We start from the raw sequence: 55,287 nt of genomic DNA, 5'->3' as shown, positions 1-55,287 counted from the left end.
GCAAGCCCTGAATATATGCGGCTGTTTGGCAGCCGGGCCGTCGGGCCGCTTGCCGTTTATGAGCATCATCACGATCACACGCATCTGCCGGACGGGCGCGTGCTTCATGCCGACGGTTCCGTGACGGATCACTGCCACGCTGATGACGGCCATCATCATGACCATGAACACGGACATGATCACGAACATCATCATCACGAAGGGAGCGCGCCGCGTGCTTGACGATTTCTTCACCCGCGCCATCATCGCCGGTGTCGGGCTTGCGCTCACGACCGGACCGCTCGGCTGCTTCATCGTCTGGCGGCGCATGGCCTATTTCGGCGATACCATGGCGCATTCCGCCCTGCTCGGCGTGGCGCTGGCGCTCATTTTCGACATCAATATGATGATCGGCGTGTTCGCCGTTGCCGTGGCGATTTCAGCCATTCTGCTGCTCTTGCAGCGCCGACACACATTGTCGGCGGATTCGCTGCTCGGCATCCTGTCCCATGCCACGCTGTCGCTTGGCCTCGTCCTCGTTGCCTTCATGACATGGGTGCGCGTCGACCTGCTGTCGTTCCTGTTCGGCGATATTCTGGCTGTCTCGCGAATGGATATCGCCTTCATCTATGGCGGCGGGGTGTTTGTGCTGGCGGTTCTGGCCTGGCTGTGGCGCCCTTTCCTTGCCGCTACCGTCAGCGAGGATATTGCTCGCGCCGAAGGCATGAACCCTGCCCTGTCGCGCATTGTTTTCATGCTACTTCTGGCCATCGTCATCGCCATTGCGATGAAGATCGTCGGAATTCTATTGATCACCTCGCTGCTGATCATTCCGGCAGCGACGGCACGCCGCTTTTCTTCCACACCCGAACAGATGGCCATCCTGGCCTCACTGATCGGTGCTGCGGGGGTGATCGGCGGACTTTATGGTTCCATTCATTTCGACACGCCATCCGGCCCTTCCATTGTGGTCGCGGCGCTTGCCATTTTCATTTTGAGCCTGCTACCCCTACATAAGAGGGAACAGGCATCACCAAAACGGATCGCTGGACAATGAGCACGCATCACCATCATCACGCCCCGCAGGACCTCACCCGCAATCAGACACTGGTTTTCGACGTTTTGTCCAAGGCGGAAGGCCCACTCAGCGCCTATACGATCCTCGACCAGCTGCGTGACGACGGTTTCCGCGCCCCGCTGCAGGTCTATCGCGCATTGGAAAAGCTGCTCGATTACGGGATGATTCATCGCCTTGAAAGCCTCAACGCCTTCGTTGCCTGCGCGCATCCGCAATGCCATCAGCAGGGTCTGGTGGCTTTCGCGATTTGCGAGAAATGCGGTCAGGTGACGGAATTCTCCGACGCGGCGATCGAGAACCTTGTCAGCGCCTGGAGCCTTCAGAACGGTTTCAAGTCGCGCAAGACGACACTGGAGCTGCGCGGCCTCTGCGAAGCCTGTGGCGAGCACTGACAAACAGGAACCTGTTCAAGGTAACCATGTCCGCAAAATCCCGGTTTAAAAAGTAACGCATCGGCAATCGAAACCTGCTAGATTAGTCTCAGGGGAATAGCAGGTAAGATTTTGATATGGCACGGGTTAAGCCATCCCACGAACGTCGTAGGGAAGAGAGACAGCGTACAAGGCTGCGCTCCGGAAAGATCGTGGGGCTCGACGGGCGTTTCATCATCGAATGCCAGTTCAGCGATATCGCGCCCCATGGCGCCAAGCTGAGAACTGTCGAAGTCCCGACCCTGCCCGAACGCTTCTGGCTGTTTGACGATTATTACGGACGCGCGCTTCTGGCCCGCGTAGCTTGGCGGGATGGTCGTGAAATGGGCGTGGAGCTTGTATCCGACCCGGCGGTCGCACCGCTTGATGACGAGCGCCTCGCCCAGCTTGCAGGAAAATACTATTCGCTGTGACTGGCAGGCTCTGCGTTGGCCTGCTTTTCTGACTGCTTGGCCGGTGCCGTCGGTGTCGGCGTGCCGCGCATGTTCATGGCACGGATTTCTTCCGCTGAAATATAGTTGAACTGCTCGACCAGAAGGTCCTTGATGACCGGCTCGGGGAACCGCGCATTGAGATCGGTGATGATCGAGGCACGAACGTCCTCAAAATTCACCTTCTCGACCTCTTTCGTATCCGAATAGCTGCCATAGAATTTACGGAATATCTCATCGTTGATGAAGAATTCGAGCGGCACGGTCAGCTTCTTGCGAATGTTCGAATCGACCGTATAGACAAGCTGCGTCACCACATAACCGGCGACGCCGCCATTCGAGATGATCGGCACGCTCATCACATCTGTCTTGACGTAATCCACGCCGCCAAATCCACTGGTCGCCGCCTGCGCCTCACCCGAAGATGAGACGTTCTGGCGAACCGCCAGGAAAAGCGAGCCGAAAGCGACGGCACAAATCCACAGACCGATGGCAATGATGCGGATCATCGTGCGTGACCGAGCCTCACACTCTGCATGCTGTAGGTGCCGTCGGCTTCCTGCGTTTCCAGCGCACCGCGAATGAGATCAGCCAACTCACCGACGGCCCGCAGATGCAGCTGCAGCGCTTCGCAGTTCTTCTCAAGCTTCTGCTTCAGGCTGTCGAGCAGCGGCTGAAGCCGCTTCATCGTCGCCGGTTCGGCAGCACTGGCCGCTTTCTTGATCGCTTTGTTGAAATCGTAAAGCCCACGGCTCTTGCGGGAGTTGATTTCCGCCAGATCCGGATTGCCGCCCTCCAGAAGAAGACGCGTTTCAGTATCGATGACATCTTCCAGACGTTGGATTGCCCGCACGACCGGCTTCAATGTGGGGTTCTCGGCCGGTTCCTCTGCCAGCGCCTGACCCGGTTCGCTCGTGACAGTGACGATTTGCGAATCCTCTGGCGGCAGGCTGTTTTCAGAGCTTGTCTCGGTCATTTAGGGGTCCTCAATTATGAAGCATGGCGGACGCTATGGTTGCGGGCCAATCAGCCGCGCGCGCTGTCCGTATCGCTGTTGTTGTCGAGTTGCTTTTGAATGAGCTTGCGTTCGAAGCCATGCACGATGTCCTTCGATACGCCGTTCTGGCCCACACTTTCTCCCAGATTATTGATCACGTCTCCTAACGCTATCGTCGTCGGCGCGTCTGCCCGCCCGTTGCGCGCCGCCTGTTCCTCAAGCAACTTGGCAATGCCGACACCGCCGCCATCCGCCATCTTGTTTGCCATGGCTTCCGCCATCATGGACTTCCAGTATTCACCGGCAATCCCCTTCCCGAAGGTCGCCGTCGTGTCACTGGTGAACATCGACTGCACGAAGGATTGCAGCATGAAGGCCTCGAACTTGCGATAAGCCGGACTGGCCGCATTCTGCGCATCCGGTCGCACGCTGACCCCAGCCGCAAGGCTGTCGGAAAAGCTGGCGAAATTATCCCGCGTCAATTCACCACCGGCGGCGGGTGCCGCCATTGTTGCTGCCCCAGTGGATGCCACCATGGTCCCGGATGCGGACGGCGCTCTCAGCCGTTCCGCCGCCATGCGATAGGCTTGCGGATCGGCCGCACGCGCCACGTCCATCACGAGATCTGACGGCGGGTTGATCGCCATGCACCTCTTCCTTCTTTTAGAGCGCATTTCGATCTGATTGCATCAGATCGGCGCTCTAAGGGCTAATTCTGCCGCGCATCCTATCTAAAAACCGCTTCGCACTTTTTGGGATGCGCTTTGTTACTTGCACCATAATGGGTCAAACTTGACTGAAACTTGTGCGTGCGTTCAGCCTCGATTTTGCGCTCAATCAGGCTTTTGCGAGCGATTTGTCGTTTTCCGGCTAATAAATTCCTCGATCAGACTGGCAAGTTCCCGCCGTTCGCGATCATTTTCAGCATCCGTCAGCCGCTCTTCCAGCAACCCGACACGTCTTTGTTCCTGCAAAAGTGCTTTGCGCTGTGATTCGAGACGCTGTTCCAGTTGCTGCGATTCGGCGGCATTGGTTCCAAGACGCTTGATGAGCAGCGACGGATCGATACTGAGCGCATCACCATCATAGCGACGATCCTGCATGGCGATGAGCGCTTCGCGCTCCTCTTCCAGCGCGCCCTTGCGCGCATTGGCTGCGGCAAGAGCCTGCTCCAGCCGTGCACTTCCGAGCCTGTGCAGTTCAATGAGCTTCTTGAGATTGCGCGGATTCGTCATGGCCACCCTTAAAACAACTCGCGCAACTGCGTCGCAGTTTCGTTGGTGAAGAAACGCAAGAGTTCCGGCAGGATGAAATAGACCACCAGCAGCCCTCCCCCCAGCACGAATGGCATCGATACGAAGTAAACCGGTATGGTCGGCGTCAGCTTGTTCACCAGACCGATAGCGAAATTGACGAGAATCGCAAAAACGATGAACGGCGCTGCGATACGCAGCGTTGCCAGAAAAGCCGCTGAAAGCGCATCGGTGAAGTCGATCATCGCCGCATCGGGGCGAAACTGGCCGTCAACCGGAATGGCCACATAGGAATTGAGCAGCGCCCGAAATACTTCCAGATGCATGTCCGTAATGAAGAACAGGAACAGCGCGCTGAAGGTGACGATAGTTGCAAGTGTCGCCTGCGGTTCGCTTTCGGTGATGGCATCGGCAGGAGAACCGGAATAGCCGACTGAAACCGCCATCGTGCTGGCCATGAATTGCAACGCCCAGAAATAGATATGCGCCAGAATGCCGATCACCGCACCGACGAACATTTCGCTCGCCATCAGGCGGAACAGGGTCCACGGCTGCCCGGCATCGACAACGGTTGCGATGCGCTGCAGTACCAGCGGCAGGACCGCAAATGAACAGGCCAGTGCGATGTAGAGCCTGACCTGCAACGGAATGCGCGCACTCGATAGTCCCGGCATCAGCATCAGGCACGCGCCGATGCGACAAAACGCCAGAACGGCGGCCAGGATGATCTCGTTAAGCGGCAGTTGTGCGACAGGCACTCAAGGCCCTTTCATCGTATGAAGCAATAGCTACTCCCCTCGCCCTTCGAGGCGCCAAGCCTCGACACTCGGCATGGCTCATCAGGATGAGGGGTGTGGACGCCAAAACTTTTTCCTCATCCTGAGGAGGTGCCCTGAGCAGAGCGAAGGGAACCGTCTCGAAGGATCAAGGGATCGATCGGTCGTTGACTATGAAATTGCGCCAAGCGATTTCACCTCCACACCACGGGCAATTTCCACATGGGAGAGCACCGGCAGGGTGGCGAACAGACGCTCGATAATCATGCGAATGTATGGCCGCGCTTCCGGTGACGAAACCAGCACGAAACGTTCGCCATTGTCGAAATGCTTGCGAATGACGGTGGAGGCCTCCGTGCCGAACTGTTCCAGCAGGCGCGGATCAATGTCGAATTCGACGATTTCACCCTTGGCGTCACGCTTGAGGCTCTGGTGGAAAACCAGGTCCCAACGATTGCCGAGACGCAGAACGTTCAGCACGCCATTGTCGGAAAGATCGCCGCAAATCTGCTGCGCCATGCGCATGCGGACATGTTCCACGATCATTTCCGGGCGGCGAATGAGCGGCGCGATTTCCGCAATGGCTTCAAGGATCAGATGCAGGTTGCGGATGGAAATGCGTTCGGCGAGCAGCAGCTTCAGCACCGCCTGCAGGCCCGAATAGGAAATATGCGTCGGGCAGATATCTTCCAGAAGCTTGCGATATTCAGAGCCGAGACGGTCCAGCAGAATGCGCATATCCTTGTAGGAAAGAAGCTGGGCCAGATTGTTGCGGACGATTTCGCTCAAATGTGTCAGCAGGACTGAGAGATTATCCACGGTCATATAGCCATCGCGGCGGAGATCGGACGCAAAGGTTTCCGGCACGGAATAGGCGCGCATGCCGAAGGCCGGTTCGCGTACTTCCTCACCCGGAATGGATGGAATCGGACGGTCGCCAAGCACGACAAGCGTTTCACCGACGCGCAACTCGTGGCTGGCGACAGCCGTGCCATGTATCTTGATGCGATAGCTTTTCGGCGGAAGCGCGATATCGTCTGTGACCTTGATTTCAGGGATAACGAAACCGTATTCCTGAGCGAACTTGCGGCGCATCTTGTTGACGCGGTGCGCCAGCTCCTGCTGCGATGCAATCAGGCGGGCGGAAAGCTGCTTGCCGAGGCAAAGCTCGATCTGGTTGGTTTCGAGCGACGCCTTGACGGAATTGCGCTCCTGCTCTTCCGCTTCACGCTGCTTCTTGCCGGCCTCGTTGGCTTCCGCCTCGCGCTGGCGCGCTTGTCGACGGGGTACGGCAATACCGATGAAGGCCATTGCGCCGCCGAGCATGAAGAACGGGAAGGCTGGCAGGCCTGGCATGATGCCGAGGACGAAGAGCAGCATCGCCGCAACCAGCAGTGCCTTCGGATAAGCGCCAAGCTGGCCGAAGATCGCCTGATCGGCGGAACCGCGCGTGCCGCCCTTCGACACCAGAAGACCGGCGGCGAGCGAGACAATCAGGGCCGGAATCTGTGTGACCAGACCATCGCCGACCGACAGCTTGGTGAAGACATCAGCTGCGTGTGCAATATCCATGTCGTGGCGCGTGGCGCCGATGATAATGCCGCCGAAAATATTGACGGCGGTGATGATGAGACCTGCAATCGCATCACCGCGCACGAATTTCGAAGCACCGTCCATGGAACCGAAGAAGGAGCTTTCCTCTTCCAGCTCGCGACGGCGGCGCTGCGCTTCCTTTTCATCGATCAGGCCGGAGGAGAGATCGGCATCAATGGCCATCTGCTTGCCGGGGATGGCGTCGAGGGTGAAGCGCGCGCCCACTTCCGCGATACGCGTCGCGCCCTTGGTGATGACGAGGAAGTTGACGATGATGAGAATACAGAAGACGACCAGACCGATGACGAAGTCGCCGCCCATCACGAATTGCGAAAAGCCATGAATCACATGACCGGCGGCGAGATAGCCTTCATTGCCGTGAGTGAGAATCACGCGCGTCGTCGCAATATTCAGCGACAATCGCATCATGGTGGCGATCAGCAGTACCGTCGGAAAGGCGGAAAAGTCGAGTGGGCGCTGAATCCAGAGCGCAACCATCAGAATCAGCACCGAGAAGGCGATCGAAAATGCCAGACCGATGTCCAGCACGACAGCCGGAACAGGCAGGAAGAGCACTGTCAGGATGATGATGATTCCAACCGCCAGCCCCATATCGCTGCCGGTCAGAAGTCCGCTTTTCATCAAGGGTTTAGCTGCTGCCTGCTGCACATCCGTCTCCTGTTACGAAGCGGACCTTAGCTTGCGAAGCTTGCGCGAAGGCTGTGGTCTAAAAACCTTTTTCTATGCGGGAATAGGCCAGCAGCGTGAAGGAATTGATCTGCGCACCGACGAACGGCGCGGTCAGGGCCAGCACGACGAAAATGACGATGATCTTCGGCACGAAAGTTAGCGTCATTTCCTGAATCTGCGTCAGTGCCTGGAAAAGCGCGATGCCGATACCTGCAAGCATGGCGGCAAGCACCGCCGGGCCGCTTGCCATAAGCACGGTCCAGATCGCAGAATTGACTATATCAAGCGCGTCGGCTTCGTTCACCGCGTCGGTTCCTAGCTGATCTTGACGCCTGCGCCGATCATAAGCGTCTTGCCGTCTTCCAGCTCGGCCAGCATGCCGTTGGACTGAATAGTGACGGATTTCACGACGCCCGATATGCTGCCATCGGCATTGGTCAGCGTGCGGCCGATCCAGCCTTCGGCCTGCGTCAGCGACGTATTGGCGATCAGCGTTTCAAGCTTGCTGTTCATTTGAACAGCCTGCTCGACATTGGAGAAAGTCGCAAGCTGAGAAACATATTGCGTCGCGTCCATGGGCTGCGTCGGATCCTGATTCTGCATCTGGGTTACCAGAAGCTTCAGGAAGGAATTATAATCGACGCTCGCCTTGTTGGCCGCGGAATTGCTGTTGTTCGTCGTGTTGTTATTCGTCGTATTCGTGCCAATCGGCGGTGTCGTGGTCATGGGTTTGCCTCCGCAGATTTCCGGGTTGCAGCCACAGGCAAAGCCGGGCTTTCATGGCCCATCAGTTCGGCCTCGCGTGGGTATTGCGCGCGAATTGTCTTGAGCGCCTCGAAAACGCGCCCGTTATGCACCAGCTCATCGACCAGCTTCAGCGCGTTCAGGATTTCCGCATCCTTGAACGTCGAAAACATGCCCTTCAGCATCTGCGTGAAAGTGGTGTGGGCCTGTTCCCGCATGGCCGGTTCGATCAGCATCATCTGCGCTGCGAAATAAAGCTGACGCAGTGGTGTCGTCGTGTCTTCCGGCTGGAGAACATGATTTTCCAGAAGAAAGGTCGCATCGTTCAGCAGTTCGAGCGAAACCTTGCGGTCGGCTCTCAATACAGCGCCGTTGATGAAGATCCGCTCACCCGCGCGTAGCGAAAGGCGAATGGCCGGTTTTCTGTTTGGGGTCATTTCAAAGCCCGTCCCGGATCGACTGCGTGATCTCGATCAGCGTGGCGTAATCGTTGCTTTCGCCCTGGCGGATGCGTTCGATCTCCTTCAGCACGAAAATACCGACGGAAATGATCGCGGCCTTCAGTTCCTTCGGCAGCACATTTTCCTCCGACCCCAGATCGTCGATGATCGTAGTCCAGAGCTTCGTCGTGAAATAGGTAGCGTCAATTGCCTCACGCGAGCCGTTGCCATTTGCCTTCGCCGCCTCAAGCATTGCGATGGAACGGTCGAACAATGCCCGTTCTCGTTCCTTGGCGCTCGCCATATCGTCATTCATGACATCTTCGTAGCGCATCTGATACATGGTTTCTCCGTCTATCAGTTCGGACGGGCTCGCATCATGCTGCGTCCGTCCTCAATTCATCTCAACTATCTGAGATAGTTGAGCAGGCTCATATTCTGCAGCTGAACCGTCAGCGAATAGGACGTTTCGATCTGTGTCTTCAGAGCGTTGACGCGTGTCGCCGCTTCATAAGGATCGACTTCTTCGAGATTGAGAACGGACTGGTTCAGGATCTTTTGCTGCGCCGAAATGCGCGTCGTCGCGGCTTCGGTGCGCGACTGGGCGAGACCAAGCGTCGTCTGTTGCGACGTCGTTTCGGTGATTGCAGTCGTCGTGGTCTGCATCGCCTTTTCAGTCAGGGCATTGAAAGCGGAGTTGTTGAGGCCGATGGTTGCAAATTCAGCCACCATAACCGCCGACATGATGGTCTTGCGGAAACCGTCGGCATTGGCCGAGATGGATGTATCCGCCGTTTCTGTCGGCGAAATACGGCTCTTGATCACCGTGTCCGATGCATCCGACCAGTTTGCGGCCCAGTTGGCATCGTTGAACTCTTCGGCGAAATCACCGTCCAGAAAGGCCTTCATTTCATCGCCGGTGATGTTCGCCACCTGCGGATCATCGATAGCAAAGCCGAAATGCGTCTGAAACGCCTGTCGCACTGCTGTCTGCGCAGCGCTGCCTTCGGTATAGTCGGCAACCGGCTTCACATCGGTGTTCACACCGGCGAAGATATATTCGCCGTTATAGCTGGTGTTGAGCAGACCGGTGACAGAGTTGAGAATGGATTTTGCCGACTTTGCAATCGTGGCAGCGCTTTCAACGGTATTGTTGGCGCCAGTCAGATCACCCAGAAAATTCTGCGTGTTCTCGATGATCGTCCCGGCAGCGGTCTGCGTCGCATTCATGCGCTGCTGCACCAGCTTGTTCATGTCTGTCAGCACGGTCAGACGGTCATATTCCTTCCGCAACGATACGGTCTGGCCAGACTTGGAGCCAAGCGACAGGCCGACATCGAACACGGTTCCCGTGGTCGCTTCCTGCTGCGCCTTCAACATCTCGGCCTTGTTCTTCGCCACAAGGGCTCGCAGGGCTGACGTTGCGCCATAGGTGGAAATCGATTGCGCTTTCATTGGCCTCACACCGCGTTGAGAAGATCGTCGAGCATTGCGCTGATCGTGGTCAGCACCCGGCTCGATGCCTGATAGGAATGTTCAAGATCGAGAAGCAGCGCCATTTCGGTATCCATATCGACACCGTTGGCGTTGGAGAGGGCTGTGTCTGCCTGACCGGCAACCGTCGCATTATAGGAGAATTCGCTGTTGGCCTTCTGGCGCTTGCCTTCAAGCCAGCTGATCGACGATGAGCTATAGTCCGTCAGGCCGGAGTTTGTCGCCAGACCCGCCACCGAATTAAAGGTCATCGGCTCCGAAAATGCTTCGTTGAGCGCACGCAGGCGATCGCTGAAACCTGCCCCACCTTCAGTATTGTATTTGTAGTCAGGCCCGTTGGCCCCACCGTCGCGCAGAAGAAGTGAGCTGCCGCCTTCAGATGTAACGAAAACCGAAGACACCTTGATGGTGCCTGCAATACCTGCCGAAAGGCCTGCACCCGGAACATCCGGCGATCCGCCCCAGCTGAACAGGCCCGTCTTGTCCGCGCCAACACCGGTCTGGTCGCTTTCAGCGAACATCGTCACCAGATTGCGTGCAATCTCATCAAGCTGCATCTGGTATTGCGGGGCGATCTGGTCACGCAACTGCAGCAATCCGCTCAGGCGGCCCGTTCCATAAGGCTGGTCGAACGTCTCGTGGTTGAGCGGAACGCCATCCACCAGCACCGCCTTGCCGGCAATACCCGGCGCCAGCACAGTCGATTGCTCGAAGCTCACCTCGCGCGCCGTGGTCTCGAACAGTGTCACGCCGTTTTCGGCAAAAATGACCATGTCATTATCGCCGCGCATCATGGTGGTGATGCCGATCTCGCCGGAAAGCTGCTTCAGGATCGAGTCGCGCTGATCCATGTAGTCGGAGACATCGCGATTGGCGCGCGTACCGCCGACGATCTCCTGATTGATCTTTTCGAACTTGGCGAGAAGATCATTGATGTTGGCGACGGAATCCGCGATTTCACGGTCCGCATCATTGCGCAGCGACTGAACCTGCTTGGTTCCGGCATTGAGCGCATTGGCAAGCGATTGCGCCGTGGAAACAACACTGTCGCCAAGCGCGCTGTTGGACGGAGAAGCGGCAAAGGTCTGGAGTGCATCGCGCAAATCGCCGATCAGTGCCGATGGCGAACCGGAATAATTATCTGCCGAATAAAGCGACGAAAGGCGGTCAAGCCCGCCTGCGAGAATGGAAGAGGAAGAAGCCGTACTGTTGGACTGGATGAACTTGTTGAACAAGGCCTCATCCGCCGACCGGCTGATGCCCACGTAAAGGGAACCGTAAGGCCCCGATACGAGAGAAGCCGTGCGCCGGGAATAATCCGGATCGTTGGCGCCCGCGATATTGCGAGAGACAACGGAGGTCTGCTTGGACGTTGCCGCAAGCGAACTTTTGGCCGTCAGAAGAGCAGAACTAAGCGACATCTTACCCCATCCTACAAGTGCAATCCCGAAAAGCGCGAAGCGGTCTCGCGTCCGGAAATGCGGCTAAAACAAACACCTGGAAAGCCCCTGATAATTCCGCTGATACCGGAACTGCCCCTGCGTGCGTAGACCGTGCCTGTTTCCTGACCGGTCCGTATTCTCAAAGCGCTAGTGGTCTGATTCCGACATTTGCGTCTCTCTGATACAGGCACCGAGCAAATGTCGGAATCGCAAAGACCACTAGTAACTTCATGTATCTAGTGGATTTTTCGAATTTGACGTTTGAAACAGCATCTCATTCAGTCGGGATTCAAACGTCAAATTCAATCCACTAGTTCCGGGAAAGGCTTTTCACCCTCGCCCGCAACAGTCCAGTTTATCTCTTCAGATTGACCAGCACGTCCATCAGTTCAGAACCGGTCTGGAAGACTTTCGAATTGGCCGTATAACTGCGCTGCGCCTCGATCATGTCGGTCAGTTCCTGCGCGATATCGGCGTTGGATTCCTCCAACGTGCCCGACATGACCTTGCCCATGCCGTCGCTCTGTGGGAAACCGAGGCGGACATCGCCCGAGTCCGCGCTCGGCAGGAACACATTGCCGCTCACAACCGTCATACGATCAGGGCTTGCCACATTGGCCAGCGGAATGCGCGCCAGAACCTTCTGCGTGCCGTTTTCGTAGATGGCGACGACCGAACCGTCATTGGCCACATCCACGCCCTTGACCGCAGATGGTGCCTGACCATTAATTTGCGCCTGCGAAATGGTGTAGTCACCGGCGCGCTGCGTGGATGCACCCAGATTGAGATTGAGGTTCTGACCGCCATAGGGTCCAAGATCGACCGCAATACCACCGGCAGACGTCATGTCGCCCGTTGTCGGATCGAATGTCAGCGTCGTCGGACCACCGACCACTGCATCGTCAGCAGCATTCTTGACCGTAACGCTCCATTCATCCGCACCGGTCTTGGTGAAATAGACGTCGAGCGTGATCTTCTCTCCCTTGTCATTATAGGAAATCAGCGACGTCTTGTGATTGAACTCGCCGGCTGCCGGGACCTGATCGGTAGACGGCAAATTAACGGTGAAGTTGCCCGACGTGCTGGCCTCGGCAGGAAGTGCGGCGCTGTTGACGTTGATGATGTTCAAACCGGGAACCGTCAGGGCGCCAGCCGGGTCGTTCGGGCCCGCGCCCAACAGATAATAGCCGGCTGAGTTGACCAGATTACCGTTCTTGTCGGGAACGAAGGAGCCAGCCCGGGTCAGGAAGGTCGAGCCGTCCGCTCCCTGCACCACAAAATAGCCGTTGCCGTCGATGGCAAGGTCTGTCGTGGACGATGTGGAGCGGATGCCGCCCTGGTCGGAAATGCCGTAACGAACATCAGTCAGAACGCTGCCGGAATTATACTGTCCGCCAGTGCTGGGCAGAACGAGCGACGAAAACTGGGTTTCCGCACGCTTGTAACCGACGGTGCTCGCATTCGCGATGTTGTCAGCGACCGCCGACAGGCGGTTCGCCTGCGCGTTCATTCCCGAAACACCGGTCCGCATCATACCGTAGAGGCTCATTGGCAGCTCCTGATTAGTTGTAGCAACCAGCTCAAAGTCCGAAACTATCGGGCTGGAATTCGTAAAACCGAGCGACTGAATCGGCACACCGACCCAATCATCCGCGGTAAAGCTAATGGACCACGCTTGCGTGAAACTGTAGCCTCGGGATTTTCTACGCTTTTACTGAGGGGACAGGCGCGATTTCGGAAGTCCGCAAATGTGCTCGAAATCGCGATACTGGGGATTATGGAATGCAGCAATATCACTCGATATTGATGCAGTAGCCGAGGAAGCGCTTGGAATCGATCGGATCGAAACCCATCTGCTCGCGCAGCTTCTTACGCAACTTGCTGATATGGCTTTCAACGACGTTCTCTTCAACTTCACTGTCGAAGATGCCGTAGATCGCACTGAAAATCTGCGCCTTGTTCAGGCGGCGGCCGCGATTGGCGATCAAGTATTCCAGGATGCGGCGCTCCCGGCGCGGCAGCGGAAAGTCGATGCCATTGATCTGCGGATCACGACCATCGGAGAAAACACGGATCGGGCCGAGCTCAGTGCCGCTGTCGTTGGAAGTAGCTGACGCGCCTGCGCGGCGGCGGATCGCATTGATGCGTGCAAGGATTTCACGAACGTGCACCGGTTTGCGAACAACATCGTCAACCCCGGATTGAAACAGCTCAAGTGTATGTTCAAGCGAGGGGCGATCGTTGACGGCGATGACGGGCGCCTTGCAGCGTTCACGAATCCGGGCCGGAAGGCGATGCTGATCCGCACATTCGCCGATCAGAAACGCTTCGACAGCCATAATATCCTGTTGTGGAACGCTCTCGACCCACTCGTCGAAATCGGTAGGGGTAAAACCTGTTGTCGTGATGCCTTCGCGACCGAACCAGGAAGAGTATCCTTCAGTCACTATTTCTCTGTCGTCTACGACAACAATCATCGGCCCGCCTTCCGAATCAATATGTTAGCCCAAGCACGATAGGAATAACTGGCAGGAGGAATCAGCAACAATGGCAATTAGTTGCCCACAATATATTGGGAGGCAATTTAGTGTATTCTAATTTAATGGGAATCGCACTGATTGCAATGCGCCTACCTCTTTAGCCGTAAGAACCTTAACCAGATGTTAACGGCTCACGAACTTTTACGATTCTTTACAAGGGCTTAAAAATCTACGTGCTAATTCAGCGCCCATCGGGTACAACAATCATAAGTTGAACATCGTCAAGCCAGATGTGGATGACGTTCTGTTACAACCTGTAAAATACCAAGGGATTCCTGTTCAGCCGAAACAGAAGCTTCGGGCCTGTGGCGTCCAGTTTCCGAAACCGGTGGCGACCATATTCGTCATCACGCGACAGACATAACGCTTCTGGGCAGGGTCGTTGTTCGGGCCTGCGTGATAGCGCGCAACCGCCATCGTCCAGTTGCCTTCGCGCTGTCGGAGCTGCCGCAGAAAACGCGCCGCATAATCGACATTGAGGCTTGGCATCAGCATCGCAGCGACCGATGGAAATTCCTTGCCGTGATAATAGTAGTTGATCTGCATGCAACCGAGATCGACCAGCTTCGCACCTTCGGCCCGCACTTGCTCGAAGCGTCTCACCGCCGCCATCTGCGACGGCATGAATTCGGCGCGGCCTTCAATATTCATTGCATAAGGTTGCAGCGAGTTCCTGCGACCGGTTTCCGTGAGGCCGACCGCGTAGAGTATGCCGAGCGGCACGTCGTAGCGGGCGGATGCCCGGTGCATTTCACGCTCGCAGATATTTTCGGCGTAGGCAGAATTGCTATCAGACAACCAGGCCGCGACTGCGACCATCATTGCGAGAAATGCCGTGCCCGTTGTCGTGAGCGGTTTGCATGTCTGAACGCTCACGTCCTGCCTGACCGGATTCGCCATTCTGCCTGCCCTCACCACCCGTAAGATTGGCCTGTGCCTGAGTACCGTTACGCCCGTCGAAGCCTAGCTGCATGTTGAACGCCTGCTGCTGACCTGGTTGCTGGCCACTCGCCTGTTGCTGGCCCGCATTCTGCGATGCCTGCGCCTGCTGCACCGCACCCGCCGCGTTGCGGTCAGCGACGGTCACTGAAATTTTCGCATCGTCTGCGATACCTGCCGCTTTCAGTGCTTTCTCAATCATCGAGCGGTCAGCGGCGAGCGCCTCCGCCGCATGGGTCTTTTCAGCGACGAGATGCACCTCGATACCTTCCGATGCCACACGGATACGCGCCGTCACCGCTCCAAGCTCAACCGGATCGAGCCTGATCTGCAAGGTCTTGACCGTGCCGAAGCTGCGCTCGGAAACCACCTGAATGTCGGCTATCCGGGCTGCTGCCTGCGATGGCGTGGTGGCTGCCTTGATGTCTGCAGGCGCGTTACCCTTTGCGGGTGGCTGCTGCTGGATATCGGTTCTGTCAGGCATTTGACCCGACTGCTGCTGTGCCGACCCCTTATCAGTTTTCAGAAGGCTGGCGAGATCGTCTGGAGCGTTTTCGGCTTGATTGTCGCCGGTAGCCTTCGGTGCGTCCTGATTGATTGCTTGATCCGGTTTGGTGCTGGCCGTTGGGATTGCCGCGGCCTTCGAAGGCACTGTTTCAGGCGTACGCTTCTTCAGATCGGCCTGCAGCTCGCGCCCCTGCCCCTCGACCTGTTTCGGATCGATGTCTTTAAGTAAGGCAGAAAGCGGATCGGGGGCATTTGTGTCGTTTTTTGCAGTATTCGGCGTGGAAAAACTGTGATTTTCCCCCTTCAATTCAGGCGAAGAAGCGTCCAAAGAAAGGAGATTTTGTGGCAGGGCAAACAGAGCGACCGGCTTTGAACCTTCCTCATCCTTCGCCTCTGTCTCGTCCGAACCCGCATTGGCTTCGCTGTCGCTCTTCTTTTCGACCTTGCCATGAGGCTTTTCGAGAAGCGAACTGAACAATTTTGCCGGGTCAGCATTATCCTGTGCCTCGCCCTCGGCTTTTGCCTGGGAAGGACCCGAATTTCGGGCGAGCGAAGCAAGTCGGCTTGTGGAATTCAGCAAAATATCAATGCTCATTGAACGGTCTTTCCTAGCAAGGCATCGATCTCGGCGAGCTTGCGCCGCGCATCTTCCATCGTTTTCTGCAAATCATCTTCCGGCTGGTTTTTGACCGGCTTCATGCTAGCCGCCGCCGGGGTCGGCTCAGGTTTTACGGCCTCATGCTCCTGCGAATCCGCCACTGCCATTGGCGGCACATCCCGTTCGGTGAGAGCGGGTTTTGCAGGCGGCAAAGCATCTGGAGTGCGTGTAACCACCGTGCCGACCGCTTCAGCGGCCTTCAACAATTTCCGGTCACGCTCCTGCAATTTGTCGGGTGAAATCTGCGACAGTTCACGCAGCGCACTGCCCGCCGAATCCGAAGCCACACCGCTTGCCGCCGCATAAAGATTGGCGCGGGTAGGGTCGGCCTTCAGTCTGTCAGCAAGTTTCTTCGCCTCTGCCGACATGAAACGCGCCCGTTCCGTCTGGCCATCAACGAGCGCACCGCGCGCGATTTGCAGATAAAGCGAATATTGCATCACCGGATCAGCAGAGCCGATCAGTTTTGCCAGCTCCGCATTGCCGATACGGTCGTTGAGTTTCACCGCAGCATCAACAAATTGCGCCATGAAATCACGCATATAGGGCGAACGCGGAAAGCGCTGGAGATAGTTGCGCGACAGGAGCCTGATCTTGTCGGCATCGCCGAGCTTGGCCGCAATCGGCATCGAACGGCGGATTGCGGCTTCCTCAAACAAGGTGCCCGGCGCATCGAGCCGCACCTGATCAAGCCGCATCAAGGCCGTCGCTGGGTCGAAGGCGGTCATCTGGCTGGCGGTGACAAGCACGATGGATGCCTTCAGTTCCGCCGGAACATCACGCGAAAGCGGCACCGAGAAAAGCTTCACGACTTCGATCGTCTGGCCGGAAGCATAGGCCAATGCGCCCTTGACCAGCTCCGGCGGCACCGCATCCGTCTTGAGGTCGGCAAGAACCTTGCGCACCGCTTCCGGATTGCCGCCGTTGAAGAGATAGATGATCGCCGCGTAGACATTTTCCGGATTGCTCCAGACGTCATTCGAAGCTCGGCCCATATCCGCGCTGACAAAGCCCAGAAGCTTGTTCAGCATCACCACTGCTTCCGGTTTTCCGGCGACGACCTGATCCTGCAGCATGCGCAGCGAACGCACGAGCTTGTAAGGCTCCAGCACCGGCAGCGCGCGGGTCTCAGCCGGTGCCTGCGTTTGCGCAAAGACTGGATAGGCCGCTCCCATCAGGGAGAAGCCTGCAACACATGCCAGCAAAGAGCGCATGGCGAGCTGCATCATGGAGCGGATTTCAGGAAAATATCGATGCGGCGGTTTTCAGCCGCATTCGGATCGCTGGCGTTCTTGGGCTGGCGGTCTGCATAGCCTTCAACGCGCAGCACACGCTTTTCATCGAGCCCGCCGCGAACCAGCATGTAATAAGCCATCTGCGCCCGCGCCGAAGACAGACGCCAGTTATCATAGGTCGCGCTCTTGAACGGGCGCGCATCCGTATGCCCACTGATGATGACTTCACCCGGCTGGCGGGAAATCACCTGCGCTATACGCTCCAGCATCTGCACCACGCGGGCATCCGGCTTGGCCGAGCCGATGGTGAACATGCCATAATCGATCTTGTCGGTGAGCTGGATCATCACACCGCCATCGACCGGAACGACCGTCACATCGGGCATTGGCTCGGCTTTCTTCGCCTCAGCGCCTTCTTTCTCGGCTTCGCCCTCAGCCGCCTTTTTCAGGTCGGCAATCAACTGTTCCTGCGTTTCCGCGGGTTTTGCAGCCTCTTCCGGCTTCGCCTGGGCTGCTTCCGGCTTGGGTGGCGTGGCAGGCGCAGCATCGGGCGGGGTCAGGTCTTCGACAGCTTTGCTCGACCAGTAATCCGGGCTGAACGGATCGCGATAGGCTTCACCGCCTTCGGCACCCGTTGCCGGACCGGATTGCGAGGTACCGCCATCGCCCTTGGCCGACTGGTTCTGCAGAACACCGGTTTCATGAGCCAGTTCCGAGAGGACCGCATAGGGTTCGCGGAAAAGCTGGCGCTCTTCCTGGTCGCTTGGCGGCGCAACCGTCGTATCGTTGATGACCTTCGTGCTGTTTTCGATCTTCTGGTCGCTCTCATAGCGAACCTTGCCGTCTTTTTCCTCGACATCCTGCACGCCCTTGGAGCTTGAATGCCGGTCTATCAGCTTGACGGGGTTGAAATAGCTGGCAACCGCTGCCTTGGTTTCCTCATTGGCGGCATTGATGAGCCACATGACGAGGAAGAAGGCCATCATTGCAGTCATGAAGTCGGCATAGGCGATCTTCCACACGCCACCATGATGGCTGTCATGGTCGTCGTGCCCGCCCCGGCGAACAATGATGATCTCACGTTTGGTTTCGGGATCAATGCTCATTGAACCGCAGCCTTCAATTCTTCAAGAAGCGGCGCGATGCGCGTTTCAAGCTTCCGGTCGCCAAAGGAAAAGGAAAGTTCTTCCGCCCCGGTTTCTGAAAACCGGCAACCTGACGGCAGCAGAGCCGCATGATCGCGAAGCGGTGCAATCAGTCGCGCCGGACCGGAGATTTCCGGTGCTTCGCCATCGAGCGCCAGTGCCGCAATGCGCCGCGCAAATTCCGCGACCGCCTCACGCTCCATCTTTTCCGCCAGCAAAGGCATCAGGATTTCGGCGATCTGACCGGAAAAGTTTCGTTCAAGCGCGGTCAGCGCTTCGGTCAGACTACCCGCCAAGAGCAAGGCCTGCTCACGCGAAAATGCAGCGCGCAATGTCTCGATCTCGGCCTCATGCTCGCGCAAAAGCCGCGTCTTTTCAGCTTCGTAAAGCGCCTGGGCTTCCCGGTGGCCGTCCTCACGCCCTGCTTCGAATGCCAGGCGCTTTTCTTCCTCGATGGCGATGATGGCGGCGACTTCGGCCTGCTCGGCAGCGGCGGCTTTCTCAGCCGAAACGGGACGCTTCGCTCCATCGCCGCCTGCCTGCGGCGGGGGTGTGTCTTTCAGCGGCATCTGCGGCGCAGGCGCAGCAATGATCTCGATCGCCTCATCCTCGATATGATGGGTCGAAAAGTCGGGAAGATAACGGCTGAGGGAAAGCGCGCTCATCGTCAGGCCGCCTCAAGCTCCGGCATGGCCGAAGCCTTTACGGCCGATTCCCTCAATGGTTGGGCTTCGCGGCTGGCGGCGGTTTCGTGAATCCACTGCTTGAGAATGGAGGCGACGCGCTCCTCATCCATGTCGATCATCTGCTCCAGACGTAGCTTGGCAGGCATGCGCATGCGCTGGCGAAGATCGCTGAGGCTGGTCTTCATCTGATCGGCATAGGCCTCCGGCCCACCGATGACAGCCTGCACGCCTTCACCAGCCGCCTGACCGCCGACGAAATTCGGCATTGCCACTTCACTCGTTTCGCGGACGGCCACTTCCGTGCCGGTTGGCTTGGCATTCTGGTCACGCAGCAGCGGACGCAGACCGAACCAGATCAGGAGACCAACGGCGGCAAGGATTGCAAGCGCATTGACATAGGAGCCGCTCTGGCGAAGCACAGTATCAGTCCACGGCGTGGAGACCGGCTCCATATCGGCACCGGCAGGGTCGAGGAAGTTTACCGCCGTCACATTGATGACATCACCGCGATCCGCATTGAGACCGGCAGCCGTTGCAACGAGGTCGCGGATCTTGGTGATCTGCTGATCGACGAAATTGGCAGGCGGCGGCGTGGTACCCGCAGTTTCCAGAAGGCGCGCCTGATCGATGACCACGGCAATGGACAACCGCTTGACGGCATAGCCATCGCTGACGGTGGAGACCGTCTTGCTGTTCATTTCGTAATTGGTCAGTTCCTCGCGGCGGTCGGTCTTTTCCGTCGAGCTTTCGCCGTTGCGGTTCTGGATTTCTTCCTGCGGAATGTTCTGTTCCACACCGGTTGCATTGTCGTTACGATTGTTGCGGGAATCGCCGCTTTCACGGACAACACGTACGGAACGCTCAACGCGGGATTCAGGATCGTAGGTCGTCTCGTTGATCTGGCGGCGGTCCGTATCGAGTACGGCCTGAACGCTTGTCTGGAAATGGCCGATGCCAAGATAAGGCGCCAGCGCCTTGCGGATGCTGTCATCCACATTGCCTGCAACCTGCTGTTCCAGCGAGGCGGTCATGAGGGCTGCGCCATTGGCAGCTTCGCCAGCCGATGCCAGCAGACGACCGTTGGTGTCGAGAACAGTGACGGCGGAAGCATCAAGCGACGGAACGGCAGCGGCGACCAGCTGGCGGATGGACTGTGCGGATTCGGCAGCAAAGCCGCCTTCGGCGCGGATGACGACCGAGGCGGACGGCTTCTGATCGCCGCGACGGAACGAGCCTTTTTCTGCCATGACTATGTGAACGCGCGCGGCTTTCACACCACGAATGGCCTGGATGGTTCGGGCGATTTCGCCTTCAAGCGCACGCACGCGGGTGATTTCCTGCATAAACGAGGTGAGGCCGAGCGAACCCATATTGTCGAACAGCTCGTAACCGGCATTGTTCGAGGTCGGCAGGCCCTTTTCAGCCAGATACATGCGGGCATTTTCAGCCTTGCCGATGGGCACGAGGATGGACGAGCCGTCAGCCTTCACGTCGAAAGGAATGCCTGCTTCACCGAGCGCAAGGCCCATGCGGTTCACGTCGTCACGCGAAAGGCCGACATAGAGCGTCTCGTAGGATGGGCGGCTCAGATAGATGCTCGTATAGAGGATCGCGCCCATGAGTGCCGCGCCCACCAGTCCGAGCGCGATGAGTTTTCGCGCGCCGAGCTTGCCGAGCGTACCCTTGAGCTGTTCGATCAATTGCTGGAAATTCTGCTGCATCCACACCACCGCCATAATGATGGATGCAAACTAGCCCGCGAAGCTTGCGCGAAAGTGGCGGCTGATGAAGCAAGCGCTTTCTAATGCATGTCTCCCAAAAGTGAGAACCGCCTTCGGGGGGGGGAATCAGTCCACTGGACTGATTTCTGGTCCCGCTACGATGGGATAAAGACATGCATAAAAACAAAAGTTTAAAGCGGGTCGTAAGAGTACGATAAAACGCGACACGCTTTAATACAGAAATGAGCGCAAAGAATTGGGGCGCGGAATAAATCCCGCGCCCCGTTTTCCGCCCAAAGACATCCGATCCGATCAGGTCGGTTCGGATGCGAACCCCTGATTTACCTGAGAACTCGCGAGCGCCGGCAACCCGGCGCCCTTGCTGTCTACTCAGTTATGATTAGCCGCGGAACAGCGACAGGATCGACTGGTTCGACGAGTTGGCAATCGACAGAGCCTGAACGCCGAGCTGCTGCTGAACCTGCAGAGCCGACAGACGTGCCGATTCCTTGTTCATGTCAGCGTCTACGAGCGTGCCAACGCCCTTTTCAATGGAGTCCTGAAGACCCGACAGGAAGCTCTTCTGGCTGTCGATCTGCGACTTGGCTGCACCGAGGGTCGCTGCGCCGGTAGCCAGCGAAGCAAGAGCGGTTTCAACCGTGTTCAGAGCCGTGCCGATAGCAGCGTCGTCCGAGCCGGAAGTGAAGAAACCCGTACCCACGATCGTAGCGACCATGGTCTTCGCATCGGTGTCGGCAGCGGCAACGGTGATCTTGTCAACCGTGACGGTAGCACCAGAACGATTGTACGAAGCAACAACGTCGAGATCGGCGGTCGGGCCGTTCAGCAGGTTGGAACCAGCGTAATTGGCATTGCTGAGAGCAGAGTTGATGTTGGAAACGATCGACTTGATTTCAGTTTCGATCTTGGTCTTGTCTTCCGTGCTTGCACCCAGAGCCGAAACAAGCTTGGTCTTGATGTCGTCAACCGATTCACGGATCTTGTTGATCGCGGAATAAGCGGTATCGACCTTGCCTGCGCCGAGGCCGAGAGCGTCCTGAACAGCCGAGTTGGCCTTGTTGTCGGACTTCATCGACGTCGCGATGGACCAGTACGAAGCATTGTCCGAAGCTTCCGAAATGCGGAGGCCGGTCGAGATACGGTTCTGGGTCGATTCCAGTGCCTTGTTGGTCGAGGAAAGCGTCTGGAGAGCGGTCAGAGCCGACGAATTTGTAAGAATGCTAGCCATAGTTTTTTGCCCCTTGGGAAAAACAATCTGAGGGACAGGCCGGGTTTTGGATTACCGGCATGGTGGAGCGGCATCATGCCTGTTGCCGCGTAACGCGCGGAAACCCACCATGAGCCGACAGTTAGAACCCAAACATTAAATAAAGGCTAATTTATTCAGTCGAAATTTAACGGATTCGCGGATTCCGATGCAGAAACTTGATTGGCACGGTTCGAAGCGTACCAAAATGGGTCAGGAGAAGGATCGTATGAGGCTTCCGACCAGAATATTCCAGCCATCGATCAGCACGAAGAACAGAATCTTGAACGGCAGCGAGATCACCGTCGGCGGCAGCATCATCATACCCATCGACATGGTGAGCGTCGCCACAACAAGGTCGATCACCAGAAATGGCAGCACGATCAGGAAGCCGATTTCAAAACCGCGCCGCAGTTCCGAGATCATGAAGGCTGGAACCAGCACGCGGAAATCAACGATGCCATCATCGCCGGTGCGGAAAGACGGATCGGCGAGATCTTCAAAGAGCCGCAGATCCTTGTCCCGCACCTGCCCCATCATGAATTCACGGAAAGGCTGCGATATTTCACCGAATGCAGCTTCCTGTGTGATTTCATTGCGCATCAGGGGCTGCACGCCATTGTTCCAGGCCCGTTCGAAGGCGGGCGCCATGACATAGAAGGTCATAAACAGGGCAAGCGAGATCATCACCATGCTGGCAGGTGCGGTCTGGAGGCCAAGCCCCGAACGCAAAAGCGAAAAGGCGATGGCAAAACGCGTGAAGCTCGTCACCATGATGAGCAGGCCCGGCGCAATGGAAAGCACCGTCAGAAGTCCGAACAACTGCACGATCTGACCGCTCGCAGCACCACTGCCCGCAGGCAGCAGATTGTCGAGCGTCAGCGGCTGCTGCGCCTGTGCGGAAACGGTGAGAACGAGCGTCAGGAGAACGCCAAGACCAAGAAGTTTTTTCATTCTACGACCAGTGCCGAAATGAAAACGCGTTCGACAGCGCCTTCCGAACGCAGGCGCGCGCGTTCTTCCAAATCGGAGCGCAAATAGGCAAGCCCGGCCGCGCCCTGCAATTGCATGAGGTTGACACTGCGCAGGAAGCTCAGGAAATCATCGCCGACGCTTGCCGCCACCGCCGCCGGAATTTCATGGCCCGGCTTTGCCACCAGCGAGGCTTCGAGACGCACCCAGGTGTTCTGCGGAATGCCGAGATTGGTGATGATCGGCTGCAGGGGCACGACGGTGCCGATGGAACGCGATTCGAAGTCGCCCTGCTTCGGCTTGTCTTCCTTGCCGGAAGGTTTGGCCGATGCCAGCTGATCGGCGGAAATCATGCCGCCCAGATACCAGCCGCCACCGCCAGCGATGACGGTCAGAACCGCGACGGCCGCCAGCAGCCCTGTCAGGGAGCCTTTCGCCTTACCGTCTTTTTCCGTTGCCGTCGTGTCACTCATGCTTAGCGCCCTAGAACGGAGAAACCTGATCGAGAATCTGCTGGCCGTATGGCGGCTGCTGAATCTCGCTCAGACGTCCGCGGCCACCATAGGAAATGCGGGCCTCGGCAATCTTGTCGTAGGAAATCGTGTTATTGCCAGAAATATCGCGCGGACGCACGACACCGGCGACATTCAGCACGCGCAGCTCATTGTTGACGCGCACTTCCTGAGACCCGCGGATGATCATGTTTCCATTGGGCAGCGTATCGGTGACGATGGCTGCAACCTGCAGGCGGATATCTTCACTGCGCTCGATGGTGCCCTTGCCCTTCGACTTGCTGTCGGAATGGGTGTTGAGCGAAGCATCCATGTCGCCGCCGGCACCGGCACCCGTACTGCTGCTCGTGGCAAACGAACCACCGGCACCGTAAATGCCCTTCGACACACGCTCGCGATCCGTCTTGTTATCGAGATTGGCGCGGTCGTTGATTGAAATGATGACGGTCAGGACATCACCCGGCGTCGCCGCACGCGGATCCTTGAAGAAATTGGTCGAACGCTGGTCCCAGAGTGAATAGGTCGCCTTGCTCGGACGCGCCGGATAGCCGTTGAACTGCGGATTGTTCTGCATACCAAGATGGGCCGCAACCGGGGACAGATCGGGTGCCCGACCGATTTCCTCCGGCTTGGTGGCACAACCGGCCAGAAGAACCAGTACTGCTGCTGCAAGGGTTGCTTTGTTCATGCTGTTTTTCATTGAACCGTATTCCCGGACTGCGCCGCGGCGCGCTGATCCCTGCCCGACTGATCCTTCACAGCCTGCGGTGCAGTCGTCGTGCGCTGCGAACCGACGATGACGCGGGCCAGCTTGGCCGCCTTTTCCGGCGGCATTTCATTGAGGATGATACTGGATACGCGCGGGTTGAGCTTGAGGATCAGGGCTGCCGCCGCTTCGTCGCCAATCAGCGCCATCTGCGCCGCCGCTGCATCAGGCTTCATTTTCGAGATGATGTCGACCAACGAATCCTGCGCCTTGCTGACAAACTCGTCGCGGCGCTTCAGCCACATTTCATATTCCCGGCGCTTTTCCTCAAGCGCACGCATCCGTTCCTCGACATCGGCCTTCAGCTCGGTCAATTGCTTGGCCTGCAGCGCGTAGCGGGCGTCCGCCGCCTGATCGTCGATATTGCCGCAGAACTTACGGATTTCATCGAGGTTGCCAAGCGGCGGCGAAGAAGCAAGCTGCTGTGCCGCCGATGCCTCTAGCGGTACTGGAGCGGGCGTCGCCGCCTGCTGCGCCAATGCCGGAGCAGAGGCAGCCAGAAGCAGCACTACTGCCGAACCATACCGGATCATTTTATGAGCCATGGTCATTGCACCACCAGTTCCGCATGAAGCGCGCCGGATGTCTTGATAGCCTGCAATATTGCGATGATGCCGGTCGGCTTCACGCCGATCTGGTTCAGGCCCTTCACCAGATTTTCAAGATTTGCGCCGGTCAGAATGCCAATCTTGGCGTTCTGCTGGTTGACGGCGATATCAGTGTTCGGTTCGACAGCCGTTACACCATCGCTGAACGGCTCTGGCTGAACGACCATCGGGGTTTCTGTTACACGAACCGTCAAGCTGCCATGGCTGATCGCTACTTTGGAGATACGCACCTTCTCGCCGATGACGACAGTTCCAGTCCGTTCGTCAACCACCACACGCGCCACTTCGTCAGTCGTGATCGGCAGGCCTTCAAGTTCCGCAAGAAAGCGCGCGGCAGGCACGTTCTTCGGACGCGACAGGCGGATCGTTTTGGCATCGCGCGCAATAGCAACACCGCGACCGTAACGGCGCTTGGCGAAGACATTGATCGTGTCGGCAGCGCGCACGGCAGTGGTGAAATCAGGATCGCGCAGCTCGACGATCATTTCGGTTTCCTTGCCGAAATTACCCGCCACTTCGCGTTCGACCAGCGCGCCATTGGGGATGCGACCGGAAGTCGGCACACCCTGCGTCACGCTTGCGGCTTCACCTTCCACCGCAAAGCCGGACACGATCATGTTGCCCTGTGCAACGGCATAAATCTGATTGTCGGCACCCATGAGCTGTGTCATGACCAGTGTGCCGCCCTGCAGCGACGTCGCATCGCCGAGCGACGATACCGTCACATCGATGCGCGAACCGGCACCGGCAAAGGCGGGCAGGTTCGCTGTCACGATGACCGCAGCCGTGTTTTTAGAGCGGGTGGAGTTGCGCGGCGCGCTGATGCCGAGATTATCCAGCATGGCGCGCATGGACTGTTCGGTGAACGGCGAATTGCGCAGGCTGTCCCCGGTGCCCTTGAGGCCGATGACAAGACCATAGCCCACAAGCTGGTTTTCACGCACGCCCTGAATGGTGGCGATATCCTTCAGGCGCGCAACCGCGCTTCCCCGGCCAAGTTCGGCATAGGCCATTTTCGACGGATCGCCACCCGAGCCAAGCCAATCGGCATCGGCATCCACTGCGGAACCAAATTCCCGCGCATTCTTCGACGACTCGTCCGCAAATCCTGCAACAGGCTGAAAAACGAGCGCCAGGACGGCGAACAAAGTAGCAATCTGGGCGGCGCAAGTCTTTCTCACTGCATCCCCACCTGAATGCGCCCATTGGCCAGCACAGTGCCGGACACGATGATGCCGCTGTCGACGTTACGAACCTTGATGAAATCGCCAGCCGCACCGGATTCGAGCGGTGTGCCCATGGCGGTTATGGTCAGCGTACCGGCGGTAAAGACCAGCGGTGCCGGAACACCGCGTGTAACCAGAGACGGCTCCCCCAATGCGGAAACGAGGATCGGCTTGCCGGGGAGCAGCGTCTTGCGCGCCACCTTGCCTGCCGCCTGATCCGGGGATAGCACATATTGGGTCGCCGCCGGCGCATTGATGAAGAACTGCTTCTCCAGCAACGCCGTATCGCTTACGATCTGGCCGGGATAGACGGTGGCCGAAGGCACCACAAAGGCGATGCGGTCTGCCGCACTTGCGCCAGCCATTGCGGCAAGCAGGAAGCCACCGGCAAGAACCAGCCTTTTCTTTTGAAAGATCGCCTTCACACAGCCCATCGCCATCACCGTCAGCGCAAGTTCTTCGATACGGTTGCCGCCATTTCGTCGGCAGCCTGAATAACCTTGGAGTTCATTTCATAGGCACGCTGCGCCGTGATGAGATCGGTGATTTCCTTCACCGGATCGACATTCGACGCTTCGAGATAGCCCTGCTTGATCGAGCCGTAGCCCGGATCGCCTGGCACGCCGACCAGCGGACCGCCGGATGCTTCCGTCTCGCGATAGAGATTGCCGCCGAGCGGCTCCAGACCCGCTTCATTGGTGAAGTTGGCGAGGGTCAGCTGGCCGAGATCGACCTGATTGACCTGATCCTGCAGCTTGGCGAAAACCTGTCCCGTATCGGTGATCGTCACTTCAACGGCGTCTGGCGGAATGGTGATCGCCGGTTCGACAGGATTGCCATCGAGCGTCACAAGCTGGCCATCGGCATTCTTGTTGAACGCGCCAGCGCGCGCATAAAGCGTCTCGCCGGTCGGGCTCTGAATCTGAAACCAGCCCTTGCCGGTCAAAGCCAGATCGAATGGATTGCCGGTCTGGTTGAAACTGCCCTGCATATGGAGATTGCGCACCGCTGCCGTCTGTACGCCAAGGCCAACCAGAGCGCCTTCCGGCACGATGGACTGGTTAGCCTGATTGGGCACGCCTGCCGTACGCTCGGACTGATAAAGAAGATCGGAAAATTCCGCACGCGCGCGCTTGAAGCCCGTTGTGTTGATATTGGCGATGTTGTTGGCAATCACTTCCAGATTGAGCTGCTGGGCGTTCATGCCGGTGGCGGCGATCGTCAGGGCTTTCATGGCTTATTTATCCTTGGCTACCGCAAATCAGATGGGCATACGGCTGATTTCGAGATAGGCCTGCACGATCTTGTCGCGGATCGCGATGGCCGTCTGAAGCGACTGTTCGGCTTCCATGACGGAGCTGACCACATCGCGCACCGGCGCATCGCCCTTGATGCCCTGAATGGACGTCGCTTCAGCCGTCTGCAGCTTCTGGCCGACGGAATCCGTCATCTGCGACAGGACTTCGCCGAACGAGGCACCCGGAGCTGCCGGAACAGCCTGCGGCGCGGAAGTGGAACCCACGCCCTTTTCGGCTACGGTTTCCGAGAGGCGCGACAGGGCATTGCGCGCCGAAATGCTCATGATCGAGTCGTACATTATGTGCTCCTCAAGAGATCGATGGTCATGGAAATCAGCTCACGGGCTTGTTTCACGACCTGCAAATTGGCTTCATAGGAACGATTGGCTTCGCGCATGTCCGCCATTTCGACGACCATGTTGACATTGGGGTAACGGACATAGCCGCGCTCATCCGCTGCGGGATGGCTCGGCTCGTATTGCTCGATAAAGGGCGATGTGTCCTTGCCGACTTCGGCAATGCGAACTTCGGCGGCTCCTGTGCCCTGTTCCAGCTCGGTACGGAAGGACACCGTCTTGCGGCGATAGGGATCGGCGTCGGCAGTCTCGGCGGTGGACTGCGCATTGGCGATGTTTTCGGAAACGATGCGCAGACGCGTCGATTGGGCCGAAAGGCCCGACGCTGCGATCTTCAATGTGCTTTGCAAGGCATCGGAAGACATAACTACCCCTTCGCGACCGAAAGCATCATGCGATGGAACGCTTTGACGATGCTTGTGTTGAGCGAATATTCGCGGGCGATCTCACCGGCCTTCATCATTTCCTGTTCGACATCGACCGTATTGCCGGAGTGGGTCTGCTCGGTGATGTCGTCCGGCCGCAGGCGCGCACCGGCGATCCCGTCAGCCTTGGCTTCCAGATGCAGGGGGCTGGTGGCAGCCATGGTGAGCTGCGTCTTGTCCAGCACATCAGCGAAGGGCTGCACGTCCCGCGCCCGGAAATCCGGCGTGTTCGCATTGGCGACATTGCCTGCAACGGTGGCCTGTCTCACCGACAGCCACTGCGCCTGCCTTGCAGCCAGATCGAAAAGATGAATGGAGCTCATGGAGTTTCCCGCCTTTATAGTTGGTTAACTTAAAGGCCGGAACTTGCGTCAAGCTTGCGGGAGGATAGGGCAGTACTGCCTTATTGCCTTCCCCTCACCTCCGCATCTCAATCACATCGCCCGACGATGTCGTGAGCTGCCAGGTGCCCGCACCGCGACCGATTGAAACGAGGTGACTGCCATCGGGCAGCAACGAGCCTTTTTCGACGAACCAGTAACCTGATGTATCCTCGATCATCGCCATGCCGCCAACGACTTCGCGCAGTGCAAAAACCGGCTTCGGGAACGCCTGCCCTTCCCCGCTTCCGTCGCCGCCATTGCCCATGCCGGTTCCCGGAAGCCCCTTGCCGTTCGACATGACCGAGCCTGTCATCGTGTTGTCCACGTCAGCGTTCGGCGCAACCTGCTCGGATGGTCGAAAGGACGGAAAACGGCGCACCGTTTTCTGTTCCGAACGGTCCAGCGGATCGATGATCTTGCGCTCGGCCTTCTCGGGCGAACCCAGATCAACACGCTGAAGATAGGTGACGAAAGGCAGCATCGCGCTCCCGGCGGCGAGCGTGATGGCCGCGATCTTGAGGTAGCGATCCACCTTGCTCTGCGGCTTCTTCATGCCTTCCTGTCGCGCAGCTGCCTCGACCTCCGCCGTCAGATCTGCAAGGAGTTTCTCTTCCTTTGTCTTGCGAAAGCCCGTCATCATGCTTGTTGCGCCTGTCTGTCGCCGCGCAGTGCCGCGGCAAGGTCGTTATAGGGATCGTCCGATAGGCCGGTTTCCGGCGATTGCTGCAAAGCGTCGTAAATGCGCGGCACAAGATCGACCGCCTGGTCCAGAAGACCGTCATGGCCTTTCTGGTACGCCCCGATGGCACGCAGGTCGCGCGTTTCCTCGAAACGGGCAACCATGCCCCGCAATTGGCTGACCAGCTTGCGTTGCTCCGGCGTCCAGTTGTGTTTCGCAAGGCGCGAAACCGAGCCCGGAATATCGACCGCCGGAAAGCGCCCCTGTGCTGCAATCGCGCGATCAAGCACGATGTGCCCGTCCAGCGTGCCGCGGATCGTGTCGGAAACCGGATCATTGTGATCGTCGCCATCGACCAGCACCGAATAAATGCCGGTGATGCTGCCGCCCGCTTCGGTGATACCGGGGCCGGCGCGCTCCAGAAGACGTGGCAACTGGCTGAAGACGCTTGGCGGATAGCCGCGCGAAACCGGTGGCTCCTCGGCGGCAATCGCCACTTCGCGCGCCGCATGGGCGAAACGCGTGACGGAGTCGACGATCAGCAGGACATTCTGGCCGAGATCACGAAAATATTCGGCGATGGCCGTCGCCGTATTGGGTGCGAGGCGGCGCATCATCGGGCTTTCATCGCCGGTCGCCACCACGGTTATGGTCTTGTCGAGATGGCCTGCCATGGTCTCTTCCAGCATTTCACGCACTTCGCGTCCGCGCTCGCCGGCCAAAGCCAGTACCACCGTGTCGAAATCAGTCGCGCGCGTCATCATGGCAAGCAGCGTCGATTTACCGACGCCCGATCCTGCAAAGATGCCGATACGCTGACCAAAGCAAAGCGGCGTGAAAATATCAATGACATTGACGCCTGTTCGCAAGCCGCGATCCACCCGCCCGCGGCGCAAGGCAGCCGGTGCAAGGCTCTCGGACGCCATTGGCCGGGTGCCGAGTTGCAACGCGCCTTTCCCGTCAACCGCCTCACCCAGCGCATTGACGACGCGTCCGCGCCATTCTGGTGCCGGGCGAATACGCAGCGGCCCTTCCTTGAAAACCGCAGCGCCAAGCGACGGAATGATGCGGTCATCGAACGGCTTCACCAGTACCTGCGTGTCAGTCACCCGGATGATTTCGGCAAGGCTCTGGCCGCCTTGTGCGTGGATCGCCACTGCATCGCCCAAATGCGCATCACGCGAAAGCCCACGCACGGCGATAGCCGAGCGTGACACGTCGCTCACCGTTCCGCCGATACCGGTGAGCGGCTTTGGCGCTACCAATTGCTGTCGGGCAAAGGCGGCCAGACGGGAGAGCGGCAAATCAGGCATCATCCGTTTCTGGAGCCCAAGGTCTTGATGGCTTCAGAGACGGTGCTTTCCTGCTGCGACAGCAGATTGTTGACTTGCTCAAACGCACGGCTGACGCTGATGAGGCGGGTCATCTCCGTCATGGCATCGACATTCGATCCTTCGATCATACCCTGCACGACGCCCACACTGTTGTCGTCGGCCACCGGCTGGGCAGGCTTGTTCGGGATCACGCCGGATGTGCCTGCATAGGTCAGGTCCGCATCCGCCGGAATGGTGTAAAGACCGATAGCGCCAATCTGCGCGCCGTTCTGATAGATCGCGCCGTCGCTTGAAATCTTCGGTGCGCCGCCGCCGGGATTGAGTACGATAGGGGCGCCGCCGACATCGAGAACCGGATGGCCGGTGATGGAAACGAGATCGCCCGTCGGCAGCATGTTCATGCGCCCATCACGCGTATAAATCTGCCCCTGCGCTGTCGAGACCGACATCCAGACATTGCCCTTGACTGCAACGTCCAGCGGATTGTCGGTCTTGATCATCGGACCTGCTTCGGTACGGATGAAGCTCTTGCCCGCCGTGGCGAAACTCACATCGTCGCTGGCCTTGTTCGAAACGATGGTATCGAACTTGGTACCCTCGCCCCGGAAACCGACGGTTGAGACATTGGCAACATTGTGGGCAATGGCATCCATCCGCCGTTCCAGCGTGATGAGCGACGAAAGCCCGACATAAATCGAATTATTCTGCATCGCCTAACGCCCGCCCGGCTTGAAATTCTGCAAGGTGCTGAGAATATCCATCGAAATACCGACAGACGAGGTTCCGCCCAGAAGCAGGGACGCAATCGACGCCGGGCTGCTCGCCGTCGGGTTGTTCATCTCATACATGGCGGTGAAGCGCGAAATCAACTTCGACACGTAATCGGGATCGGACATCTTGGTGAAGTCGATCTTGTCCTCGATCATCTTCGCCTGTTTGTCGATATCAGCGTTGGATATATTGGATGGCCAGCCGAAGGTCGTCTGGATCATCGACACCAGTGCTCTGTCGCCAAGGATTTCATAGGCATTGGTGATCGTCGGCGCCTTGCGTGCAAAATAAAGTGCCAGCCGCACGCCTTCATTTTGGCTTCCGGCTTCAGTTTCCAGCGTCTGGCGAAGATATTTATCCACGACACCTTGTTGGGCAACCGCGCTCTGCGTGGCCCCGGCGCCCTTGCCTGCGAAATCGAAGACGGTCGCAAATTCCCTGTAGCGCTTGTCGGTCAGCTTGTTCGCCATGGCATCATCGCTCGTGACGCCCTCGGTCAATATCTTGCGAACAAACGCCTTGGCGAAGGCCATGTCTTCCAGACCGAACGCCTTCATCGCGTAATTATAAAGGCGGCTATCGGCCATGAAATCATCGATGGATTTCACCTTGCCGATATTTTCCTTGTAGTAGGCGGTTTCCCGCTCCACCATCGGTTCCTTCGAAACACGCTGCAACGACCGCGCCATATCCGCCGCGATCAGGCGATAGCTTGTCATCGTATCGACCATGCGCATGACCCCCTTCCGGTATTTCAATCCTTTATGAAAGACCAAGCTTGTCCGAAGCTGGCTTCCGCCCGCGCCAGTTGGCAAGCTTCGCGCAAGCCGCGATCCATAAGGTGCAATGAACGAACTTGTACGCGGGAGTCTCGAGCTTTGGGCATTATTGTCGGTCTTGTCATCACACTGGGCTGTATGCTGGGCGGCTTTATCGCCATGGGCGGACATGTCAGCGTGCTCATCCAGCCCTGGGAATTCGTCATCATTCTGGGTGCCGCGCTCGGGACCTTCTTCATCGCCAACCCTTTTTCACTCGTGAAAGACACGGGCCGCGCCTGCATGGAAGCATTCAGCAACGCGGTTCCCAAGCAGCGCGACTATCTCGACGTTCTGGGCGTGCTCTACAGCCTGATGCGCGAGCTGCGCGCCAAGTCGCGCAACGAAGTGGAAGTCCACATCGACAACCCAAAGGAATCATCGATTTTTCAGGCCTATCCGAGCGTATTGAAGAAAGAAGACCTCACCCATTTCATCTGCGACTATTGCCGCCTCATCATCGTGGGCAATGTGCGCTCGCATGAAATCGAGGCACTGATGGACGAAGAAATCCACACCATCGCCCGCGACAAGCTCAAGCCCTATCACGCCATGGTCAGCATTTCCGAAGCCCTGCCCGCACTCGGCATCGTTGCCGCCGTTCTCGGCGTCATCAAGGCCATGGGCGCACTTGATCAATCGCCGGAAGTGCTGGGCCATCTGATCGGCGCCGCGCTTGTCGGTACCTTTGCCGGTATCTTCTTCTCTTACGGCGTCGTCGGCCCGATCGCAGCCAAGATCAAATCGACCCGCGAAAAGAACAATCGCCTCTACATCGTCGTGAAGCAGACACTTCTCGCTTATATGAATGGCTCCCTGCCGCAGATCGCTGTGGAATATGGCCGCAAGACCATCTCTGCCTATGATCGCCCGACCATCGATGTGGTCGAGCAGGAAACCATGGCAAGCGCGCCGACCCAGCAGGCAGCGTAAGATGACCACCTTGGGGCAAAACCGCAAAAACGATGTTCTGGCCGAGAACCTGCTGCGTGCAGCAGGCCTTTCGGGCGACGACCTGAAATCGCTTGGCCATGTGTTCAAGGATGCCTCGACGCATTTCTGTGACCGGCTGAAACATGGCTGCTCTGCCGCATTCGACGTTGAGGCAGGCCAAGTGGAAAGCACTGACGATGCTGCGTTTGCCGATATTCTCGACAAGGCGGCGATCATCGCACCTTTGAAGGCCGAGCGTTGGGGCTGCACACTTTATCTCACCGCCGATGCGACGCTCGTTTTCACCGTGATCGAAGCCATGTATGGCGCACAGGGCAATGTCGGCTCTGTCGATGAGGACCGGCCTTTCGGCATGCTGGAACAGAAGATTTCCGCTCTTCTTGCCGGTCATCTCGCCAGTTCTCTTGATCAGGTCTTTGTCGGAAACGGACAGGCGCTATTTGCCGCCGGTGAATGCACCGACACGGCCGAATTCGACCGCGAGAATTTCGAGCGCTCGCGCCTTTTCGCCTGCCGTATCGATGTTAATGCCGCAGGCAAAAACGGGCAGGTTCATCTGCTTCTGCCGCGCAGCACACACAAGCCGATGCAGGATGCCGTGGCAGCCTTTCTGCGCCGCCCGATGAATCAGGCCGATCCGAGTTGGGCGAAGAAGATGCGGCAGGAAGTCAGCCGTGCGCGCATCGAACTCGAAGCTTTCATCCAGCAGGGATCGATGACACTGGACGCATTGTCGATGCTGGAAATCGGTCAGGTTCTGAAACTGCCCGCCGATGCCATGGAGCAGGTACGCCTGCGCGCCGGTGACCAGCAGCTTTTCAAGTGCACGCTCGGCAAATCGGGCATTCATTTCACAGTCAAGGTCGGCGACCCTGTCAATCAGGAAGAGGATTTCATCGATGAGCTTGTTGCTGGCTAACGTGCTTTCCACATTGATGGCTCTTACGTCGCTCGCCGCGCTCATCGTGGTTGGCCGCAAAGCCAATGAGACAATCAAGCTTGGCAAGCTGCTGGCGCTGCGCGTTGCAGCCGCCTCCAACGGTTTGGAGCGCGCCGTCAAGGCAATCCAGAGCGAACGCACTGATCTGACGGACGAAAACAACAAACTTGAAGCCCGCCTTGCCGAAACGCAGCGCGTGCGCCGCGAAATGGAAGAGGCAATCGAGGAACTGAACCGGCTGCGCAAGGCCCTGACCCGCGATATCCGCCATGCGCGCAACGTCGCCGACAGCTCGCAACGCACCGAAGACAAGATCGCCACTGCCACCGAACAATCAGTCCCGAAGGAAAAGAACGCGCTGCCGGTTTTCGTGCGTCGCGCAGTTCGTAAAGCCAACGTCGAACTTGCGGGGCAGGCATGAGCGCTCACAACAAGGACAAGAACATGCAGCAGGAACTGGACGAAGCCATTGAAGAACTGCGCGAGGAAAAGCCGCGCGGCACGCAGAAAGGCCCATCCAAGCCCAATCTCGAACTCATCATGGGCATTCCCGTGGATGTTCAGGTTGTTCTTGGCGGTACGACCATGCCGGTTGCCAATCTGATGAAGCTCGGTCGCGGTGCGGTCATCACCCTCGACAAGCAGATCGGCGATCCGGTCGATATCGTGGTCAATGGCCGCGTCATCGCCCGTGGCGAAGTTATCGTCCTTGAAGACGACTCCTCGCGTTTCGGTGTCAGCCTCACCGAAATCATCGGCAAATAACGGACGTGACCATGGCCGACCATGAACAGCAAGCCCTCGCGGAAGATATTGAAGGTGGCGCTACCGGCTTGATCGATACACTGACCGGCCCGCAAAAAGCTGCAGCGGTCCTCGTTGCTATCGGGCGCCCTGCTGCCGCACGTCTTCTGAAGCATTTCAATGCCGAGGACCTGCGCAAGCTTGCCGGTCATGCCCGTACGCTGGAACCAATTTCTCCGCTCGATTTCGAGCAGCTCGTCAAGCAGTTCGAGGATTCCTTTGCCGAAGGCGCGCCGGTTTCAGAAGCCGCCCAGCGGTTTGAAGGCCTGTTGCGGGAGGCTCTGCCGCAGGAAGAAGTCGATGCGGTTCTCGAAGACCGCGTCCAGCCACAGCTCGTTCAGGAATCGGTCTGGGTGCAGCTTGGGCGCTTGCCGGTGGAAAGCCTGCAGGCATATCTGACGGACCAGCATCCGCAGATCATCGCCTATATCGTGTCGAAGCTGCCATCCGACCTTGCAGCGCGGCTGTTCGTCGTCCTGCCACCTCAGCTGCGCAATGCCGTCGTGCAGCGCTCGCTCCATATTGGCAATGTGGCACCGGCGGCTGCCGAACTTCTCGAAGACGTACTGCGGCGCGACCTTCTCGGTCGTAGCGATTCCGGTCCGGTCAAAGCTCATCACGGCCAGATCGCCAACATCTTCAACCAACTCGACAGAAGCGAGATGGAAGAACTGATGGCGAGCCTGGAGGATCTCAATCGCGACGATCTCAATCGTATCAAAGCCAAGCTCTTCACCTTCGAAGACATTGAGCGTCTGTCGCAGCGCGCGCGCCTTCTGCTCTTCGATGAAGTGCAGACGGAACAGATCGCCACCGCATTGCGCGGAGCCGACACAAGGCTTCAGGAACTCGTTCTCTCGTCGCTCTCGACTCGCGGTCGCCGCATGGTGGAAACCGAGCTTGGCGCCGAGCAGGGCAACATAACCGCGCAGAACATCGCCGATGCGCGCCGCACGATAGCCCGTATCGCCATCGATCTTTCCGAGCGCGGTATCATCACCCTCGACGCAAGCGAAGCTTCGTCCTGATTTCGTGTGACCCATGGCAGATGATGCTGACAAGGAAAGCAAAACAGAAGAAGCCACCGAGCAGAAGATCCGCGACGCCTTGGAAAAGGGCAATATGCCCTTCTCCCGCGAAACGCCGATTCTCGCGGGTATCGCTTCCTTTCTGATTATCGCGATCTTTGTCGCAGGGCCTGCCACCACCAAGCTTGCCGTCTTCCTGCGCGAGTTGATCGACCGCCCCGAAGACTGGCTCCTCAACAGCGCGGAAGATGCAAGCCGCCTGTTTGGCGTGCTGGCGCTGGCGGTCGGTGCAGCCTTGGTGCCGGTGTTCATCATCATTCCGCTTGCCGGTATTGCAGCCTCGGCATTCCAGAATGCGCCGCGCTTCGTTGGCGAACGCATCCGCCCGCAAGCGTCCCGCATATCCCCGCTCAAGGGCTGGCAGCGAATTTTCGGGCGCGCCGGTCAGGTCGAGTTTCTCAAATCTCTCGCCAAATTTCTGGCTGCAAGTGTCATCGTGTTTGTCGTCTTCTTCAACGGCAACAGCCTTTTCACAGATGCGGTCGCTTCCGATCCGAGCGCCCTGCCGGAATTTCTACGCGAGAACATGGTGCGCCTGCTCGTCGCCAATGTTCTGGCCATTACCGCAATTGCGGCTTTCGATCTTGCATGGTCACGTATTCACTGGCGGCAGGAACTGCGTATGACGCGACAGGAAGTGAAAGATGAGCTGAAGCAGTCGGAAGGCGACCCGCTGGTCAAATCGCGTCTGCGTTCGCTTGGCCGCGACCGCGCGCGCCGCCGCATGATCAACACCGTTCCGACGGCAACACTGATCGTCGCAAATCCGACTCATTTTTCCGTAGCACTGCGCTACAAGCCCGATCAGGATGCCGCTCCGATTGTCGTCGCAAAGGGACAGGATCTCATAGCATTGAAGATCAGAGAAATAGCAGTACAGCACTCCATCCCGATATTCGAGGACATTCCGCTGGCGCGTGCGCTCTATAAGCAGGTCAATGTCGACCAGATGATCGCACCGGAATTCTACAAGGCCGTTGCCGAGCTTATCCGGGTGATCAATGCACGGCACGCAATACATTGATGGATAGCCATGATTTTTATATATTTCAGAACAGTGACAGCCTGTTCCCCCAGATCGGCGGTGAAACCATGAAGAGCCTGCAATTCTCGAACGAGCGCGAAGCGATTATTGCCCAGAACCTTCGCGAGGTCGCAACCGATCTTCGTCTGGTCGATCCGGCGGATTACATTGCTTTCATACGCTGCGAGCTTTTTGCCAATATCGCCGATATCGTCAGTTCAGCCACCGAGCTTTATTTCTTTCCCGGTACGCTGGAACTTGGCCATGGCGGCGAATATCTCTGCGACTGGCACTCAGCGCCTGCCATCGTGCTCGACATGGAATTCCGCAATCAGGGCGTCTATGCCTATTTCCGCCTGACGCTGACCGACAAGACTGCCGGAGTAGAGCTGAACCATATCGCCTTCGAAGATGCGGACGAAGACCCGGCCAAAAATACGGCGAGGCTTGCCAACGCATTCGACGCCGCCCGCCTGCCGCTCAGAAAACGGGCTTGAACAAAAACACCGGATGCTTGAAACACCCGGTGTTGCAGGTATTTTGTATGGCTATCGCAATTACACCAGATGGTGAACTTCCGGCATTTCAATGATGCCGAGCGACAGCGCTGTCGCGACTGCCGAAGTACGGTTGGAACAGTTAAGCTTGATCTTCGCATTCTGGAGATAGGTCACGACAGTCCAGCGCGCGATGCTCAGGATTTCCGCAATCTCCCCGTCCGTCTTGCCGTTCGCGGCCCAGCGCAGGCAATCGACTTCACGCGGGGTCAAAAGGCTTGCAACCGTCGCAACATCCTTGCAGCCGCACAGGGCTGAATGAATAATCCCGGACAGGCTCAGCAGGCGCGGGCGAAGCTTGGATACAAACTGTTCGCGATCTTCGTCGGGGCCCATCTCGAACATGAACAAGGTGCAACCCACGGCACCTTTCTGGCTGCGGGCTGACACAGCAATGAAGATATTGCCAAGCCCGTGCTTCTCCGCGTCCTGTAGCAGTTCAGCAATAGACGGGCACTCATTGGCATCCTCCTGAAGATCGCGAACAATACCGCTCGCATCAGTCTGGAAATAAGGCGCATCTTCCTGAAAGATCGGATCAATGACGAAGTAATTCTTGGTGGAGTAACGCGCAGTCCAGGCGGTCGGCACGGTCATCACGACCGTCAGATCTGAAGAAGTGGTTTTCGTGCAATCACCCATGCGACCACGATAGGTATGCATGATGTGGCGGCAACCAATCTCATCGCGAATTCGCGTCAGAAGAGCAAGGGAATCGTTTTGGAAAGCCGTTCCAAAGAAGGTCTTTTTGAAATTCGGAAAATGAATGAGATCGAGTGTCATTTTAACAATATCCTTGGTACGCAAGTCCGAGGGTTACTCTGTTGCCGTCCTTGGAATATCAACGAATCGTGTCCCCAGAACTTTTCAATCGTTTATAAGTGACATAAAAAATGTAGTCTCTGGCAACCCGCAATTAATAGATTGCGATCCTTTACACACAAGAACAGTGCGCAAATTATGGCCCTCAAGCAAAATTTATAGATGGAGCGAAAAATAAAATTCTCTAAATCGATTTGTAAAAATCAACTGTTCTCATTTTGAACACTTCGCTGCTCTGTCCCATAGGCACGGTAGAAAAAGTCGATGGCGAGCTCAACGTTCGTACGAATCGTTTCTGCCGATGGCGGCTCCGGCAAAACGCCGAACAAGCGCGGCCGATAGAGGCCGGACAGGAACAAATCAGAAAGCTGATAGGCCATTTTCTCAGGATCGAAAGGCTCCAGTTCGCCATTCTTAATCATACCGTCGAGATATTCGGCCATAAGAACCAGGCTGCGCTTCGGTCCGCGCTCGTAGAAGCGGGCTGCAAGTTCGGGCTTGCGCTCACTGACACCCAGAACAATGCGCTGCGCGCGCACTGCGGTCGGCGACGTTATCAACGTGACCAGTGCCACCCCGAAATCGGTCAACTGCTTGCGAGAATTGAAACCCTTGTCGAGTTTTTCGATCAGTTCACGAAACATTGTATCGCGATAATGCTCGCACAATGCGACGAACAGATCTTCCTTGCTGTTGAAGTAAACGTAGATCGTTCCCTTCGACACACCAGCCTCGCGCGTGATGTCGTTCATGCTGGCTGCGTCGAACCCCATGCGCAGGAACACATCCTGAGCGCCTTCAAGGATTTGACGGCGTTTCGCAGGGTCCTGACCAGCACCTAACCGCGTGCGACCGCATTCCGTTTCGGAGCAGGACGATTTGCTTTTTCCGGATCGGCCGACACCTTTTTCATCATGCCGGTTCCGGTCATGCATCATCGTATTCAGTGTTCCTTTGGTGTTGCGATCAGGTTTCATTCTTCGAGACTCTTAACTTTTTTCGAACCAAGCGGTTCGATATCCTCTTGATATGCGCATCTTATTGATCTATGTCAACATCGAACCGAGCGGTTCAATCCGAAGGATGTGCAGAAAGTTTCCCCTATGTCCGCCCCGAAGTCCGTTGATAAGGCCGATATTCATCCGTTCCCCAACGCTAAGAACTTCGCCTCGGCAACCCAGCCGGCGACAAGTGAGGCGCCTCTGAACGAGAGATCGCAGCCCCATACTGTACCGAACCCGCAGGAAGCCGCCCCAAAGGAAACTGCCAAAGAACCCGCAAAGAAGAAGGGCTTTGGCAAACGCGTCCTTCTTCCCGGCATTCTGGCGGTCGCGGTCGCTGGCGGCCTCTGGTTCGCCTATGACTGGTGGACGGTCGGACGTTTCATGGTTTCAACCGACGACGCTTATGTGCAAGGCGATATTGCGTCCATCGCACCGAAGGTGACGGGCTATATTGAAAACATCCCGGTGGTCGCGAACCAGCAGGTCAAGGCTGGCGATGTGATCTTCCAGCTTGATGCTGGCGACTACCAGATCGCACTCGACGAAGCAGAAGCCAAACTGGCGACCCAGAAGCAGACGCTCATCCGCATCAAGGCGGAGACCGATGCCGCACAGGCTGTGCTCCAGCAGGCCAATGCCGACAAGCAGGCCGCGACAGCTGTCCTGACCAATGCGCAGAACACGATTGCGCGCGTGCAGAAGCTGCATGAAACGCGGTTTGTCGCACAGGCCGATCTGGATACGGCGCAGTCCTCGCTTGATCAGGCTCGCGCCAAGGTCGCTGGCGGCGATGCGCAGATCGCTTCCGCCAAGGCCAATATCGAAGTGCTCAACGCTCAATATAACGAAGCCGACAGCACGATGAAATCGCTGGAACTTGCCCGCGATAAAGCCGCGCGTGATCTTTCCTTCACGTCACTGCGCGCGCCGTTCGACGGCGTGATCGGCAATCTTGCAGGCAAGAAGGGCGATCTCGTTTCGCCCGGCCAGAAGATCGCGGCACTCGTCCCGGTCAATGAGCTTTATATCGATGCGAACTTCAAGGAAACGCAGCTCGCAAAGATCAGGACCGGCGAAACTGCGCATATCTATGTCGACGCAATCGACGGCACGAAATTCGACGGCAAGGTCGCGTCCATCGCCCCGGCATCGGGTGCAGTGTTCTCGTTGCTGCCGCCGGAAAATGCGACCGGCAACTTCACCAAGATCGTGCAGCGCGTTCCTGTTCGCATCATGATCCCGAAGGAAGCACTCGAATCGGGCAAGATTCGTGCCGGCCTCAGTGTCGTAGTCGATATCGATACGCGTACGGCACCCGAAGAAAAAGCTGACTGACCGTAATCGGCAGATCCTGTTGAAACAACACATGGCGGCGCGGTGAAACGGATTTCGCGCCGCCTTTCTCTTCCATTCCGGAGTGCGCCGTCATGGCTGCAGATACGACAATGGGGCCAATGGCTCCAGCAGACGATCGCATCGACCCGAAGAAGGCTGTTGCCTTTCTGGCCATGGTGTTCGGCATGTTCATGGCGATCCTGGACATCCAGATCGTCTCCGCATCGCTGGCCGAAATCCAGGCGGGTCTAAGCGCCAGTTCCGACGAAATCTCCTGGGTTCAGACATCCTATCTGATCGCGGAAGTCATCATGATTCCGCTATCGGGCTTCCTCGGTCGCCTGTTGTCGACGCGCGTTCTCTTCACCATTTCGGCTGCAGGCTTCACCCTCGCCAGCATGCTCTGCGCGACAGCGACGAACATCGAACAGATGATCGTCTATCGCGCCATTCAGGGCTTCATCGGTGGCGGCATGATCCCCAGCGTTTTCGCAGCCGCCTTCACCATATTCCCGCCCTCCAAGCGCTCAATCGTTTCGCCGATGATTGGCCTTGTGGCAACGCTTGCGCCCACTATTGGCCCGACGGTGGGCGGCTATCTGAGCCACGCCTTCTCCTGGCACTGGCTGTTTCTGGTCAATGTCGGCCCCGGCATACTGGTCACCATCGCCGCATGGAACCTCATCGACTTCGACGAAGGCGACAGCTCGCTTTTGAGCAAATTCGACTGGTGGGGTCTTGCCGGCATGGCAGCTTTCCTCGGTTCGATGGAATATGTGCTTGAAGAAGGCCCACGTAACGACTGGCTGCAGGATGAAGCCATCTTCATTCTGACCGGCGTCATGATCATTGGCGGTATTCTCTTCTTCTTCCGGGCCTTTACGGCTGAAGAACCCATTGTGGACTTACGCGCCTTCAAGAACGTCAACTTTGCCTTTGGCTCGCTGTTTTCGTTCGTGATGGGTGTCGGCCTCTACGGTCTGACCTATCTTTATCCGCTCTATCTCAGCAGCATACGCGGCTACGATGCCCTGATGATTGGTGAAGCGCTGTTTGTCAGCGGCCTCGCCATGTTTTTCACCGCACCGCTGGCGGGCTTCCTGTCAAACCGCATGGATCCGCGTCTGATGATGATGATTGGCTTCCTCGGCTTTGCTGCAGGCACATGGATGGTGACCGGCCTCACTGCAGACTGGGATTTCTACGAACTGCTGCTACCGCAGATCCTGCGTGGCTGTTCGCTGATGCTTTGCATGGTGCCGATCAACAATCTGGCGCTCGGCACGCTTCCGCCTGCCTTGCTGAAAAATGCGTCGGGTCTTTTCAACTTGACCCGTAACCTGGGCGGTGCGGTTGGCCTTGCCGTGATCAACACGATCCTCACCCGTCGCGGCGACATGCACTATGAGCGTCTGGCGGAGCATGTTCGCTGGGGCAATGCCGAAGCCGAAAAGATGATCGCCAGTCTGACGGCCAAGTACAATGCGGCTGGCATGGACGGCGCAACAATCGCCATTGCCAAACTCTCCGGCATGGTGCGCCAGCAGGCCACTCTCCTGTCCTTTATCGACGTGTTCTTCATTCTCACGATGATGTTCTGCTCGCTTGCTGTCTGCGCCGTCATGCTGCGCAAACCGAAGCAGGTCGCTGGTGGCGGTGGAGGGCATTAAACCTTCCACCCCACAATTTCATACGAAACCCATGACGGTTCATTCCACTTTCGGAAATTTTCGCTTATCCCCGATATCCGACATTCATGCCGCGCTGGGACAAACCCTTGTCGCGCAGGGAAAAGCCTCTCACAGAATTATGACAGCGACGAATTTGCTGTCACAATTCCTGTCATAAAAATGCTGCTCCCGCTAACGGATGAATTGCTAAGTCCCTGAAAACGTGTTTCACTTTCCACCGCTGACAGTTTGTGACAAGCCATAAACTGTCATCCAACCGTCATGTAGGGCGGGTATCGGGAATGCGCGAGCACCGGAATCGGCCGGGGGCGTTCGCCGGACTTAAACAGGGGAGTCAAACAATGCTTGCTTACACAGCGCGTCTGCTGTCGTTTTCGACGGCTATCGCCGTTGCCGGGGTTTCCATCGCCGCTGCCGAACCGTCAGCCGAACTGATCGCCGCAGCCAAGGCAGAAGGCGAACTGACCACCATCGCACTCCCGCATGACTGGTGCGGCTATGGCGAAATCATCAAGAGCTTCAAGGACAAGTATGGCCTCAAGGTCAACGAACTGAACCCGGACGCCGGTTCGGGCGATGAAATCGAAGCCATCAAAGCCAACAAGGACAACAAGGGCCCGCAGGCTCCTGACGTTATCGACGTTGGCTTCGCCTTCGGCGCATCGGCCAAGAAGGACGGCCTCATCCAGCCTTACAAGGTCGCAACCTGGGACGAAATTCCGGACAGCGCCAAGGATGCCGAAGGCTACTGGTACGGCGATTATTACGGCGTTCTGGCCTTCGAAGTGAACAAGGACATCGTCAAGGACATCCCGCAGGATTGGGAAGACCTTCTCAAGAGCGACTATGCCAACTCCGTTGCGCTTGCGGGCGATCCGCGCGTTTCCGCACAGGCCATCCTCGGCGTTCATGCGGCCGGTATCGCACGTGGCGGTGAACCGGGCGAAGCCGCAGGCAAGAAGGGCCTTGATTTCTACAAGGAACTGAATGCCAACGGTAACTTCGTTCCAGTCATCGGCAAGGCCGCTTCGCTGGCACAGGGCTCAACCCCGATCGTCATCCGCTGGGACTATAATGCTCTTGCCGATCGCGACACGCTCAAGGGCAACCCGGAAATCGAAACCGTCATTCCGAAGACCGGCGTTATCGCTGGTGTCTATGTTCAGGCGATCAGCGCCTACGCACCGCATCCGAACGCTGCGAAGCTGTGGATGGAACACATCTATTCAGATGAAGGCCAGCTCGGTTATCTGAAGGGCTACTGCCACCCGATCCGCTTCAATGCAATGGCGAAGGCTGGCAAGATCCCGCAGGAACTGCTCGACAAGCTGCCACCGGCAGAAGCCTATGAAAAGGCTATCTTCCCGACCCTTGAACAGATCGAGGCCGCACAGACCACGATCACCAAGGAGTGGGACAGTGTCGTGGGCGCAAACGTCCAGTAAGGTTCTGCAAGCGCCAAGTACACACTTGTCGCATCGAACATATATCGCGTCGGCCTTGGAGCGCATCCCGAAAAGTGTGAAACGGTTTTCGGGATGCGCGGTGCGGAACAAAAGTTGAAATACATTGATCTGGTTTATTCAGATCGGTGTATCTCGGCGGTCGGCGCGATATCAAAGCGGCTTTCATCTGAGCCGCCGATCCTCTTTTCCAAACAGCGCCAAGCTCTTTGGCAAACAGGAAATGCTCTAGCTATTTCCGGCAGGGGCGAATGGCAGCCTGCCGATCGCAAAAAATAAAAACAAAAGTCGGAACGGTTCTGTCAGTTCCGTTCTGGCGGGAACCGGTCTAAAGAAAGAACGTATGAGTTCAATAGCCGAAACATCAGCCCCCAGCGGAGTGCGCAAGCGCCGGCTTCCGTTGTCCTGGCTTGGCGTGACACCGTTTTTCATCTTCGCCATTTTGTTCCTGATCTGGCCGACGATGTATCTCATCATCGGTGCATTTCAGGACCCGGCCGGAAACTTCACGCTCCAGAACATCCACGATCTGTTCCAGCCACAGATCATGAGCGCCTACTGGGTATCGATCAAGGTCAGCCTCGCATCGGCCATTGGCGGCGCGATCATCGGCTTCTTTCTGGCCTGGGCGGTCGTTCTTGGTAATTTGCCCTCCTGGCTGCGTCCGACGGTACTGACCTTCTCAGGCGTGGCATCGAATTTTGCAGGCGTACCGCTTGCCTTCGCCTTTCTGGCGACACTCGGACGAACCGGCTTTGTGACGATCCTGCTCAGGGAATGGTTCGGTTTCAATCTTTATTCGACAGGTTTCAACCTGCTCTCCTTCTTCGGCCTGACGCTGACCTATCTTTTCTTCCAGATACCGCTGATGGTGCTGATCCTGACGCCCGCGCTCGATGGTCTGAAAAAGGAATGGCGGGAAGCCTCATCCATTCTGGGTGCGACCACTGCGCAATACTGGCGCATGGTGGCCTTCCCGATCCTGTGGCCGAGCCTGCTCGGCACGACGCTTCTGCTGTTCGCGAATGCCTTCGGGGCGATTGCAACAGCCTACGCTCTGACGGGCTCTTCGCTCAACATCGTGCCGATCCTGCTCTATGCCCAAATTCGCGGCGATGTTCTGCATAACCAGAACCTCGGCTACGCGCTGGCACTTGGCATGATCGTGATCACAGGTGTTTCGAACCTCATCTATATTTGGCTGCGTATTCGCGCCGAGAGGTGGCAGCGATGAAAAAGAAAGGCATTAATGCCCAGAAGATTGGTGCCTGGATCGCCTTCCTGATCGGCGCAATCTACTTCCTCGTCCCGCTAATCGGCACGTTCGAATTCTCGTTGCGCATGCGGCGCGGCGAATATTCCTTCGATGCCTATCGGGTCGTGTTCTCCGATCCGAATTTCCAGGCCACCTTCGGCTATTCTATCCTGCTTGGCCTGCTGACCATCGTTTTCGGTGTGTTGCTGGTGGTGCCAACGGCCTATTGGGTGCGCCTGCGCCTGCCGCAACTGCGTCCGGTGATGGAATTCATCACCCTGATGCCATTGGTTATTCCGGCTATTGTCATCGTGTTCGGTTATCTGCGCATCTTTAACTCGTCCTCATGGCTGCCGTTCACGGCATCGACGCAGGCAACCGACTTGCTTTTGATGTTCGGCTATATGACGTTGTCGCTGCCCTATATGTACCGCGCCGTCGATACGGCGATGCGGACCATCGACGTCAATACGCTGACGGAAGCCGCGCAAAGCCTCGGCGCGGGTTGGGGTCGCATCATGTTCAAGGTGATTTTCCCGAACGTGATGTCCGGCGTGATGAGCGGTGCCTTCATTACATTCGCCATCGTCATCGGCGAATTCACGCTGGCTTCGCTTCTGAACCGTCCGGCCTTCGGTCCCTATCTGCAGCTCGTCGGCGCAAATCGCGCCTACGAACCGTCAGCCCTGGCGATCATTTCGTTCGGCATCACGTGGCTCAGCATCATCATGCTGCAGCTCGTCTCGCGCCTCAATAAATTCAAGACAACCGCCGGGTAACATTCATGGCTTTTCTTAATATCAAAAACCTGAAAAAGAGCTTCGGCGCCAATACCGTCGTCCACGATTTCAACCTCGCCGTGGAGAAGGGTGAATTCGTCTCCTTTCTCGGCCCATCGGGCTGCGGCAAGACAACCGTTCTTCGCATGATCGCCGGTTTCGAAATACCTGACAGCGGCGCCATCGAGATCGACGGCAAGGATGTGGTCGATCTCAAGCCCAACCAGCGCAATATTGGCATGGTGTTTCAGGCCTATGCGCTGTTTCCCAATATGACGGTGGCGCAGAATGTTTCGTTCGGCCTGCGTGTTGCCGGAAAACCGAAGGCGGAAATCGACGCCACCGTGAAGGAGATGCTGGGCCTCATCCGCCTCGACCATCTGGCGGATCGTTATCCCTATCAGATGTCCGGCGGCCAGCAGCAGCGCGTGGCATTGGCCCGCGCGCTTGCCACCAAGCCGCAGGTTCTTCTGCTCGACGAGCCGCTATCGGCGCTGGATGCGAAGATCCGCATATCCTTGCGCGAAGAAATCCGCGCTATCCAGCAGAAGCTCGGTATTACGACCGTGTTCGTCACCCACGATCAGGAAGAAGCGTTGTCGATCTCTGATCGCATCGTAGTCATGCATGAAGGCCGCGCCGACCAGATCGGCTCTCCGTTCGACATCTATAACCGTCCTGCCTCGCGCTTCGTGGCATCCTTCGTCGGCACGCTCAACATGCTGGAAGCCTCGGTCAGCGAACCCTACAAGAACAGCATCGAGCTCGACGGCCGCACCATCACCGTGCAGGAAAAGCTCGACCATCATCCGAAAGGCAAGCCGCTGACACTGGCCTTGCGCCCGGAAGCTGTCAGCCTCGAAGCACGCAAGAGCCACGATACCTCGCTCGACGCGACTATCGAGGACGTGCACTTCCTCGGCTCTGTCATCCGTACACGTGTGGCGCTTGGCAAGAACCGCCTGTCGTTCGACACGTTCAACGACCCGACCCAGCCTCCACCACAGCGCGGCGACAAGGTGACGGTGCATTTCGCCTCCCATGACCTGCTCGTGCTGGCAGATTAAACAAAAAAGCCGCCCGATGGGCGGCTTTTTTGTTTGTCACGTGCGCGACGGGCTGTTGAGATTTCGGTTCATGACGTGCCGAAAATGGTGGCTTTCGAGAACCGGATTGCGGAAAGACGCCATTTGCAGGCGGTCAGGGACCGAAAGATATCAGCCCCAGGGACCGTGGAAATCACCATCCTTATCAATGCGCTTGAAGCCGTGCGAACCGAAGAAGTCGCGCTGGCCCTGAATGAGATTGGCCGTCCCGAGCGCCCGCGTGAAGCTGTCAAAATAGCTGAGCGCTGAACCGAGTGCTGGCAGGGGCAGGCCAGCAAGCGCCGTCTTGGCGACGATCTGGCGAAGGCCCTTGGAAGCCTTGCTCATGCGCTCCACGAAAGCAGGTGCCAGCAGCAGATTGCGGCTTTCGCTGTCTTCGAAGGCATGGGCAATATCGTCCAGAAGCTGTGAACGAATGATGCAGCCTGCGCGCCAGATGCGCGCCGTTTCGGCAAGCGGAATGTTCCAGCCATGCTCCTGCGAGGCAGCTTCCATCACCGCGAAGCCTTGGGCATAGGCAGCAATCTTGCCAGCAAGCAGGCCCTGCTCCAGATCGGCAAGGAATTTTGCCTGATCGGAAATGTCGAGGCTGCGCGAACCCGGCTTGTAGGCCTTCGCGGCAAGCTCACGCGTGGCCTTCAGCGAGGATAGCGAACGGGCAGCCACTGCAGCTTCGATTGCCGTTGCGGGAACGCCGAGCATCTGCGCTTCGATGGCCGCCCAGCGGCCCGTGCCCTTCTGACCGGCTTCATCGAGGATCATGTCGACCATCGCCTTACCGGTTTCCGGATCGGTCGCCTTCAGCACCTTGGCTGTGATTTCGATCAGATAGGAGTTGAGCGGACCGTCGTTCCACTTCTCGAACACATCACCGATGGCCGGAGCCGAAAGTCCGAGGCCGTCGCGCAGGATGCCGTAGATTTCGGCGATCATCTGCATGTCGGCATATTCGATGCCATTGTGGATCGTCTTGACGAAATGACCGGCGCCATCCGGTCCGACCAGCGCACAACAGGGCTCGCCCTTGTACTTGGCGGCTGCAGCAAGCAGGATCGGCGCGATGCGCTCATAAGCTTCCTCGGTGCCGCCGACCATCATCGATGGGCCATGGCGTGCGCCTTCCGCACCGCCCGAAACACCCATTCCGACAAAGGTCGGGTCGTTGGGGCCAAGCGCCTTCAGACGACGCACCGTATCACGGTAATCGGAGTTACCAGCGTCGATCATGATATCGCCCTTCTCAAGATAAGCCTTGAGACGGGTGGTCTCAGTATCGACGGGAGCGCCTGCCTTGATGAGAAAGATAATCGGGCGCGGCTTGCGGATATTGGCAGCCAGGTCCTCGAACGTGGGGCAAGGGATGATCTTGTCGTGCAGCGGACCAGCCTTTTCCATGAAAGCTTTCAGCACAGGCTCATCACGGTCATAGACGGCTACCGTGTAGCCTTTCTCGGCTATGTTCAGCGCCAGGTTGGAGCCCATGACGCCAAGTCCGACCATTCCGATATCTGCTTTTTCCATTTTGTGCCCTTCAGAAATGCAACCGACCGGCCGTCGTCTAGACACATGCAGAACATCGAACGCCGACAAGCCGAACCGATAAGAATAGGCTGCAGCCGGATTTCGGCAGCAGCGCATGTCAATCTGTATCCTATTGTGGGATGATCTAGGGCATATGACGCAAAGTTGATAGACCTCCCATGATGAAAATCACCGGTTTTGCCCGTGCAAGCGCCACGTTAAATCGGTTAGCTCACCTCAAAAGCCGGTACTCTGCGATTTTCAGACCCGTTCCAGCTTGCGATGCGGCAGCGGTGGCAATTCGACAATTATCGCGTCATCCGCCTTCACCGTGCCGCCTGCAAGAACGACGGTCATAATGCCGGACTTGCGAATAAGTTCGCCATCGGGCGTGCGATCCAACACGGCATCGAGAAGCCCGGTCTGGAAATTCTCTATCTGGGAGCAAGGGTTGCGCAGGCCCGTTATTTCCAGAACGACCTCATCACCGATCCTGATCAACGCGCCTTGCGGCAGCCCCAGAAGATCGACGCCGCGCGTGGTGACGTTCTCGCCAAGATCGGCGGGCGCGACATCAAAGCCCTTTTCCATCAGTTCGTCGAAAAGCTCGGCATGAATGAGGTGCACCTGTCGCAGATTGGGTTGCGTCGGGTCGGCCCGCACGCGTGAACGGTGCTTCACCGTCACGCCCTGATGGGCATCACCTTCGACGCCAAGTCCTGTGACGATGCGGATTTCCGGCACGACCTGTTTTGAAAAGCGGTGCTCGCCATCCCGCGCCACAGCCACGACAAATCCACGCATCACATCCACCTCTCCTGACAGGATAAACAAACTTCGTTAGCCGCATTACATGGGTTATATAGCACCTGTATGAAACGGCGGGGCAAGCACGTGAATCGCGATAAGCAGACAGAGACGGATTTCCGCTGGGGCATTTGGGGCACAGGCACGATAGCCGCCGCCTTTGCTGGCGATATTCAGGCAAGTACCGGAATGCGCGTTACCGCAGTCTGCTCGCGGGCGTCAGAAACCGCCGAAACATTCCAGCGACGTATCGGCGCAGACAAGGCGTTCAATGATTCAGATGCATTTCTTTCCGACGCGGATATTGATGCCATCTATATTGCAACCCCGAGCGCCATGCACGTGCTGCAGGCCATGCAGGCAATCGCAGCGGACAAGCCCTGCCTGATCGAAAAGCCGCTCTCGCTGGATGCCGCTGGCGCACGTCAGATCGAAGCTGCGGCAAAAGCAAAAAACGTCTTCGCCATGGAAGCCATGTGGAGCCGTTTTCTGCCAGCGATCCGCGCCGCCAAACAGCATATCGATAGCGGTCGCATCGGCACCGTAACGCGCATCGAAGCCGAACTTTCCTATATACGTGCCTACGACCCGCAAAGCCGCTTCTTCAGCCTGGACCTTGGCGGCGGCGCTGCATTCGATCTGGGCGTCTATCCTATTTCGCTGGCATTGTATTTTCTAGGTCTGCCGGAGCATGTCGATGGCCGCTGGCAGCGCGCCAAAAGCGGCGTGGACATGCGCACCGAGTTCCAGCTTGGGTGGCAGGGCGCCACGGCCAGCCTCTCCTGCGGTTTCGACCGCGACGGCGACAATCGTGTGCTGATCGAGGGAACCGGGGGCACGATATTGATCCACGCACCGTTTCTGAAAGCCCAGAGGCTGACGCTGTTTTCAGCCTTTGCCGCGCGGTCATCGCTCGGACCGAATAGTGGTAAGGGCGTTATCGGCAAGATTATGAACCGCCTGCCCCTGCCAGGCCGCACAATCGAGACTTATGCCTTTTCCGGCAACGGGCTGCAGTTTCAGGCCGAAGCGGTCCGCGATGCAGTGCGCAGCGGCCAAATCTCCAATGCGACCATGCCGCTTGACCAGAGTGCAGCCGTTGCCGACATTGTCCGCAAGGTTCTGGCTAAAGGTTAGAAGCTACTTCTCATCCTGTAGGGCTGTGCATTTTCGCCAGCATTGTTCAAGGCAAGCGCGATTTCAGTGATATGCAGCGCCACATCACCGGAAAAGAATGCCTTATCGCCGGTTTGGATAGCGCGTGCCTGATCGGCAATGCCGCACACAAAATCAATCTGAGAAGGATACATCGGCAGCGACCGCTTGTCGGCCCTCTGATAGGGTAGCTTTGTGCCAACGGTCGGCTTCCATGACAGGAACTTGCCGATACGCATTTCCAGAATACCGAACAGGCGCGCCAGAAACCGGCGTTTCTCCTCCGTGCGCTCAAGACGAACAGTCGAGCGATTATCCCAAAGATCGTCCACCACAATCGAGCCCTTGTCTGCAACGATTGTCAGGCTGCGATCCTTCGGCATCGCAAGCCCCGATGTGAGGCGTGCCACCAGTCCCGATTTGAAAACAAGGCAGCCGACCGAAAAATCGGGCGCCATGTGAAGATGTTCGGTCCCCGGCCCCTTGTTGGGAAAGGTTATGGCGGAAAATGCCGAAACGCTCTCGACCGGGCCGAACAACGACACCAGCCATGACAGTGCATAGCCTGCATGTTCCAGCGTACAACCAATCTCGAACTCGTGCAGGCCCGGCCATGGCGCTCCCGACTGCGAACGCCAGGTCGACCATTTGTCGCGAAACACCGGGCCGTCTTCCATTTCGGCATAAACGAGACGCGGCATGCCAATCCCGTTTATCACGCTTGCTACCAGACGATAGGCTTCGCTGAGACCGTTAGCCGGGGCTGCCGCCAGCGTGAGGCCGGATTGCCGTGCAAAGGCGACCAGCGCTTCCGCATCCTCATAATTCATGGCCAGTGGCTTTTCGGAATAGACATGCTTTCCGGCGGAAAGCGCTGCATGCGAGATTTCGAAATGACTTTCGGGCGTGGTCAGATTGACGACGATCTGCACGTCAGGATCGGCCAACACTGCCTCAAAACTGTCATAAGCCCCGACGGAATAGTGCTCGCAGAACGCTTTCATTCGTTCAGGTGACCGATCATAGACCCCGCGCAACTTCAACTCGGGATAATTGCGCAGCGTGGTCATGTAATAGTCGGCAACAAACCCGGTCCCGACGATTGCGATATTCATGAAGTGGCTCCGGCTAAAAGCATTTCCAGCAAAAGTGCGAAGCGGTTTTGCGTTGGATAATGCGTATAAACAAAGAGATAGTGCGGTTCTACGATTCTGTTTTAACTGGAATTGCTCTATCGTTTCGGAATGATAATTTTCGCGATCAGCCTGAGGCCGAAAATCGCAAAGACAAGCGTAAGCCAGACCGGGTCCATGCGACGAAAGAAAAAACTTTCCAGCATGGCATTCAACGTTCCGAAGAAGACGATCATCAGGAAGAAATCGGCAAGCAGCAGATTTTCGCGCACCGGACGGCACCGCAGGTAATTGACCAGTGGCATGATGATGATGACGAAGATGGCGCAGATCAGCGCCGGAATCCCCATCGATACCGCAATATCCAGATAGCCATTATGTCCATGCACGATGCCGCGCACATCCCAATCGAGATAGTAGGGGTTCGCCGCCTCTTTTACGATCGGCGTGCCCCAGAAGCTTTCATAGCCGAAACCAGTCCAAGGGCGATGGGAAAGCGCCTCAACGGCAAAGGCCCAGATGGAGGTGCGTCCGGTGAAGGTCGGATCAACATCAAGCTGCAGAACGAGCTGGTGTATCGGCTCGAAAAGAACCGTGCCGAAGGTGAACAGCGCGAGCAGAAACTGGATCGTGAAAACTACCACCGGTGCAAGGAAACGGAGGCCGAAAATACCAGGGCCGATCACGAGCAGCATGGCGAGCGGTACCAGTGCCGCAGTGGTTTTCGATCCGGTCTGCGAAACGAAGATCAACGCAGAAACTGCAATCAGAAAACCGCTTATGCGCCAGCCGCGCCGCCACAGATAGACACCGGCAAAGGCAAAGGCGGCCATGACCGGTCCGGCAATATTCTTGTGGGTGAAGACACCGCGCCAGAGATAGGCGTTTTGCGGCTCCAAAGCATCGGCGCCGTGTGTGCCGAGATTGGGCAGGAGGAGGACGCCCGCATAGGAAACGACGATCACAATCGAAGCCACCGTGACCAGCATCGTCGAATAGGCGTCGCCGTCCTGCGGCAGGCTCAAAACAGCGATGACCGTCAGAATGCCGATCATGGTCAAAAGCACACCGCGTATGGCGGTTGACGGATCAGGGCTTGCAAAAACAGAGGTAAACAGGAAGGCGAACATCAGCAGCCAGCCGGGGCTGACGATTTTGACCACCTTTTTCGGGTCGGCAAACATCGCAAGCGACAGAAGCGCCACCGCGCCGAGACAGCCGAAACCAAGCTGATTGATGACGTCGCCGCCGCCCGATGCGTCGCCATCGGCTGCGGCACTCAGCGGATTGAACGGACGGAACGAAATCAGCAGGATGCAGAACGTTATCGTGGCGATAACAAGCGCAATCGTACGGATCGTCGCCCGCATATCGGTTTGCGCCGCAACGTCGGAACGGGTGTCAGTTCTTGTCCGGGTTGCGATACTGCTCATTCAGATATCCAAAATGGGCCATAACCCGGCCCAGCCCGATATGGATGAAATAGGTCCCGACCGGCACGAAGCGCGCCGCGAATCCGCGCCGCACGGCCTTGATTGGAGAATAGCCAAGAAGTGCAAGGCTCTTCAAGAACACGCGCACCTGACCGAAAGGCTCGTCCTTGCGCTGGCGCTGTTCAATCAGCGTCGACAGAACACCGTTGCGCAAGCCGCGCGCCGTGATCCAGTCACTCTCCAGCCGCCGCGCCGGAATGGTCTCGCGGACAATGCCTTCATTGCACCAGGCGATATTGAAGCCCTTGGCCCGCGAACGATTGATGAAATCTGAATCGCCGCCGCCGGTGAAGTTGAACTTCAGGTCCATGAACGGATAGCCGATGGCTTCCAGCACCGGACGCGCAATCAGGAGGTTGCCGGATGAATAGATGATCGGAACCGGGCCGGTCCTGTTGTAATGCGGCAGGAAAACAGGATGTCTCGCCCATTTTTCCGCGCCCGGCTTCTCGAAGATCGGATATTGCGGGCCGCCGACGAGACTGGCGTTATAACGCTCGGCGGTGGCCACCATGTTTTCGATCCAGGCGGGATCAGCCAGTTCATCGTCATCGATGACGACGACATATTTGAAGTTCGGGAAAAAAGTCATCGCCGTCAGCCAGCCCGCATTATATGCGTTGCAGTTGCCGCGATGGGATTCGACGATCAACATGCCGGTATATTTTCCGGCCTCGAACTGCGGCGCCGCGACCTTGGCACCTTCCCGGTCCTCCGCCTCGTTCTCGATCAAGACGACCGCAAAGCGACGGCTCGTGACCTGAGCATTGAGCGTATCCAGCGTCTGGATGACATGCTCCGGACGGCGGAATGTCGGCAGCGTTACCACCACCTCGACTTCATCGAATTGAAGCCCAGGAGTTTTAGCAATTACTTGTATATGACTAGGTAAATCAGACATAACGCTACCGGATATTTCGAACTTCTATATTTGTTTATCCGCCACTATTGAAAAACATTTAAAGAAAAGTTCACCGCAGGACTATAAACACTGATCAAAACTAGCATAGAGCATATCGACCCGAAATGTTAAGGGTTTTAAGATGAATAATGCATTAGGAAAAGCTTGAGCGCAGCCCATCAATTTTCATGCTGCGCGTGCCAGAATGATTGTTCAGGAGTTGAATTGCCGTCCCCTCACCTTGTTTTCGTGACATCGATTGTTCCGCACGGAGTACCGACCACCGGCTACGAAGTGGCAAATGCCGCCGTGGTCGATGGCTTGCGTCGTTCGGGAGCAAAAGTGACCGTCTTTGGCTTCACATGGCCGGGCGTGAAAGCCGATGCTGCAGATACAGTCGTTCTGGGTGAAGTCGAAGTACGGACCGAAGGCGCTGGCATCAAGCGCAAGATCGGCTGGGTGCTGAAATCCTTCCTGACCGGTCTTACGGTTTCCTCCGCGAAGCTGCGGGTTATACCGGCTGAGACACTGCGTGCAGCGATCGCAAAGATCGGCCCGTTCGATGCCTATGTGCTGAACGGCGTGACCTTGCCCGGCGCGTTCGAAGACATCTTCAAGGACAAGCCTTCGCTGTTCGTAGCGCATAATGTGGAATATCGCTCAGCGGAAGAAAACGCTGCCGACGCAGGAAGTTTCATCCAGAAATTTCTGTTCGGTCGCGAGGCTCGCATTCTCAAAGGACTGGAAAGCCGCCTCGTCGGAAGTGCCCGCTTCGTCTTCACTTTTGCCGAAGATGACGGACCAGCACTTGGACTTGGCCCTGATCGGTTTGCGACAATGCCGCTCGTCACGCCGGGCGGGATGCAAGCCGCACGGCAGCGCCCGACAAAATACGACCTTGCCCTGATCGGCACATGGACATGGCATCCGAACCGCATCGGGCTCGAATGGTTCCTGCGCGAGGTAAAGCCACATCTTCCCGACGATATTTCCATCGCGATTGCAGGCAACACGCCTGCCGATCTGATTGCTACATGGTCGAGTGTGGGGTCCGGCATCAATTTCGTCGGCAAAGTGCCGGACGCAACCGAATTTGTGGAAAGCGGCGCGCTTGTACCGCTGATCAGCCGTGCGGGCACCGGCGTGCAGCTCAAGACTGTTGAGACGTTCGAACTGGGCATGCCAAGTGTCGCCACAGCGCATTCCGTGCGCGGTATCGGCAATATCCCGGACAATTGCACCATTGCCGACGACCCGCAGG

61 protein-coding genes (2 of these 61 only partly in view) are annotated in these 55,287 nt (G+C 57.4%); 19 read left to right on the top strand and 42 right to left on the bottom strand.

Annotated features, from left to right (window positions below):
* From AAE521_RS08975 to AAE521_RS08960, 4 genes are all read left to right on the top strand, one after another.
* Window positions 1-222, top strand: the 3' portion of a protein-coding gene (locus AAE521_RS08975; protein WP_342061105.1) for an ATP-binding cassette domain-containing protein. The gene continues 660 nt to the left of window position 1, outside the view; 222 of the gene's 882 nt are visible here — the last part of the coding sequence; its start codon lies off the left edge, out of view; its stop codon occupies window positions 220-222.
* The gene (gene znuB, locus AAE521_RS08970; RefSeq protein WP_374864445.1) at window positions 176-1,036 is read left to right on the top strand and encodes a zinc ABC transporter permease subunit ZnuB; all 861 of its coding nucleotides are present in this window, start codon (window positions 176-178) and stop codon (window positions 1,034-1,036) included. The genes AAE521_RS08975 and znuB overlap by 47 nt, the downstream gene beginning before the upstream one ends.
* Window positions 1,033-1,449, top strand: a complete 417-nt coding sequence (locus AAE521_RS08965; protein WP_010660758.1) for a Fur family transcriptional regulator — start codon at window positions 1,033-1,035, stop codon at window positions 1,447-1,449. Before znuB ends, AAE521_RS08965 begins: the two co-directional genes overlap by 4 nt.
* Window positions 1,450-1,565: 116 nt before the next feature.
* Window positions 1,566-1,901, top strand: coding sequence for a PilZ domain-containing protein (locus AAE521_RS08960; protein WP_010660757.1), 336 nt, complete (start codon window positions 1,566-1,568; stop codon window positions 1,899-1,901).
* Here AAE521_RS08960 and AAE521_RS08955 read toward each other — a convergent pair.
* From AAE521_RS08955 to AAE521_RS08785, 35 genes are all read right to left on the bottom strand, one after another.
* Entirely contained in the window at window positions 1,889-2,428 is a 540-nt protein-coding gene (locus tag AAE521_RS08955) for a hypothetical protein (RefSeq protein ID WP_342061103.1), read from the bottom strand. The two genes, AAE521_RS08960 and AAE521_RS08955, sit on opposite strands and share 13 nt — an antisense overlap.
* Window positions 2,425-2,895: a hypothetical protein gene (locus AAE521_RS08950; RefSeq protein WP_010660755.1), complete on the bottom strand. Its 471-nt coding sequence runs from the start codon at window positions 2,893-2,895 to the stop codon at window positions 2,425-2,427. The genes AAE521_RS08955 and AAE521_RS08950 overlap by 4 nt, the downstream gene beginning before the upstream one ends.
* Before the next feature lie 50 nt (window positions 2,896-2,945).
* Complete coding sequence (locus AAE521_RS08945) at window positions 2,946-3,563, bottom strand: rod-binding protein (protein ID WP_071630559.1); 618 nt, start codon at window positions 3,561-3,563, stop codon at window positions 2,946-2,948.
* Window positions 3,564-3,749: 186 nt separating this feature from the next.
* Window positions 3,750-4,151 (bottom strand): hypothetical protein, encoded by a 402-nt coding sequence (locus AAE521_RS08940; RefSeq protein WP_342061102.1) that lies wholly within the window; start codon window positions 4,149-4,151, stop codon window positions 3,750-3,752.
* Window positions 4,152-4,159: 8 nt separating this feature from the next.
* Complete coding sequence (gene fliR / locus AAE521_RS08935; RefSeq protein ID WP_342061101.1) at window positions 4,160-4,927, bottom strand: flagellar biosynthetic protein FliR; 768 nt, start codon at window positions 4,925-4,927, stop codon at window positions 4,160-4,162.
* 189 nt (window positions 4,928-5,116) lie between these two features.
* Window positions 5,117-7,180 carry a flagellar biosynthesis protein FlhA gene (gene flhA / locus AAE521_RS08930; RefSeq protein WP_206044273.1) on the bottom strand — a complete coding sequence of 688 codons (2,064 nt, stop codon included), beginning with the start codon at window positions 7,178-7,180 and terminating at the stop codon, window positions 5,117-5,119.
* An 85-nt stretch (window positions 7,181-7,265) separates the two neighbouring features.
* Window positions 7,266-7,532 (bottom strand): flagellar biosynthesis protein FliQ, encoded by a 267-nt coding sequence (gene fliQ, locus AAE521_RS08925; RefSeq protein ID WP_006469393.1) that lies wholly within the window; start codon window positions 7,530-7,532, stop codon window positions 7,266-7,268.
* An 11-nt stretch (window positions 7,533-7,543) separates the two neighbouring features.
* Window positions 7,544-7,954: a flagellar hook assembly protein FlgD gene (gene flgD / locus AAE521_RS08920; protein WP_010660750.1), complete on the bottom strand. Its 411-nt coding sequence runs from the start codon at window positions 7,952-7,954 to the stop codon at window positions 7,544-7,546.
* The gene (gene flbT / locus AAE521_RS08915; protein WP_342061100.1) at window positions 7,951-8,409 is read right to left on the bottom strand and encodes a flagellar biosynthesis repressor FlbT; all 459 of its coding nucleotides are present in this window, start codon (window positions 8,407-8,409) and stop codon (window positions 7,951-7,953) included. Before flbT ends, flgD begins: the two co-directional genes overlap by 4 nt.
* A 1-nt stretch (window position 8,410) precedes the next feature.
* Entirely contained in the window at window positions 8,411-8,755 is a 345-nt protein-coding gene (gene flaF, locus AAE521_RS08910) for a flagellar biosynthesis regulator FlaF (RefSeq protein WP_071630563.1), read from the bottom strand.
* A gap of 65 nt (window positions 8,756-8,820) precedes the next feature.
* Window positions 8,821-9,867: a flagellar hook-associated family protein gene (locus AAE521_RS08905; RefSeq protein ID WP_342061099.1), complete on the bottom strand. Its 1,047-nt coding sequence runs from the start codon at window positions 9,865-9,867 to the stop codon at window positions 8,821-8,823.
* Between the two features lie 5 nt (window positions 9,868-9,872).
* A complete protein-coding gene (gene flgK, locus AAE521_RS08900; RefSeq protein ID WP_342061098.1) occupies window positions 9,873-11,327 on the bottom strand; it encodes a flagellar hook-associated protein FlgK in 1,455 nt (484 codons plus the stop codon).
* Between the two features lie 376 nt (window positions 11,328-11,703).
* A complete protein-coding gene (locus tag AAE521_RS08895; protein WP_342061097.1) occupies window positions 11,704-12,897 on the bottom strand; it encodes a flagellar hook protein FlgE in 1,194 nt (397 codons plus the stop codon).
* A gap of 244 nt (window positions 12,898-13,141) precedes the next feature.
* Window positions 13,142-13,825 (bottom strand): flagellar transcriptional regulator FtcR, encoded by a 684-nt coding sequence (ftcR, locus tag AAE521_RS08890; protein ID WP_342061096.1) that lies wholly within the window; start codon window positions 13,823-13,825, stop codon window positions 13,142-13,144.
* Between the two features lie 342 nt (window positions 13,826-14,167).
* Window positions 14,168-14,710 carry a transglycosylase SLT domain-containing protein gene (locus AAE521_RS08885; RefSeq protein ID WP_342061095.1) on the bottom strand — a complete coding sequence of 181 codons (543 nt, stop codon included), beginning with the start codon at window positions 14,708-14,710 and terminating at the stop codon, window positions 14,168-14,170.
* Window positions 14,679-15,929, bottom strand: a complete 1,251-nt coding sequence (locus AAE521_RS08880; protein WP_342061094.1) for a flagellar hook-length control protein FliK — start codon at window positions 15,927-15,929, stop codon at window positions 14,679-14,681. Before AAE521_RS08880 ends, AAE521_RS08885 begins: the two co-directional genes overlap by 32 nt.
* The gene (locus AAE521_RS08875; RefSeq protein ID WP_374864444.1) at window positions 15,926-17,167 is read right to left on the bottom strand and encodes a chemotaxis protein; all 1,242 of its coding nucleotides are present in this window, start codon (window positions 17,165-17,167) and stop codon (window positions 15,926-15,928) included. Before AAE521_RS08875 ends, AAE521_RS08880 begins: the two co-directional genes overlap by 4 nt.
* Before the next feature lie 50 nt (window positions 17,168-17,217).
* The gene (locus AAE521_RS08870; protein WP_342061092.1) at window positions 17,218-18,333 is read right to left on the bottom strand and encodes a flagellar motor protein MotB; all 1,116 of its coding nucleotides are present in this window, start codon (window positions 18,331-18,333) and stop codon (window positions 17,218-17,220) included.
* Complete coding sequence (locus AAE521_RS08865) at window positions 18,330-19,037, bottom strand: hypothetical protein (RefSeq protein WP_029929842.1); 708 nt, start codon at window positions 19,035-19,037, stop codon at window positions 18,330-18,332. Before AAE521_RS08865 ends, AAE521_RS08870 begins: the two co-directional genes overlap by 4 nt.
* A 2-nt stretch (window positions 19,038-19,039) precedes the next feature.
* Window positions 19,040-20,794, bottom strand: coding sequence for a flagellar basal-body MS-ring/collar protein FliF (fliF, locus tag AAE521_RS08860; protein WP_010660738.1), 1,755 nt, complete (start codon window positions 20,792-20,794; stop codon window positions 19,040-19,042).
* A gap of 385 nt (window positions 20,795-21,179) precedes the next feature.
* Window positions 21,180-22,028 carry a flagellin N-terminal helical domain-containing protein gene (locus AAE521_RS08855; protein WP_010660737.1) on the bottom strand — a complete coding sequence of 283 codons (849 nt, stop codon included), beginning with the start codon at window positions 22,026-22,028 and terminating at the stop codon, window positions 21,180-21,182.
* A gap of 231 nt (window positions 22,029-22,259) precedes the next feature.
* Window positions 22,260-23,000: a flagellar type III secretion system pore protein FliP gene (gene fliP / locus AAE521_RS08850; RefSeq protein WP_342061091.1), complete on the bottom strand. Its 741-nt coding sequence runs from the start codon at window positions 22,998-23,000 to the stop codon at window positions 22,260-22,262.
* A complete protein-coding gene (locus AAE521_RS08845; protein ID WP_010660735.1) occupies window positions 22,997-23,491 on the bottom strand; it encodes a flagellar basal body-associated FliL family protein in 495 nt (164 codons plus the stop codon). Before AAE521_RS08845 ends, fliP begins: the two co-directional genes overlap by 4 nt.
* A gap of 10 nt (window positions 23,492-23,501) precedes the next feature.
* The gene (flgH, locus tag AAE521_RS08840) at window positions 23,502-24,230 is read right to left on the bottom strand and encodes a flagellar basal body L-ring protein FlgH (RefSeq protein WP_029376182.1); all 729 of its coding nucleotides are present in this window, start codon (window positions 24,228-24,230) and stop codon (window positions 23,502-23,504) included.
* Window positions 24,227-24,847 carry a MotE family protein gene (locus tag AAE521_RS08835; protein ID WP_342061090.1) on the bottom strand — a complete coding sequence of 207 codons (621 nt, stop codon included), beginning with the start codon at window positions 24,845-24,847 and terminating at the stop codon, window positions 24,227-24,229. The genes flgH and AAE521_RS08835 overlap by 4 nt, the downstream gene beginning before the upstream one ends.
* Complete coding sequence (locus AAE521_RS08830; protein WP_342061089.1) at window positions 24,844-26,085, bottom strand: flagellar basal body P-ring protein FlgI; 1,242 nt, start codon at window positions 26,083-26,085, stop codon at window positions 24,844-24,846. Before AAE521_RS08830 ends, AAE521_RS08835 begins: the two co-directional genes overlap by 4 nt.
* Window positions 26,082-26,564 carry a flagellar basal body P-ring formation chaperone FlgA gene (gene flgA, locus AAE521_RS08825; protein WP_010660731.1) on the bottom strand — a complete coding sequence of 161 codons (483 nt, stop codon included), beginning with the start codon at window positions 26,562-26,564 and terminating at the stop codon, window positions 26,082-26,084. Before flgA ends, AAE521_RS08830 begins: the two co-directional genes overlap by 4 nt.
* Window positions 26,565-26,575: 11 nt before the next feature.
* Window positions 26,576-27,364 (bottom strand): flagellar basal-body rod protein FlgG, encoded by a 789-nt coding sequence (gene flgG / locus AAE521_RS08820; protein ID WP_010660730.1) that lies wholly within the window; start codon window positions 27,362-27,364, stop codon window positions 26,576-26,578.
* Between the two features lie 27 nt (window positions 27,365-27,391).
* On the bottom strand, window positions 27,392-27,727 hold the full coding sequence (gene fliE / locus AAE521_RS08815) for a flagellar hook-basal body complex protein FliE (protein ID WP_010660729.1): 336 nt from the start codon (window positions 27,725-27,727) through the stop codon (window positions 27,392-27,394).
* Window positions 27,727-28,149 (bottom strand): flagellar basal body rod protein FlgC, encoded by a 423-nt coding sequence (gene flgC / locus AAE521_RS08810; RefSeq protein ID WP_012093515.1) that lies wholly within the window; start codon window positions 28,147-28,149, stop codon window positions 27,727-27,729. The genes fliE and flgC overlap by 1 nt, the downstream gene beginning before the upstream one ends.
* 2 nt (window positions 28,150-28,151) lie before the next feature.
* Window positions 28,152-28,532, bottom strand: coding sequence for a flagellar basal body rod protein FlgB (flgB, locus tag AAE521_RS08805; protein WP_071630581.1), 381 nt, complete (start codon window positions 28,530-28,532; stop codon window positions 28,152-28,154).
* A 94-nt stretch (window positions 28,533-28,626) separates the two neighbouring features.
* Window positions 28,627-29,232, bottom strand: a complete 606-nt coding sequence (locus AAE521_RS08800) for a hypothetical protein (RefSeq protein ID WP_342061088.1) — start codon at window positions 29,230-29,232, stop codon at window positions 28,627-28,629.
* Entirely contained in the window at window positions 29,229-30,587 is a 1,359-nt protein-coding gene (gene fliI / locus AAE521_RS08795) for a flagellar protein export ATPase FliI (RefSeq protein ID WP_342061087.1), read from the bottom strand. Before fliI ends, AAE521_RS08800 begins: the two co-directional genes overlap by 4 nt.
* A complete protein-coding gene (gene flgF, locus AAE521_RS08790; RefSeq protein WP_342061086.1) occupies window positions 30,584-31,315 on the bottom strand; it encodes a flagellar basal-body rod protein FlgF in 732 nt (243 codons plus the stop codon). The genes fliI and flgF overlap by 4 nt, the downstream gene beginning before the upstream one ends.
* Window positions 31,316-31,318: 3 nt before the next feature.
* Window positions 31,319-32,107: a DUF1217 domain-containing protein gene (locus tag AAE521_RS08785; RefSeq protein ID WP_342061085.1), complete on the bottom strand. Its 789-nt coding sequence runs from the start codon at window positions 32,105-32,107 to the stop codon at window positions 31,319-31,321.
* Between the two features lie 147 nt (window positions 32,108-32,254).
* Here AAE521_RS08785 and motA point away from each other — a divergent pair, with 147 nt between their 5' ends.
* The 7 genes from motA to AAE521_RS08750 all read left to right on the top strand — a co-directional run bounded on the left by motA (window position 32,255) and on the right by AAE521_RS08750 (window position 37,501).
* Window positions 32,255-33,127 carry a flagellar motor stator protein MotA gene (motA, locus tag AAE521_RS08780; protein ID WP_010660722.1) on the top strand — a complete coding sequence of 291 codons (873 nt, stop codon included), beginning with the start codon at window positions 32,255-32,257 and terminating at the stop codon, window positions 33,125-33,127.
* A 1-nt stretch (window position 33,128) separates the two neighbouring features.
* Window positions 33,129-34,067, top strand: a complete 939-nt coding sequence (locus AAE521_RS08775; protein WP_071630585.1) for a FliM/FliN family flagellar motor switch protein — start codon at window positions 33,129-33,131, stop codon at window positions 34,065-34,067.
* Window positions 34,048-34,509, top strand: coding sequence for a BAB2_0123 family type IV secretion system effector (locus tag AAE521_RS08770; protein ID WP_071630586.1), 462 nt, complete (start codon window positions 34,048-34,050; stop codon window positions 34,507-34,509). The genes AAE521_RS08775 and AAE521_RS08770 overlap by 20 nt, the downstream gene beginning before the upstream one ends.
* A complete protein-coding gene (fliN, locus tag AAE521_RS08765; protein WP_071630587.1) occupies window positions 34,506-34,853 on the top strand; it encodes a flagellar motor switch protein FliN in 348 nt (115 codons plus the stop codon). Before AAE521_RS08770 ends, fliN begins: the two co-directional genes overlap by 4 nt.
* 11 nt (window positions 34,854-34,864) lie before the next feature.
* Entirely contained in the window at window positions 34,865-35,920 is a 1,056-nt protein-coding gene (locus AAE521_RS08760; RefSeq protein ID WP_071630588.1) for a flagellar motor switch protein FliG, read from the top strand.
* Between the two features lie 13 nt (window positions 35,921-35,933).
* On the top strand, window positions 35,934-37,004 hold the full coding sequence (gene flhB, locus AAE521_RS08755) for a flagellar biosynthesis protein FlhB (protein WP_342061084.1): 1,071 nt from the start codon (window positions 35,934-35,936) through the stop codon (window positions 37,002-37,004).
* 68 nt (window positions 37,005-37,072) lie between these two features.
* Window positions 37,073-37,501 (top strand): hypothetical protein, encoded by a 429-nt coding sequence (locus AAE521_RS08750; protein ID WP_071630773.1) that lies wholly within the window; start codon window positions 37,073-37,075, stop codon window positions 37,499-37,501.
* 60 nt (window positions 37,502-37,561) lie between these two features.
* Here AAE521_RS08750 and AAE521_RS08745 read toward each other — a convergent pair whose 3' ends face one another.
* Together AAE521_RS08745 and AAE521_RS08740 are read right to left on the bottom strand one after the other, a co-directional pair.
* On the bottom strand, window positions 37,562-38,344 hold the full coding sequence (locus AAE521_RS08745; protein WP_071630590.1) for a helix-turn-helix transcriptional regulator: 783 nt from the start codon (window positions 38,342-38,344) through the stop codon (window positions 37,562-37,564).
* Window positions 38,345-38,586: 242 nt separating this feature from the next.
* Complete coding sequence (locus AAE521_RS08740) at window positions 38,587-39,321, bottom strand: TetR/AcrR family transcriptional regulator C-terminal domain-containing protein (protein WP_371264606.1); 735 nt, start codon at window positions 39,319-39,321, stop codon at window positions 38,587-38,589.
* 165 nt (window positions 39,322-39,486) lie between these two features.
* Between AAE521_RS08740 and AAE521_RS08735 the strand changes: the two genes are divergently transcribed.
* From AAE521_RS08735 to AAE521_RS08710, 6 genes are all read left to right on the top strand, one after another.
* Window positions 39,487-40,722: an HlyD family secretion protein gene (locus tag AAE521_RS08735; RefSeq protein ID WP_071630592.1), complete on the top strand. Its 1,236-nt coding sequence runs from the start codon at window positions 39,487-39,489 to the stop codon at window positions 40,720-40,722.
* 92 nt (window positions 40,723-40,814) lie between these two features.
* Window positions 40,815-42,392: a DHA2 family efflux MFS transporter permease subunit gene (locus AAE521_RS08730; protein ID WP_071630593.1), complete on the top strand. Its 1,578-nt coding sequence runs from the start codon at window positions 40,815-40,817 to the stop codon at window positions 42,390-42,392.
* Window positions 42,393-42,754: 362 nt separating this feature from the next.
* Window positions 42,755-43,858 (top strand): ABC transporter substrate-binding protein, encoded by a 1,104-nt coding sequence (locus tag AAE521_RS08725; protein ID WP_071630594.1) that lies wholly within the window; start codon window positions 42,755-42,757, stop codon window positions 43,856-43,858.
* Window positions 43,859-44,219: 361 nt separating this feature from the next.
* Window positions 44,220-45,110, top strand: a complete 891-nt coding sequence (locus AAE521_RS08720) for an ABC transporter permease (protein ID WP_010660709.1) — start codon at window positions 44,220-44,222, stop codon at window positions 45,108-45,110.
* Complete coding sequence (locus AAE521_RS08715) at window positions 45,107-45,910, top strand: ABC transporter permease (protein ID WP_342061083.1); 804 nt, start codon at window positions 45,107-45,109, stop codon at window positions 45,908-45,910. Before AAE521_RS08720 ends, AAE521_RS08715 begins: the two co-directional genes overlap by 4 nt.
* Before the next feature lie 5 nt (window positions 45,911-45,915).
* A complete protein-coding gene (locus AAE521_RS08710) occupies window positions 45,916-46,977 on the top strand; it encodes an ABC transporter ATP-binding protein (protein WP_071630598.1) in 1,062 nt (353 codons plus the stop codon).
* A 150-nt stretch (window positions 46,978-47,127) separates the two neighbouring features.
* Here the strand turns inward: AAE521_RS08710 and gndA are convergent, their stop codons facing one another.
* Window positions 47,128-48,537 (bottom strand): NADP-dependent phosphogluconate dehydrogenase, encoded by a 1,410-nt coding sequence (gene gndA / locus AAE521_RS08705; protein WP_342061082.1) that lies wholly within the window; start codon window positions 48,535-48,537, stop codon window positions 47,128-47,130.
* Between the two features lie 261 nt (window positions 48,538-48,798).
* A complete protein-coding gene (locus AAE521_RS08700) occupies window positions 48,799-49,341 on the bottom strand; it encodes an MOSC domain-containing protein (protein WP_071630600.1) in 543 nt (180 codons plus the stop codon).
* A 90-nt stretch (window positions 49,342-49,431) separates the two neighbouring features.
* Between AAE521_RS08700 and AAE521_RS08695 the strand changes: the two genes are divergently transcribed.
* Window positions 49,432-50,481, top strand: coding sequence for a Gfo/Idh/MocA family protein (locus tag AAE521_RS08695; protein ID WP_342061081.1), 1,050 nt, complete (start codon window positions 49,432-49,434; stop codon window positions 50,479-50,481).
* On the opposite strand, the gene AAE521_RS08690 is transcribed toward AAE521_RS08695, so the two are convergent.
* The 3 genes from AAE521_RS08690 to AAE521_RS08680 form a co-directional block, all read right to left on the bottom strand.
* Window positions 50,478-51,614 carry a Gfo/Idh/MocA family protein gene (locus AAE521_RS08690; RefSeq protein ID WP_342061080.1) on the bottom strand — a complete coding sequence of 379 codons (1,137 nt, stop codon included), beginning with the start codon at window positions 51,612-51,614 and terminating at the stop codon, window positions 50,478-50,480. The genes AAE521_RS08695 and AAE521_RS08690 overlap by 4 nt on opposite strands.
* 116 nt (window positions 51,615-51,730) lie before the next feature.
* Window positions 51,731-53,065 carry an O-antigen ligase family protein gene (locus AAE521_RS08685; RefSeq protein ID WP_342061079.1) on the bottom strand — a complete coding sequence of 445 codons (1,335 nt, stop codon included), beginning with the start codon at window positions 53,063-53,065 and terminating at the stop codon, window positions 51,731-51,733.
* Window positions 53,034-54,026, bottom strand: coding sequence for a glycosyltransferase family 2 protein (locus AAE521_RS08680; protein ID WP_342061078.1), 993 nt, complete (start codon window positions 54,024-54,026; stop codon window positions 53,034-53,036). Before AAE521_RS08680 ends, AAE521_RS08685 begins: the two co-directional genes overlap by 32 nt.
* A gap of 225 nt (window positions 54,027-54,251) precedes the next feature.
* Between AAE521_RS08680 and AAE521_RS08675 the strand changes: the two genes are divergently transcribed.
* Window positions 54,252-55,287 carry the 5' portion of a glycosyltransferase family 4 protein gene (locus AAE521_RS08675; protein WP_071630605.1) on the top strand. 167 nt of this gene lie beyond the right edge of the window, so only the first 1,036 of its 1,203 coding nucleotides appear in the window; its start codon is at window positions 54,252-54,254; its stop codon lies off the right edge, out of view.

The sequence above is a fragment of the Brucella cytisi genome (assembly GCF_038433355.1).
Classification (GTDB): Bacteria; Pseudomonadota; Alphaproteobacteria; order Rhizobiales; family Rhizobiaceae; genus Brucella; species Brucella cytisi.
The sequence above is the reverse complement of the archived record's forward strand: the minus strand, read 5'-3'. Positions and strand labels throughout refer to the sequence as shown.

What these genes read in the sequence shown, in the direction of transcription:
- znuB (WP_374864445.1), top strand. Translation starts at nt 176, where the DNA reads ATGATCACGAACATCATCATCACGAAGGGAGCGCGCCGCGTGCTTGAC.
- AAE521_RS08965 (WP_010660758.1), top strand. Translation starts at nt 1,033, where the DNA reads ATGAGCACGCATCACCATCATCACGCCCCGCAGGACCTCACCCGCAAT.
- AAE521_RS08960 (WP_010660757.1), top strand. Translation starts at nt 1,566, where the DNA reads ATGGCACGGGTTAAGCCATCCCACGAACGTCGTAGGGAAGAGAGACAG.
- AAE521_RS08955 (WP_342061103.1), bottom strand. Translation starts at nt 2,428, where the DNA reads ATGATCCGCATCATTGCCATCGGTCTGTGGATTTGTGCCGTCGCTTTC.
- AAE521_RS08950 (WP_010660755.1), bottom strand. Translation starts at nt 2,895, where the DNA reads ATGACCGAGACAAGCTCTGAAAACAGCCTGCCGCCAGAGGATTCGCAA.
- AAE521_RS08945 (WP_071630559.1), bottom strand. Translation starts at nt 3,563, where the DNA reads ATGGCGATCAACCCGCCGTCAGATCTCGTGATGGACGTGGCGCGTGCG.
- AAE521_RS08940 (WP_342061102.1), bottom strand. Translation starts at nt 4,151, where the DNA reads ATGACGAATCCGCGCAATCTCAAGAAGCTCATTGAACTGCACAGGCTC.
- flhA (WP_206044273.1), bottom strand. Translation starts at nt 7,180, where the DNA reads ATGAAAAGCGGACTTCTGACCGGCAGCGATATGGGGCTGGCGGTTGGA.
- flgD (WP_010660750.1), bottom strand. Translation starts at nt 7,954, where the DNA reads ATGACCACGACACCGCCGATTGGCACGAATACGACGAATAACAACACG.
- flbT (WP_342061100.1), bottom strand. Translation starts at nt 8,409, where the DNA reads ATGACCCCAAACAGAAAACCGGCCATTCGCCTTTCGCTACGCGCGGGT.
- flaF (WP_071630563.1), bottom strand. Translation starts at nt 8,755, where the DNA reads ATGTATCAGATGCGCTACGAAGATGTCATGAATGACGATATGGCGAGC.
- AAE521_RS08905 (WP_342061099.1), bottom strand. Translation starts at nt 9,867, where the DNA reads ATGAAAGCGCAATCGATTTCCACCTATGGCGCAACGTCAGCCCTGCGA.
- flgK (WP_342061098.1), bottom strand. Translation starts at nt 11,327, where the DNA reads ATGTCGCTTAGTTCTGCTCTTCTGACGGCCAAAAGTTCGCTTGCGGCA.
- AAE521_RS08895 (WP_342061097.1), bottom strand. Translation starts at nt 12,897, where the DNA reads ATGAGCCTCTACGGTATGATGCGGACCGGTGTTTCGGGAATGAACGCG.
- ftcR (WP_342061096.1), bottom strand. Translation starts at nt 13,825, where the DNA reads ATGATTGTTGTCGTAGACGACAGAGAAATAGTGACTGAAGGATACTCT.
- AAE521_RS08885 (WP_342061095.1), bottom strand. Translation starts at nt 14,710, where the DNA reads ATGATGGTCGCAGTCGCGGCCTGGTTGTCTGATAGCAATTCTGCCTAC.
- AAE521_RS08880 (WP_342061094.1), bottom strand. Translation starts at nt 15,929, where the DNA reads ATGAGCATTGATATTTTGCTGAATTCCACAAGCCGACTTGCTTCGCTC.
- AAE521_RS08875 (WP_374864444.1), bottom strand. Translation starts at nt 17,167, where the DNA reads ATGGGAGCGGCCTATCCAGTCTTTGCGCAAACGCAGGCACCGGCTGAG.
- AAE521_RS08870 (WP_342061092.1), bottom strand. Translation starts at nt 18,333, where the DNA reads ATGAGCATTGATCCCGAAACCAAACGTGAGATCATCATTGTTCGCCGG.
- AAE521_RS08865 (WP_029929842.1), bottom strand. Translation starts at nt 19,037, where the DNA reads ATGAGCGCGCTTTCCCTCAGCCGTTATCTTCCCGACTTTTCGACCCAT.
- fliF (WP_010660738.1), bottom strand. Translation starts at nt 20,794, where the DNA reads ATGGCGGTGGTGTGGATGCAGCAGAATTTCCAGCAATTGATCGAACAG.
- AAE521_RS08855 (WP_010660737.1), bottom strand. Translation starts at nt 22,028, where the DNA reads ATGGCTAGCATTCTTACAAATTCGTCGGCTCTGACCGCTCTCCAGACG.
- fliP (WP_342061091.1), bottom strand. Translation starts at nt 23,000, where the DNA reads ATGAAAAAACTTCTTGGTCTTGGCGTTCTCCTGACGCTCGTTCTCACC.
- AAE521_RS08845 (WP_010660735.1), bottom strand. Translation starts at nt 23,491, where the DNA reads ATGAGTGACACGACGGCAACGGAAAAAGACGGTAAGGCGAAAGGCTCC.
- flgH (WP_029376182.1), bottom strand. Translation starts at nt 24,230, where the DNA reads ATGAAAAACAGCATGAACAAAGCAACCCTTGCAGCAGCAGTACTGGTT.
- AAE521_RS08835 (WP_342061090.1), bottom strand. Translation starts at nt 24,847, where the DNA reads ATGACCATGGCTCATAAAATGATCCGGTATGGTTCGGCAGTAGTGCTG.
- flgA (WP_010660731.1), bottom strand. Translation starts at nt 26,564, where the DNA reads ATGGGCTGTGTGAAGGCGATCTTTCAAAAGAAAAGGCTGGTTCTTGCC.
- flgG (WP_010660730.1), bottom strand. Translation starts at nt 27,364, where the DNA reads ATGAAAGCCCTGACGATCGCCGCCACCGGCATGAACGCCCAGCAGCTC.
- fliE (WP_010660729.1), bottom strand. Translation starts at nt 27,727, where the DNA reads ATGTACGACTCGATCATGAGCATTTCGGCGCGCAATGCCCTGTCGCGC.
- flgC (WP_012093515.1), bottom strand. Translation starts at nt 28,149, where the DNA reads ATGTCTTCCGATGCCTTGCAAAGCACATTGAAGATCGCAGCGTCGGGC.
- flgB (WP_071630581.1), bottom strand. Translation starts at nt 28,532, where the DNA reads ATGAGCTCCATTCATCTTTTCGATCTGGCTGCAAGGCAGGCGCAGTGG.
- AAE521_RS08800 (WP_342061088.1), bottom strand. Translation starts at nt 29,232, where the DNA reads ATGATGACGGGCTTTCGCAAGACAAAGGAAGAGAAACTCCTTGCAGAT.
- fliI (WP_342061087.1), bottom strand. Translation starts at nt 30,587, where the DNA reads ATGATGCCTGATTTGCCGCTCTCCCGTCTGGCCGCCTTTGCCCGACAG.
- flgF (WP_342061086.1), bottom strand. Translation starts at nt 31,315, where the DNA reads ATGCAGAATAATTCGATTTATGTCGGGCTTTCGTCGCTCATCACGCTG.
- AAE521_RS08785 (WP_342061085.1), bottom strand. Translation starts at nt 32,107, where the DNA reads ATGGTCGATACGATGACAAGCTATCGCCTGATCGCGGCGGATATGGCG.
- AAE521_RS08775 (WP_071630585.1), top strand. Translation starts at nt 33,129, where the DNA reads ATGACCACCTTGGGGCAAAACCGCAAAAACGATGTTCTGGCCGAGAAC.
- AAE521_RS08770 (WP_071630586.1), top strand. Translation starts at nt 34,048, where the DNA reads ATGAGCTTGTTGCTGGCTAACGTGCTTTCCACATTGATGGCTCTTACG.
- fliN (WP_071630587.1), top strand. Translation starts at nt 34,506, where the DNA reads ATGAGCGCTCACAACAAGGACAAGAACATGCAGCAGGAACTGGACGAA.
- AAE521_RS08760 (WP_071630588.1), top strand. Translation starts at nt 34,865, where the DNA reads ATGGCCGACCATGAACAGCAAGCCCTCGCGGAAGATATTGAAGGTGGC.
- flhB (WP_342061084.1), top strand. Translation starts at nt 35,934, where the DNA reads ATGGCAGATGATGCTGACAAGGAAAGCAAAACAGAAGAAGCCACCGAG.
- AAE521_RS08750 (WP_071630773.1), top strand. Translation starts at nt 37,073, where the DNA reads ATGAAGAGCCTGCAATTCTCGAACGAGCGCGAAGCGATTATTGCCCAG.
- AAE521_RS08745 (WP_071630590.1), bottom strand. Translation starts at nt 38,344, where the DNA reads ATGACACTCGATCTCATTCATTTTCCGAATTTCAAAAAGACCTTCTTT.
- AAE521_RS08740 (WP_371264606.1), bottom strand. Translation starts at nt 39,321, where the DNA reads ATGATGCATGACCGGAACCGGCATGATGAAAAAGGTGTCGGCCGATCC.
- AAE521_RS08735 (WP_071630592.1), top strand. Translation starts at nt 39,487, where the DNA reads ATGTCCGCCCCGAAGTCCGTTGATAAGGCCGATATTCATCCGTTCCCC.
- AAE521_RS08730 (WP_071630593.1), top strand. Translation starts at nt 40,815, where the DNA reads ATGGCTGCAGATACGACAATGGGGCCAATGGCTCCAGCAGACGATCGC.
- AAE521_RS08725 (WP_071630594.1), top strand. Translation starts at nt 42,755, where the DNA reads ATGCTTGCTTACACAGCGCGTCTGCTGTCGTTTTCGACGGCTATCGCC.
- AAE521_RS08720 (WP_010660709.1), top strand. Translation starts at nt 44,220, where the DNA reads ATGAGTTCAATAGCCGAAACATCAGCCCCCAGCGGAGTGCGCAAGCGC.
- AAE521_RS08715 (WP_342061083.1), top strand. Translation starts at nt 45,107, where the DNA reads ATGAAAAAGAAAGGCATTAATGCCCAGAAGATTGGTGCCTGGATCGCC.
- AAE521_RS08710 (WP_071630598.1), top strand. Translation starts at nt 45,916, where the DNA reads ATGGCTTTTCTTAATATCAAAAACCTGAAAAAGAGCTTCGGCGCCAAT.
- gndA (WP_342061082.1), bottom strand. Translation starts at nt 48,537, where the DNA reads ATGGAAAAAGCAGATATCGGAATGGTCGGACTTGGCGTCATGGGCTCC.
- AAE521_RS08700 (WP_071630600.1), bottom strand. Translation starts at nt 49,341, where the DNA reads ATGCGTGGATTTGTCGTGGCTGTGGCGCGGGATGGCGAGCACCGCTTT.
- AAE521_RS08690 (WP_342061080.1), bottom strand. Translation starts at nt 51,614, where the DNA reads ATGAATATCGCAATCGTCGGGACCGGGTTTGTTGCCGACTATTACATG.
- AAE521_RS08685 (WP_342061079.1), bottom strand. Translation starts at nt 53,065, where the DNA reads ATGAGCAGTATCGCAACCCGGACAAGAACTGACACCCGTTCCGACGTT.
- AAE521_RS08680 (WP_342061078.1), bottom strand. Translation starts at nt 54,026, where the DNA reads ATGTCTGATTTACCTAGTCATATACAAGTAATTGCTAAAACTCCTGGG.